Source organism: Amycolatopsis sp. PSD-21, assembly GCF_055561455.1.
The window spans coordinates 6,852,569-6,907,712 of the sequence record NZ_CM145712.1 but is presented as its reverse complement, the minus strand read 5'-3'; the positions used below and the strand labels follow the sequence as shown (position 1 = coordinate 6,907,712).

The window sequence follows — 55,144 nt, the reverse complement described above, 5'->3', positions numbered from 1 at the left end:
AGGGATCAACTACGGTGAGCAATGGGTAACGAACCAGACCATTGGTCGAGTTGACCGAGGCGGGGCGACCCGGTAGGAAGAAGCCGCAAAGGTACCGCATCGAACCTTTAGGTGAGGCTGATGGCGAACAGGCGCGGCATGCTCACGCTCGATCGGCTCCGGGAACTGGTCGAGGAAGGCGCCGTCGACACGGTGCTGGTGGCGATCACCGACATGCAGGGCAGGCTGCAGGGCAAACGCTGCGCCGCCGAATACTTCCTCAACGAGGTCGTCGAGCACGCCACCGAAGCGTGCAACTACCTGCTCGCGGTCGACGTGGACATGAACACCGTCGACGGTTACGCGATGTCCTCCTGGGAGACCGGCTACGGCGACTTCGTCATGCGCCCGGACTTCGGCACGCTGCGCCTGCTGCCGTGGCAGGAGGGCACCGCGCTCGTCCTCGCCGACCTCGAACGGGTGCAGGGCGGCGCAGTGGCCCCTTCGCCGCGCCAGATCCTGCGCGGTCAGCTCGACCGGCTCGCCCAACGCGGGCTCGCCGCCTACGTCGGGACCGAACTGGAGTTCATCGTCTTCGACGACACCTACGAGTCGGCCTGGGACAAGCGGTACCAGGACCTCCGCCCGGCCAATCAGTACAACGTCGACTACTCGATGCTCGGCACCGCGCGGATCGAGCCGCTGTTGCGCCGTATCCGCAACGACATGGGCGGGGCTGGCCTGTACGTCGAATCCGCCAAGGGCGAGTGCAACCCCGGCCAGCACGAGATCGCGTTCCGCTACGCCGACGCGCTGACCACCTGCGACAACCACAGCGTCTACAAGACCGGCTCCAAGGAGATCGCCGCGCAGGAGGGCAAGAGCCTCACGTTCATGGCGAAGTACAACGAACGCGAGGGCAACTCGTGTCACATCCACATCAGCCTGCGCTCCGCCGTGGGCGAGCCCGTGCTGGCGGGCGACGGACCCGGCGGGTTCTCGCCGCTGATGGAGCACTTCCTCGCCGGTCAGCTCGCCGGGTTGCGTGAACTGACTTATTTCTTCGCGCCGAACATCAACTCCTACAAGCGTTTCGTCCCCGGCAGCTTCGCGCCGACGGCCGTCGCGTGGGGCACCGACAACCGCACGTGCGCGCTCCGCGTCGTCGGCCACGGGGATTCGCTGCGCACCGAGAACCGCGTCCCCGGCGGCGACGTGAACCCGTACCTCGCGGTGGCCGCGCTGATCGCGGCCGGACTGCACGGCATCGAGAACGAACTGGAGCTCGAACCGGAGTTCCAGGGCAACGCCTACGGTTCCGGCAAGCCGACCGTGCCGACCACCTTGCGGGAGTCCGCGGCGCTGCTGGACGGGAGCGAGCTCGCGAGGTCCGCGTTCGGGGACGAGGTCGTCGACCACTACCTGAACGCGGCGAAGATCGAACTGGCCGCGTACGACGCCGCCGTCACCGACTGGGAGAGGATCCGTGGCTTCGAGCGGCTCTGAACCCCTGATCGGGCTCACGTCCTATCTGGAGCCCGCGAAATTCCTGGTGTGGGAGACCGAAGCGGTGCTGCTCCACCGGGTCTACGTCGACGGGATCGTCGCGGCGGGCGGGATCCCGGTCCTGCTGCCGCCGGTGAGCGGGGCACACGATCGGCTGATCTCCGCCGTGGACGGGCTCCTGCTGGTCGGTGGCGCTGATGTCGACCCGGCGCGCTACGGCCAGGAGCAGCACGCGACGACGTACACGAGGCCGAACCGGGACGCCTTCGAGTTCGGCCTGCTGCGGTCCGCTTTGTCCGCCCGTAAGCCGGTGCTCGGCGTGTGCCGGGGGCTCCAGGTGCTCAGCGTCGCTCTGGGCGGCACGCTCGCGCAGCACCTGCCGGACACTTTGGACAGTGCGGATCACCAACCCGCGCCCGGGACCTTCGGCACCACTACGGTGAGGCTTGCCGAGGGCAGCCGCGTCGCGTCGATCCTCGGCGCCGAGACCAAGGTGCCGTGTTACCACCATCAGGCGATCGACAAGCTCGGCGACGGGCTGGTCCCGGTCGGCTGGGCCGCCGACGGGACCATCGAGGCGGCCGAACTGCCCGGTGACGGGTTCGTCCTCGGCGTCCAATGGCATCCCGAACAGAATCCCGACGACATCAGGCTTTTCGAGGCACTCGTGGAAGCAGCTAAGGAGCGCGCATGACGTTCGAGGTGATCAACCCCGCCACCGAGGAGGTGGTGCGGTCGGTCGAGCTGACCTCGGCCGAGGAGACCGACGCGGCGATCGCCCGCGCGCACGCGGCGTTCCCCGCCTGGCGCGCAGTGGCCCCCGGCGACCGGGCACGGCTGCTGCGCCGGTTCGCCGACGCCGTCGACGCCGACATCGAGAACCTCGCCCAGCTGGAGGTCGCCAACGCCGGCCACACGATCGGCAACGCGCGCTGGGAAGCGGGCAACGTCCGCGATGTGCTGACGTACTACTCCGCGTCCCCCGAACGGTTGAGCGGCAAGCAGATCCCGGTACCCGGCGGCGTGAACATGACGTTCCACGAGCCGCTCGGCGTGGTCGGGGTGATCGTGCCGTGGAACTTCCCGATGCCCATCGCCGGCTGGGGGTTCGCACCGGCGCTCGCCGCGGGGAACACCGTCGTGCTGAAACCCGCCGAGCTCACCCCGCTCACCGCGATCCGCCTCGGCGAACTCGCCCGCGAGGCGGGGATCCCCGAGGACGTCTTCCAGGTGCTTCCCGGCAAGGGATCGGTGGTGGGGCAGCGTTTCGTGGACCACCCGGCGGTGCGGAAGGTGGTGTTCACCGGCTCGACCGAGGTCGGCAAGCAGATCATGGCGGGCTGCGCCGCGCAGGTGAAGCGGGTGACGCTGGAGCTCGGCGGCAAGAACGCGAACATCGTCTTCGCCGACGCCGACCTGGACAAGGCCGCGGCCACCGCGCCGTACGGCGTCTTCGACAACGCCGGGCAGGACTGCTGCGCGCGGTCGCTGATCCTGGTGCAGTCGAGTGTGTACGAGAAGTTCATGGAGCTGCTGGAACCGGCGGTGAACGGTGTGGTCGTGGGGGATCCGCGGCTGGAAGTGACCGAGATGGGGCCGCTGATCTCGGCGGGGCACCACGCGAAGGTCTCGTCCTATGTGGACGAATCCGCGCCGGTCGCCTTCCGGGGCAACGCGCCCGTCGGCCCCGGATACTGGTTCGCGCCGACCGTCGTCACCCCACCGGACCTGCGGCATCCGCTGGCGTCCGAGGAGATTTTCGGCCCCGTCGTCGCCGTGGTCCCGTTCACCGACGAGACGGACGCGGTGACGATGGCCAACCAGACCGAGTACGGGCTGTCCGGCTCGATCTGGACCCGCGACGTCGGCCGCGCCTTCCGCGTCGCGCGCGGTGTCGAAGCGGGGAACCTGTCGGTCAACTCGCATTCGTCCGTCCGGTACTGGACGCCGTTCGGCGGATTCAAGCAGTCCGGGCTCGGCCGCGAACTCGGTCCCGACGCCGTCGACGCCTTCACTGAGACCAAGAACCTTTTTATCAGCACAGAGTGAGCTGGTCTCTTTTCGTATCAAGACCATCAGCACGGAGGAATAGGAAATGGTTCAGCGTTTCGAGGGCCGGGTGGCGGTCATCACCGGCGGCAGCAGCGGCATCGGCCTCGCCACCGCGCGGCGGCTGGCGAGCGAAGGCGCGAAGGTCGTCATCGGCGACATCTCCGCCGAGGCGGGCAAGGCCGCGGCCGAGGAGGTCGGCGGTCTGTTCGTGCAGGCCGACGTCACCGACGCCGAGCAGGTCGAGGCCCTGTTCCAGACCACTGTGGACACTTTCGGCTCGGTCGACGTCGCGTTCAACAACGCGGGCATCTCCCCGCCAGAGGACGACTCGATCCTCACCACGGGCATCGACGCGTGGGAGAAGGTGCAGAAGGTCAACCTGACGTCGGTGTACCTGTGCTGCAAGGCGGTGCTGCCGCATATGCGGCGGCAGGGCAAGGGCTCGATCGTCAACACGGCGTCGTTCGTCGCGGTGATGGGCGCGGCGACGTCGCAGATCTCCTACACCGCGTCGAAGGGCGGGGTGCTGGCGATGAGCCGGGAGCTGGGCGTGCAGTTCGCGCGGGAGAACATCCGGGTGAACGCGCTGTGTCCGGGTCCGGTGAACACGCCGCTGCTGAAGGAACTGTTCGCGAAGGACCCCGAACGGGCCGCGCGGCGGCTGGTGCACGTGCCGGTCGGGCGGTTCGCGGAGCCGGAGGAGATCGCGGCGGCCGTCGCGTTCCTGGCGAGCGACGACGCCTCGTTCATCACGGCTTCGCAGTTCCTGGTGGACGGCGGGATCTCGGGCGCCTACGTCACCCCGCTCTGATCGCCCGCGTTCAGTCCTCTGAATGCGCGGCGTCACTCGTCCCGGTGGCTGGGATGGCGGGCCGCTGACCTGCGCTGTAGTCCTGACGCGTAGCCAGCATCCAGGACCACCCAGGAGGCCAAGCATGACCCGGCAGATGAGCACCGCCATGCGTGACTGCATCGACCTGTGCAACGAGTGCCACGTCCGGTGCGAGGAGATGATGACGCGCTGCATGGAGTTGGGCGGTGCGAAGCTCGGCATGATGATGGTGACCTGCGCGGACATGTCCCGTATGTGCGCCGACATGATGATGCGCTGCTCCGCGATGGTCGCCGACCTCGAGATGATGCGCATGTGCGCGAAGATGTGCGGCCTCGCCTCCCAGATGATGCGCATGTGCGCCGGCGAGTGCGCCAGGACCGGTGACGCCGAGCTCGCCGACGCCGCCGACATGATGGCGCGGTGCGCCGAGCTCTGCGGCACCATCACCGCCGAGATGATGATGGAGAACGCGTAACTCGCGTGCTCAGAGCCGTCACTCGCGTGATTGAAGGCGTAACTCACGAGTTACTGCTCTGATCACGTGAGTTACGGCTCCAAGCACGCAAGTGACGTGCTCGGCCGTAAGTAGACGCGCGTCGAACACGCCAGGTACGGTGTGCGCACAACTTCAGACAGGGCCGTCGAGCTGGAGCGGGAGAGCCCCCACGAACGTGGTGGGGCACCGAAGGAGCAAACTCCCCGGAATCTCTCAGGTACCCACTACCGCTTCACGCGAGGCCACTCTGGAAAGCAGGCGCGCAAGTGCGTCTCACCCAAGGTGAAAGCCACCCCGGTCACGGGTGGTGAAACTCTCAGGTGCCATGACAGAGGGGGAGTTCCCAGCGCACCGGTCTATCCGGCGCCTGACCCAAGGAGCTCCCTTGACCAGTACGTCCTTCGACGACCGGCACATCGGCCCCTCGGAGTCCGAGCAGGCCAAGATGCTCGCCGAGGTCGGCTACGGCAGTCTCGATGCCCTGGTGCAGGCCGCCGTGCCGTCCGCGATCCGGGTCACCCGCGATCTCGAACTTCCCCCCGCCGCGTCCGAAGAGGACGCCATCGCCGAGCTTCGCGCGCTCGCCGCGCTCAACAAGCCGATGACCCAGATGATCGGCCTCGGCTTCCACGACACGGTCACCCCGGCGGTCATCCGCCGCAACGTGCTGGAGAACCCGGCCTGGTACACGGCGTACACGCCGTATCAGCCGGAGATCTCGCAGGGCCGTCTCGAAGCCCTCCTCAACTTCCAGACCATGGTCTCCGAGCTGGCCGGTCTCGCCACCGCGAACGCCTCGCTGCTCGACGAGTCCACCGCCGTCGCCGAGGCCGTCATGCTGATGCGCCGCGCGTCGAAGGCGAAGTCGAACAAGGTCGTCCTCGACGCCGAATGTCTGCCGCAGACCATCGCGGTCGTCCGCACCCGCGCCGAGGCCATGGGCGTCGAGGTCGAGGTCCGCGACCTGCTCACCGGCCTGCCGGAGGAGTTCTTCGGTGTCGTCGTCCAGTACCCGGGCGCTTCCGGCGTGCTGCGCGGCGCGGGCTTCTACTCCGCCATCTCCGAGACCGCGAAGGCCGCCGGCGCGCTGTACACCGTCGCCGCGGACCTGCTCGCCCTCACGCTGATCACCGCGCCGGGTGAGTTCGGCGCGGACATCGCCGCCGGTTCCACCCAGCGCTTCGGCGTCCCGCTCGGTTACGGCGGCCCGCACGCCGGGTACATGGCCGTCCGCGCCGGGCTCGAGCGCTCGCTGCCGGGCCGCCTGGTCGGGGTCTCGGTCGACGCCGACGGCAACCCCGCGTACCGCCTCGCCCTGCAGACGCGTGAGCAGCACATCCGCCGCGAGAAGGCGACCTCCAACATCTGCACCGCGCAGGTCCTGCCCGCCGTGCTCGCCGCGATGTACGCGGTCTACCACGGTCCCGACGGCCTCAAGCGCATCGCGACCCGCGTCCACGGGCTCGCCGCCGGCCTGGCGGACGCCCTCCGCGCGGCAGGCGTGGAGGTCGTCCACGAGGGCTTCTTCGACACCGTCCTCGCCCGCATGCCCGGGCAGGCCGAAGCGGTCGTCGCGGTCGCGCGCGAGAACGGGATCAACCTCGGCCCGGTCGACGCCGACCACGTCCGCATCGCCGTCGACGAGGTCACCACGCCCGCGATCATCGCCAAGGTGCTCAACGCGTTCGGTATCGACACCCCCGCCGCCGACGCCAGCGCGCTGCCTGCCGGCCTCGGCCGCGAGAGCGACTACCTGACCCACGAGGTCTTCCACTCCCACCGCTCCGAGACCGCGATGCTGCGCTACCTGCGCAGCCTGTCCGACCTCGACTACGCGCTCGACCGCGGCATGATCCCGCTCGGCTCCTGCACGATGAAGCTCAACGCCACCACCGAGATGGAGCCGATCAGCTGGCGCGAGTTCGCGGGGATCCACCCGTTCGCCCCCGCCGACCAGGCCGAGGGCTACCACACGCTGGTCGAGCAGCTGTCGAGCTGGCTGGCCGAGGTCACCGGCTACGACAAGGTGTCGCTGCAGCCGAACGCGGGCAGCCAGGGCGAGCTCGCCGGCCTGCTCGCGATCCGCGCGTACCACCACGCCAACGCTCAGGCCGAACGCGAGGTCTGCCTGATCCCGTCGTCCGCCCACGGCACGAACGCCGCCTCCGCGGTCATGGCCGGGATGCGCGTCGTCGTGGTGAAGTGCACCGCCGAGGGCAACGTCGACCTCGAAGACCTGCGCGCCAAGGTCGAGGCCAACCGCGACACGCTGTCCGCGATCATGGTCACGTACCCGTCCACGCACGGCGTGTACGAGAACGGCATCGACGAGCTGGCCAAGATCGTCCACGACGCGGGCGGCCAGGTCTACGTCGACGGCGCGAACCTCAACGCGCTGCTCGGGCTCGCCAAGCCGGGTGAGTTCGGCGGCGACGTCTCGCACCTGAACCTGCACAAGACCTTCTGCATCCCGCACGGTGGCGGTGGCCCCGGCGTCGGCCCGGTCGCGGTCCGCGCGCACCTCGCGCCGTACCTGCCGAACCACCCGATGCTGGAGAAGGCAGGCCCCGAAACCGGTGTCGGCCCGATCAGCGCCGCCCCGTACGGCTCGGCGTCGATCCTGCCGATCTCGTGGGCGTACGTCCGCATGATGGGCGCGGGCGGGCTCACCGCCGCGACGCAGGTCGCCGTCCTCGCGGCGAACTACGTGGCCAAGCGCCTCAACCAGCACTACCCGGTGCTCTACACCGGTCAGGACGGCCTGGTCGCGCACGAGTGCATCCTCGACCTGCGCGGGCTCACCAAGGAGACCGGCGTCAGCGTCGACGACGTCGCGAAGCGCCTGATCGACTACGGCTTCCACGCGCCGACCATGTCGTTCCCGGTCGCGGGCACGCTGATGGTCGAGCCGACCGAATCCGAGGACCTCGGCGAGATCGACCGCTTCATCGCGGCGATGATCGCCATCCGCGCGGAGATCGACGCCGTCGCGCAGGGCAAGTGGGCCGCGGACAACAGCCCGCTGCGCAACGCCCCGCACACCGCCGAGACCCTGGTCGGCGACTGGGACCTGCCGTACGACCGCGAACTGGCGGTGTACCCCGCCGGGGTGAACCGCAAGTCCAAGTACTGGCCCCCGGTGCGCCGCATCGACGGTGCGCGCGGGGACCGTAACCTCGTCTGCTCCTGCCCGCCGCTCAACGCCTACGAGAACTGAGGCACTTGATGTCGAAAGAGACGTCCCTGCACGGAGTCCACAAAGGACTGGGTGCGCTGTTCACCGATTTCGCGGGCTGGTCGATGCCGATCCGCTATTCCAGCGAGCTGGCGGAGCACAAGGCGGTCCGCGAGGCCGCTGGCCTGTTCGACCTGTCCCACATGGCCGAGATCGAGGTGACCGGCCCGCAGGCGGCCGACACCCTCGACTTCGCGCTGGTCGGCAACCTGTCCGGGGTCAAGCCGGGCCGGGCGCGCTACACGATGATCTGCGACGAGAACGGCGGTGTGCTGGACGACCTGGTCGTCTACCGCCTCGCCGACGAGAAGTTCCTGGTCGTGGCCAACGCGGGCAACGCCGACGTGGTCGCGGCGGCGCTGGCCGAGCGGGTCTCCGGGTTCGACGCGGTCGTCGAGAACAAGTCCGAGGACGTCGCGCTGATCGCCGTCCAGGGCCCGAAGGCCGTCGAGATCCTCGGCGCCGTCACCGACGCCGACCTGGGCGCGCTCAAGTACTACGCGAGCGTCCCGGCCGTCGTGAAGGGCCACGACGTCCTGCTCGCCCGCACCGGGTACACCGGCGAGGACGGCTTCGAGCTGTACGTCCCGGCCGGTGAGGCTCCCGCCGTCTGGCGCATCCTGACCGACGCCGGCGAGCCGCACGGCTTGCTCCCGGCCGGCCTGGCCTGCCGCGACACGCTGCGTCTCGAAGCCGGAATGCCGTTGTACGGCAACGAACTCAGCCTCCAGCTGAGCCCGTTCGAGGCCGGCCTCGGCCGCGTGGTCAAGTTCGAGAAGCCGGGCGACTTCGTCGGCAAGGCCGCGCTCGAAGAGCTGTCCAAGAAGGACGTTCCCCGCGTGCGTGTCGGGCTCAAGGGCTCCGGCCGCCGCGCGCCGCGGCACGGCTACACCGTCCTGGCGGGTGACACCGAGATCGGTGAAGTCACCAGTGGTGCCCTTTCGCCGACGCTGGGTTATCCGATCGCCATGGCCTATGTGGACCGGGAGCACTCCGAGCCCGGCACCGAGCTTTCCGTCGACATCCGGGGCCGTATCGAGCCCGTCGAGGTCGTCGCCCTGCCCTTCTACTCCCGCGCCTGAAAGGCCCCTTTTCGATCATGAGCATCCCCCAGGACCTGAAGTACACGAAGGAACACGAGTGGCTGAACGTCGCCGACGGCGTCGCCACCGTGGGCATCACCGCCTTCGCCGCCGAGTCGCTCGGTGACATCGTGTTCGTCCAGCTCCCCTCGGTCGGCGACACCGTCACCGCGGGCGAGGTGTTCGGCGAGGTCGAGTCGACCAAGTCGGTCAGCGAGCTGTACGCACCGGTGGACGGCGAGGTCGTCGAGGTGAACGAGGCCACAACGGACACCCCCGAGCTCATCAACTCGGACCCGTACGCCGAAGGATGGCTCCTGAAGGTGCGTCTGTCCGGCGACGTGCCCGCCCTGCTCGACGCCCAGGCGTACGCCGTCCTGACCCAGGAGAACTGAGATGTTCAACGCTGCCCTGTCCGAAGTGGACCCCGAGGTCGCCACCGCCGTCGCGGCCGAACTCGACCGGCAGCAGTCGACCCTGGAGATGATCGCCTCGGAGAACTTCGCCCCGGTGGGCGTGCTCGAGGCGCAGGGTTCGGTGCTGACCAACAAGTACGCCGAGGGCTACCCCGGCCGCCGCTACTACGGCGGTTGCGAGCACGTCGACGTCATCGAGCAGCTGGCGATCGACCGCGCGAAGGCCCTCTTCGGCGCCGAGCACGCCAACGTCCAGCCGCATTCGGGCGCGCAGGCCAACGCCGCCGCCATGGTCGCGGTGCTCAACCCCGGCGACACCATCCTCGGTCTCGACCTCGCGCACGGCGGGCACCTGACCCACGGCATGAAGATCAACTTCTCCGGCAAGCTCTACAACGTCGTCGCCTACCACGTCGACAAGGAGACCGGGATCGTCGACGTCGAGGAGATCGAGCGCCTCGCCAAGGAGCACAAGCCGAAGCTGATCATCGCCGGCTGGTCGGCGTACCCGCGTCAGCTCGACTTCGCCGAGTTCCGCCGCATCGCCGACGAGGTCGGTGCGAAGGTCATGGTCGACATGGCGCACTTCGCCGGTCTCGTCGCCGCCGGGCTGCACCCGAGCCCGGTGCCGTACGCCGACATCGTCACCACGACCACGCACAAGACCCTCGGCGGTCCGCGCGGCGGCATCATCCTGTGCCGTCAGGAACTCGCCAAGAAGATCAACTCGGCGGTGTTCCCCGGCCAGCAGGGTGGTCCGCTGGAGCACGTCATCGCCGCCAAGGCCGTCGCGCTCAAGATCGCCGCGAGCGAGGAGTTCCGCGAGCGCCAGCAGCGCGTGCTCGAGGGCGCGAAGATCCTGGCCGACCGCCTTTCGCGCACGGACTGCAGCGAGGCGGGCGTCCGCGTGCTGACCGGCGGCACCGACGTGCACCTGGTGCTCGTCGATCTGGTCAACTCCACTTTGGACGGTCAGCAGGCCGAGGATCGGCTGCACTCGGTCGGCATCACGGTCAACCGCAACGCCGTCCCGTTCGACCCGCGGCCGCCGATGGTCACCTCCGGCCTGCGGATCGGCACCCCGGCGCTGGCGACCCGCGGCTTCGGCGCCGAGGACTTCGCCGAGGTGGCCGACGTCATCGCCGAGGCGCTGCGCCCGGACTTCGACGAGGCCCTGCGCCAGTCGCTGTCCGCCCGGGTCGAGCTGCTGGCCAAGAAGCACCCGCTGTACGCGGACCTCAACCGATGAGCGCGCTCCCCGAGGGGCGCAAACTTCTCCGGCTCGAGGTCCGCAACGCGCAGACCCCGATCGAGAAGAAGCCGCCGTGGATCAAGACCCGGGCCCGCATGGGTCCGGAGTTCACGGAGCTCAAGGGACTGGTCAAGCGTGAAGGCCTCCACACCGTCTGCGAAGAAGCCGGCTGTCCCAACATCTACGAGTGCTGGGAAGACCGTGAGGCGACGTTCCTGATCGGTGGGGATCAGTGCACGCGGCGTTGCGACTTCTGCCAGATCGACACCGGCAAGCCGGCGGCGCTGGACCGGACCGAGCCGCGGAAGGTGGCGGAGTCGGTGCAGGCCATGGGCTTGCGCTACTCGACGGTGACCGGTGTCGCGCGTGACGACCTGGAGGACGGCGGTGCGTGGCTGTACGCCGAAACCGTGCGCCAGATCCACGCGTTGAACCCGGGCACCGGTGTCGAGCTGCTGATCCCCGACTTCAACGCCGACCCCGACCAGCTGGCCGAGGTGTTCGGTTCGCGGCCTGAGGTTCTGGCGCACAACGTCGAGACGGTGCCGCGGATCTTCAAGCGAATCCGGCCTGGTTTCCGGTACGCGCGGTCGCTGGAGGTCATCACCCGCGCTCGCGAGGCCGGCCTGGTGACGAAGTCGAATCTGATCCTGGGCATGGGCGAGACCCCGGACGAGGTCGCGCCCGCGATGAAGGACCTGGTCGACGCGGGCTGCGAGATCCTCACGATCACCCAGTACCTGCGCCCCTCGCCCAGGCATCACCCCGTGGACCGCTGGGTCAAGCCGGAGGAGTTCGTCGAGCACTCGAACGCTGCCGAGGCGATGGGCTTCGCTGGTGTGATGGCCGGGCCGCTCGTACGCTCGTCGTATCGGGCCGGGCGGCTGTTCGCGCAGACGAAGGCCCACCGCGGCGAAGAGCTGTCGGAGAACTTGGCCCATCTCGCCGCCGAAGGGCCCGCGGCCCAAGAAGCCAGCTCACTGCTGGCCAGATAGGAAGGAGGGCAGATCAATGGCGATCAGCGTCTTCGACCTGTTTTCGATCGGCATCGGCCCTTCCAGCTCCCATACGGTGGGTCCGATGCGCGCCGCACTGACCTTTGTGGACGGTCTGGCCGCCGACGGCGACCTGACGGCCACGACGCGGGTCCAGAGCGAGCTTTTCGGCTCGCTGGGCGCCACCGGGTTCGGGCACGGCAGCGACAAGGCCGTGCTGCTCGGGCTGTCGGGGGAGCGTCCGGAGGAGATCGACACCGACACGGTGCCCGGCAAGATCGCGGAGATCCGCGAATCCTGCCGGTTGAAGGTGCGTGGTGAGCACGAGATCGTGTTCACCGAGGACACCGACCTGACCATGCACCGGCGGAAGTCGTTGCCGGCGCATCCGAACGGGATGATCTTCCGCGCGTTCGACGCCGACGGGAAGGTGCTGCGCGAGCGCACCTACTACTCCGTCGGCGGCGGGTTCGTGCGGGACGAGTCCTACGAGACCGACACTGTCGTCGTCGAGGACTCGACGCGGCTGGAGTTCCCGTTCCGTACCGGCGCGGATCTGCTGAAGCACTGCGAGGACACCGGGCTGCCGATCAGCGAGATCATGCTGCGCAACGAGCTTTCGTGGCGCACGCGTGAGGAGGTCCGCGAAGGGCTGCTGGAGATCTGGCAGGTCATGGCGGAATGCGTGCGCAACGGCTGCGAGCACGAGGGCGTCCTGCCGGGCGGGCTGAAGGTGCCGCGCCGTGCGAAGGCGTTGCACGAGAAGCTGCTCGCCGAGGACGGCGTCGGCGACCCGCTGTACGCGATGGACTGGGTGAGTCTGTATGCGCTGGCGGTCAACGAGGAGAACGCCGCGGGCGGCCGCGTCGTCACCGCGCCGACCAACGGCGCCGCGGGGATCATCCCGGCCGTTCTGCACTACTACCAGCGGTTCATCCGGGGTTCGTCGGACGACGGCATCGTGACGTTCATGCTGACCGCGGGCGCGATCGGCTCGATCCTCAAGCAGACGGGCTCGATCTCGGGCGCCGAGGTCGGCTGCCAGGGCGAGGTCGGTTCGGCCAGCGCCATGGCCGCCGCTGGGCTGACCGAGGTCCTCGGTGGTTCACCCGCGCAGGTGGAGAACGCCGCCGAGATCGGCGTCGAGCACCACCTGGGGCTGACCTGCGACCCGGTCGGCGGGCTGGTGCAGATCCCGTGCATCGAGCGCAACGCCGTCGGCGCGTCGAAGGCGATCCACGCCGCGCGGATGGCGATGCGCGGCGACGGTTCGCACGTCGTGACGCTGGACAAGGCGATCAAGACCATGCGCGAGACCGGCGCCGACATGAGTGTGAAGTACAAGGAAACCGCACGCGGCGGCCTCGCCGTGAACGTCATCGAGTGCTGACGCCCGCGTTCAGTCCTCTGGATGCGGTAGTTGCATACGCAAGTACCGCATCCAGAGGACGAATTGCGGGCCGCCTAAACTCGAAGGGTGGAGTCGAGCACGGTCGCGAACGCGGGTGACGCGCTGTTCCGCCCGGTGCGCGCGGGCAACGCCTTCGAGGAGACCGTCGAAAGGCTGCTCCAGGCGATCCGGCTGGGTGTGGTCGGCGCTGGTGAGCGGCTGCCTTCGGAACGCGAGCTCGCCGAGCGGCTCGGGGTCAGCCGGGTGACGCTGCGCGAGGCCATCCGCGCGCTGTCCGACGCGGGTTACGTCGAGTCGCGGCGCGGGCGGTACGGCGGCACGTTCGTCAACGACGTCCTGCCCGACCCGCCCGCCACCGAAGGGCGGAAGGTCGACAACGCCACCCTGGAGGACACGCTCGGCCTGCGGCACGTCCTGGAGACCGGCGCCGCCGAGATGGCGGCGTCGCGGTCCCTCACCCCGGCCGACCGCCAGCATCTGACCAGCACGCTCGCCGAGGCGGCGGCGGCCGACGTCGGCGACTACCGGCGCAAGGATTCGCGGCTGCACCTGGCGATCGCCGAGGTCACCGCGTCCGGCTCGCTGACCACGGCGATGGCCGACGCGCGGATGCGGGTCAACCAGCTGCTCGACATGATCCCGCTGCTCGAACCGAATCTGGAGCACTCCAACGCCCAGCACGAGGCCATCGTCGACGCGATCCTCGCCGGGGATTCGGAGGCGGCCCGGCGGGCGATGACGGAGCACGTCGAGGGGACAGCTTCGCTCCTTCGGGCCTTCCTCGCCTGACCGCGTTTCGTCCTCTGAATGCGGGAGGGGGTTGGGCGCGATTCGGTGATTTTCCCACAACCTTTTCACTCGTTCGGGCGTCTAACCTGGCGTGGAGAACCCGGATGAGGCAGACGCACCCGAGTCGCAGACCACGGCCACCCCTGAGCCGAAAGGGAAGAAGCGCAGGTGGCGGCGGATCGCCGCCTGGACGCTCGGCCTGCTCGTCGGCATCCCCGTCGTCGCGTTCGGGCTCGCGTACGTCCTGCTCGACGTCCGCAGCCCGCAAGAGGTCCTCGCCGACCTCGACAAGACCGTGGTCCTGCAGAACGCCGACGGTTCCGAACTGCTCAAGGTGGTCCCGCCCGGCGGCGACCGGCTGTTCGTGCCGTACGACGCCGTCCCCGCGAAACTGCGCGACGCGATCGTCGCGACCGAGGACCCGACCTTCTGGGACAACGAGGGCTTCGACCTCACCGGGCTCGGCCGCGCGCTGGTGACCGGCGTCGGCGGCGGTTCGGGGATCACCCAGCAGTACATCAAGAAATCCACCGGCAACGAGGACGCCACCCTCACCCGCAAGTTCTCCGAGCTGGTGCTCGCCACGAAGATCACCCAGCAGCAGACCAAGAAGGAGATCTTCGAAAGCTACGTCAACATCATCTCGTTCGGCCGCGGCACCTACGGCCCGGCGTCGGCGATGAACGCCTACTTCGGCCGCAAGCTGGACGACTCGATGACCTGGAGCGAGGCGGCGTTCCTCGCGGGCATGATCCAGTCGCCTTCGGTGCACGACCCGTACGCCTCCAGCCATGAGCACGCGATGAAGCGCTGGTCCTACGTGATGAACAAGCTGGTCGCACGCGGTTACGTCAGCCAGGCCGAAGCGGTCACCATGACCTACCCGGAGGACGCGATCCAGGCGCCGTCGGAGACCCGGGCCGGTCGCGTGACCTACGAGCAGTACCACATCAAGCAGCAGGTCCTCGCGGAACTGGAACAGGTCGGCTACCCGCTCGACCGGCTCCGCGGCGGCGCGATGAAGGTCGAGACGACCATCGATCCGCGAGCGCAGGCCGAAGCCGAGAAGGCGGTCAAGGAACGCTTGAAGGGGCAGCCGGAGCACTTCCGCGCGTCGCTGGTCGCCGTCGAACCCGGGACCGGCGCCATCCGCGCCTACAACGGCGGTGGCTGGAGCGTGCACGACTACGCCGGTACCCCGTACGGCACCGGCTCCGCCTTTCAGCCGTTCATCCTCGCCGCCGGTCTCGAACGGGGAGTGAACGTGGACGAGCCGCTCAAGGCGCCCGCGGAGGTCGACTTCCTCGGCGAAACCTTCAAATTCGAGGACCAGTGCGGTGAAGCCGGGAAGTGCACGTTGCGCGAGGCGATGGGGCGGGGCGCCCGGGGCCCGTTCGTCGACCTGGCGAAGAAACTGGGCGCGGAAGCGGTCCGCGAAAGCGCCCGCGCGGCCGGGATCCCCGAGACCGTCGACGGCGCGGTGACACTGCGGGAGAAGGACGGATTCCTGATCAGCCCCGGGATCGCGGTCGGCCGGTATCCCCTGCGCCCCAGCGACATGGCCGGTGCCTACGCGACCTTCGCCGCCGACGGTATGCGCGCCACCCCGCATCTGGTGTCGAAGATCCGGGACGAGAACGGCGAGATCGTGTGGGAACGGCCGTCGGACAGGGCGCCCGCGTTCAAGGACGACGAGGCGCTGAGCCGCCGGATCGCGAGCGAAATGAGCCAGGTGCTGGCCACCGGCCTGAAGGACCGCCCGGCGGCGCTGAAGACCGGCGACTTCCAGTTCGACGAGACGGACGACAACGCCGGCGGCTGGGCGGTCGGGTACACGCCGCAGCTCGCGACGGCGGTCTGGGTCGGCTCCGACGAGCCGCGCCGGATGCGGGACGCCGCCGGGGAGAAACTGACCGGGCAGACGATCCCGGCCGACGTGTGGCAGCGCTTCATGAACGGTGTGCACCAGGGGACGCCGGTGCGGTGGCCGGAGGGCTCGGGTCCGCGGCCGGTCACGACGGCGCCGCGGTGAGGCCTGTTCGTGGTGTCGCGAAAGCCACTTTCGGGACATCAGACGTCGCGAAAGTGGCTTTCGCGACACGGTCACCGGGGGCACGGCGCCGGACCGGTCCACGCCCGGAGGTTGCGAAAGCCACTTTCGCAACCTTCAACGTTGCGAAAGTGGCTTTCGCAACACCCGGCCGGACCGCGACGACCCGGCCGAGGGAGCCGTCAGGGCTTCACGAGCACGACGGTGAGCCCGTCGTAGCCCTTGCTGCCCACCGTCTGGACGGCCGTCGCGTCGACGCGGGGTTCGGCGGCGATCATCTCGTGCAGCCGCCTGATCCCTTGGACGTTCGGGTCTTCGCTGGCGGCGTCGGTGACCGCGCCACCGCGGACGACGTTGTCGACCACGATCACGCCGCCGGGCCGGACGAGCTTCAGCGACGCCTCGAAGTACGCCGGGTTGTTGACCTTGTCGGCGTCGATGAAGGCCAGATCGATCGGGCCCTCGACCGAGGGCAGCAGGTCCAGCGCCTTGCCGACGCGGACGTCGACCAGCCCGCCGAGCCCGGCCGCTTCGATGTTGGCGCGCGCGACCTCGGCGTGCTTCGGGTCGTATTCGAGGGTGACGAGCCTGCCCTGCGGCGGCAGGGCGCGGGCGAGCCAGATCGTGCTGTACCCGCCGAGCGTGCCGATCTCCAGGATGGACCGGGCGCCGATCATCCTCGCCATCAGGTTGAGCAGTTTGCCCTGGTTCGGCGCGACGGCGATCGACGGCAGCCCGGCCCGATCCGACGCCTCACGCGCGCCTTCGAGGGCGGGATCGGACGGGATGAGCACCCCGGACAGATAATCGTCCACTTCGGACCACAGTTGCTGTGACATGGCACCTCCGCCGCCAACCTACTCCGGGATGATCACGCGGCGCGGCGCCCGGCCTTCGGGATCACCAGCGGGGTCCCGGTTTCGGGGCACGGCATCACCCGGCAGGGCAGCTCGAAGATCTTCTCGACGTTGGCCGCGGTCACGACCTCTTCGGGCGAGCCCGTCGCCAGGACCTCTCCGCCGCGCATCGCGATCATGTGCGTCGCGTAGCGGGCGGCCTGGTTGAGGTCGTGCAGCACCGCCACCAGCGTCCGGCCCTGTTCCTGGTGCAGTTGCGCGCACAGGTCGAGGATGTCCATCTGGTGGGCGATGTCCAGGTACGTCGTCGGCTCGTCGAGCAGCAGGAGATCGGTCTCCTGCGCGAGCGCCATCGCCATCCACACGCGCTGCCGCTGACCGCCCGACAGTTCGTCGACCAGCCGCTCGGCGAGGTCGTCGACCCCGGTGGCGCGCATGGACTCGGCGACCACGGTGGCGTCCTCACGGGACCACTGGCGCAGCAGGCGCTGGTGCGGGTACCGGCCACGCGCGACGAGGTCCGCGACGGTGATGCCGTCGGGCGCGATCGAGCTCTGCGGGAGCAGGCCGAGCCGCCGGGCGACCTCCTTGGCGGGGAAGGAGCTGATCACCTGCCCGTCGAGGAACACCGACCCCTGGCGGGGTTTGAGCATCCGCGCGAGCGCGCGCAGCAGGGTCGTCTTGCCGCAGGCGTTCGGGCCGACGATGACGGTGAACGACCGGTCGGGGATGACCACCCCGAGGTCTTCGGCCACGGTCCGGCCGTCGTAGGCGAGCGTCAGCGCGTCCGCGTGCAGGCGGGACGTCGTGCTCTGCTCGGTGAGGGTTTCCACGGTCTCCACACAGGTTAGGCTAACCTAGGAGTCCGCCGTTGTGGTGTTCCGTAGGTCGCAGTCGGCTCACGACGTTCGTCGATGGCATCATCCCCAGTGCAATCGCGTGAATGCACTCGGTGCGATCGAAGGACGGCATGGAGGACTACCGGATAGTCGCGGACGAGATCTCCGCCGACGTCGAGGCCGGAAGGCTCCGGCCAGGCGACCGGCTACCCCCGCAGCGGCGGTTCGCCCGCGAACGCGGGATCGCGAACTCGACCGCCGCCAGGGTCTACGGCGAACTCGTCCGGAGAGGTGTCGTGGTCGGCGAGGTCGGCCGGGGCACGTTCGTCCGCGCCGCGAAGCCGCCGCTGGAGACCGCCCTCGCCGAACCCGGTGGCGCGACGGTCGACCTCGAGCTCAACTTCGCCGTCCTCCCGGAGCAGTCGGCGCTGGTCGGGAAGGCGCTGGAGCCGCTGCTGCGTGAAGACGTCCTGACAGCGGCGCTGCGGCCGGGAAGCGTCTCGGGCTCGAAGCAGGCACGTGACGCCGTCGCCGGGCTGCTCGCGAAGGACGGCTGGACGCCGGAGATCCTCTTCGCCGGGAGCGGGCGCCAGGCCATCGCGGCCGCCATCGCCGCCTTCGTGCCGATGGGGGAGCGCCTCGCCGTCGAAGCCATCACCTATCCCGTGGTCAAGGCACTCGCCGGACGGCTCGGTGTCCAGTTGGTGCCCATCGAGACCGACGACAGGGGTCTCGTTCCCGAGGCGCTCGAAGCCGCGTCCGTGCGCGCGCTGTACGTCCAGCCGACGCTGCACAATCCGCTCGGGTCCACAATGGACGAAGCGCGGCGCGCCGAGCTGGCGGAAACCGTGCGGCGGATGGACATCCCGGTGATCGAGGACGGTATCTACACCTTCCTCCGGCCCGAGGTCCGCCCGTTCGCGGCGTACGCGCCGGAGCGCACCGTGTTCGTCGACAGCATGTCGAAACGGCTCGCCCCGGGGCTGACCACCGGCTTCCTCGCCGTCCCGGCGGAATGGCGGGAACGGCTGGCCGCGGCCGTGCGCTCGGGCGGCTGGGTCGCGCCCCGGCTCGCCGTCGAAGCCGCCACCCGGTGGATCACCGGCGGGACGCTGGAAACCGTCGAGCGGGCGAAACGGCTCGACGCCGCGGAACGCCAGCGGGTGACGGCGGCGCGGCTGGCCGGGTTCGCCCTGCACGCCGATCCGCAGGCGTATCACTGCTGGTGGGAGCTCCCCGAACACTGGCGCGCCGAGACCTTCGTCGCCGCGGCCGCGCGGCGCGGGATCGCGGTCACCCCGGCGGCCGCGTTCGCCGTCGTCCCCGGTCACGCCCCGAACGCGGTGCGCCTCGCCGTCTCGTCGCCGCCGCTCGAAACGCTCGCGGCCGCCTTGGACGTCCTCGCCGGTCTCGCTTCCGGTCGCCCCGAGGACGCCGGCGTCGACTGACCCTCGCATTCAGAGGACGAAATGCGTCAGGGGCGGGGCGCCCACTTGCCGACGAAGCTGCCGCAGGTGACGGTCTGCCCGGTGAGCCGCGACCGCAGCGCGTTCTCCAGGCCGAGGTAGTCGAAGATCGGCGCGTCCCCGGCGACCTCGGCGGGCACCGGCCCGCCTTTGGCCAGCGCGGGCATGCTGACGGTCTGGAACAGCACCAGGTAATCGCCTTCGCGGTTGAGGACGTCGGCCGTCGAGAGCATGCGCTCCGGAGCATCGGCGACGATCTCCAGCGGCAGCGGCCATTCCAGCGGGAACGGGTTGCGCAGGCCGAAGGCGGGATACGCGAACGGGTTGTCCGGCAGGACGGCCGTGCGCCCGGCGGGGAATCGCGTGACGCAGTCCTGGATCTGGGAGATGTAGGTGAAGGTGCCCGGATTCGTCCGGATCCCGCGCATCGAGGGCGTCACCTCGCCGAGGTCACCGGTCAGCTTCTCGTGCGCCATGTCGAGGTACGCGGCTTCGTCGTGGTGCGCGACCACGGCCCAGCCCGACGCCAGCACCGCGACCAGGCCCATCGCCGTGGCACCCGCCAGCCCGAGCCGGCGGGACGGCTCCGGCAGCGGCGGCAGCGCGTCCGCCAGCAGCAGGATCGCCGTCAGCGCCAGTGTTCCGGTGAACAGCGTCGGCGTGTCGTTCCCCCAGGACAGGCTGGTCATGAAGCCGGTCGCGAAGACGAGCGCGCCCATCCTCGAGAACCGCCGCGTCGCCGCCCAGCTCACCAGCAGCGCGACACCGAGGATCCACCAGAGGACGTCCGCCCAGCGCGACGCGCCGGTGAAATGCCCGTCGACGACGGTGCCGACCACCACCGCCACGCCTGCCAGGAGCAGCAGCCGCGCGAGGACCGCCCCGGCGCGGCCCGCACGCTCGCGGAAGATCCCCAGCAGGGCCAGGAACACCCCGGCGATCGCGAAGAAGGTCAAGCCCCGTACCGGCGGCCGCAGCAGCGACGCGGGGTTTTCCAGCCACAGCCCGAGAAGCCGCTCGCCGTACGCGGGCAGGCCCCCGGTGAGCTGCTCGGCCATCGCGCCCAGCCCGCCGTCGAGGGTGACGATTCCGATGTAGACCACCAGGAAAGCGCCCAGCGCCAGCAGATCCCAGGCCAGCCGGGCCCACCAGCGGCCGGCGCGGAACGCGCCTTCCCGTAGCGACGGGTGCAGCAGCAGCCAGCACAGCGCGATCAGCGGCACCGGCGCGAAACTCTGTTTGACGAACACCGCGGTGCCCAGCAGTACCAGGCCGAGCCGCCGCGGCCACGCCTTGCCGTTGCGCAGCCCCGAATCCAGCGCCCAGGCACCGCAGGCGGTCAGGAAGATCCCGTCGATCGTGTGCCAGGCCATCAGCGGGAAGGCGTTGAGGTTCAGCAGCGACGCGGCCGCCGTCAGCCCGGTGAGCCCCGGGCCCCAGTCGCGGACGCGGCGCCGGGTGACCAGCACGGCGAACGCGATGGTCGCCAGGATGATCTCCAGCATGCTGAGCACGCTGGAGACGAAGAACAACGGACCCGGCAGCGCGAAGTCGACGATGTGCAGGTACGCCGAACCCAGTGGCCGCGCGGAGATGATGTCGGAATGCGGGACTTCGCCGTGCAGCACCCGCCACGCCTGGGCGAGGATGAAGCCCTGGTCGGAAGGGTGGAAACCGAAGCGCCCCACCCGGAGTTCGGTGGCGACGGCGAGCGCGAGCACCCAGACCGCGTGCAGGGACAGCCTCAGCACTGTCCTGGACGGACGTACCGCTGACCTCCCAGCCGCGTCCGGTCCGGTCGACAGCGGGGGACTGGCGACGTCCACACTGCCCCTTCCCGGTCGTCCTGCCTCGGCCCGTGCCCGCCGACCCCCCGGCGTATCGGAAACCGATGGTAGCGGCCGGGGGCGTCCCCCGATCGAGCCCCGGCGGCGGGACGTCAGTGTCTATAGGTGAACCCGCGTCCGCGATCGACGTCGACAGGGCGCGACCTGGTCTTCCTGGTCGCGAAGGTGGTTAAGGGCGCCCTGCCGCCGCGATAGCGGGGCCTTCGGCCGGGCGGGTTCACGCGTATGGTCACTTTCCGGGGAAAACCTCAGCTCCGCCCACAGGCTCTCAGGGACGGCGGCGCCAGACCAGCCGGGTGACCGCGCCCGCCACCGACGCGAGCGGAGCCTTCCTGGGCAGGCCACGGGATTCCGGCGCGGACTCCGGCATGGCGCGGTAGACCAGGTGGGCGAAGAACCGTGCCGTCTTCGGTGCGACGAGCGTCACGAGTTCGGCGGCGGTTCCTTCGGGCAGGTTCAGGATCTCGGGTCGTTTCTCCAGTGCCTTCACCACCAGTGCGGCGGCGCGTTCGGGGGAGCTCGACGGCATGCCGCGATACGAACCGGTCGGCGCGATCATGTCGGTGCGCACCAGCGGCATCCGGACCGAGGTGAAGGTGACGCCGTCGGAAAGCGTTTCCCGGCCGGCGGTCAGCCCGAACTCCTCCAGCGCGGCCTTCGAGGCCAGGTAAGCGGAAAACCGCGGGGTGTCCGTTTGCAGTCCTTGGGTGGTCACGTTGACGACGTGCCCGAATCCGCGGGCGGTCATCGACGGCAGCAGGCCCAGCGTCAGCCGCACCGGACCGAAGTAGTTGATGGCCATCGTCCGCTCGTAGTCGTGGAACCGTTCGGTGGACAGCGAAAGCGACCGCCGGATCGAGCGGCCCGCGTTGTTGACCAGCATGTCGACGGCGCCGTGCGCGGCGAGCACGTCCTTGACCAGCGCGTCGACGGCGTCGCCGTCGGTGAGGTCGCACGGATACGCCGACGCCTTCCCGCCCGCCGCGACGATCTGCTCGCGGACCTGTTCCAGTTCGTCGGCGCGCCTGGCCACGAGGATCACTTCGCCACCCTTCGCGGCGACGGCGAGCGCGGACGCGCGACCGATACCCGAGGAAGCGCCGGTGATGAGGACCTTCCGGCCATCGAGGGGTTCAGGTCCCGGACGGCGGCGGCCGCGGTCGGGATCCAGGTGCTCCAGCCAGTACCGGTAGAGCGGACCGGCGTACTCCTTCAACGGCGGCAAGGTGATCCCGCTGCCTTCGAGTGCGGCCGTCGTCGCGCTCGTGTCGAAGTCGACCTCCATGCTCAGATGCGGCAGCACTTCGAGCGGGATGCCGAGTTCCGCCAGCACCGCCGCCCGGGCCGAACGCCCGCCAGGGACCCGGTCGAATCCGGCGGCCGCGGATTTCGCCAGCCGGGTTCCGGCGCGCTTCAGCGCTCCGGACGGTCCGGGAGGAAGGACCGCGGAGATCTTCGGCCCGCCCGCGGCCCGCGCGAAGGCGTTGTAGACCTCGTGAAGCGTTTGCGGCCGGGGGGACGCCAGGTGGTACGTGCTCCCGCTGGGCGCGTCGGCGTGCATGAGGTGTTCCATCGCCTCGACGACGTAGTCGACCGGAACGAGGTTCGTGGCGCCGAGATCCGGGGCGGCCAGCGGGAGACGGCGGGGCAGCGCGGCGAGCCGCGAGATCGCGGGCAGGAAGTAGTACGGACCGTCGATCTTGTCCATCTCGCCGGTGCGCGAATCACCGGCCACGGCGGACGGCCGGTACACCCGGAACGGCGTTTTCCCGTGCTGCCGCACGAGTTTCTCCGCCTCGAACTTCGTCGCGTGGTACGGCGAAGCGAAACTCTGGCCGAGGTCGAAGTCGGCCTCGGTGAACCGCCCGGCGTACTGCCCGGCGACCGCGATCGACGAGACGTGGTGGAAGAGCCCGGCCTTCGCGGCGGCGGCGAACTCCAGGACGTTGCGGGTGCCGTCGACATTGGCCGCGCGGTTCGCCGCTTCGTCCGCGGTGAGGTCGTAGATCGCGCCGAGATGCACGACGTGGTCAAGGGGTTCCAGGCGGGCGGGATCGATGCCCAGCAGGGGTTCGGTCAGATCGCCGGTGACGGGAACGAGCTTCTCGTGGCTCGGGAGCTTCCCGCGTGAGGTCTCCCTCACGAGAACGTGGACGGCTACGGTCTCAGGTCGCCGTAGTAGGCGCGCGACCAGGCGTTTTCCCAGAAAACCCGTCGCGCCCGTCACGAAGTAGGTGGTCATGGCCGGCTCCTTCCGAACGGGGCCGACTCTACCTACTCAGAAGTAGGAACGGTAGTTGTCATTCATTGTGGTCCGGATGCTCGGCCACCGCGACCACGGCGTCGCGGAGCGCGGCGCGCAGGCGCCCCACGTCCAGCGGCCCGAGTACGGCGGCCTCTCCGGGCGGCGCCACGAGCACGATCTTGTCGCTGCTCACGAACACCGTCACGTCCCTGCGCCTGCCCGCGAGATCCCGGCAGCCGACCGACCATTCGTCCCGGGGTGCCAACGTCCTCATCCTCCCGTATCCCATGATCTCCCTTTCTCGTCCGAGGCTGGGACGAGGCGCTTTCGGGGCCGTGACGCGAGTTACCCGACATTCCTACTGATGGGTTAACCGATCCTTCATATCGTGATCGACTTCCGTTCTCGCTAGGCCGGAAGTGGAGGAACGGGAGTAGCGTCCGGGGGAGGGACTGCTTGGGAGGTCATGGATGTCCGAACCCAGGAAGATCGTCATCGTCGGAGCCGGTCTCGCCGGAGCGACGGCGGCCGGGACGCTGCGGGAACGCGGTTACGCGGGAGAGATCCTGCTGCTCGGCACCGACACGCATCGCCCGTACGAATTACCGGCGTTGTCCAAAGGGCTTTTGCTTGGCAATACCGATAAACCCGACTGGGTGCACGACGAGGGTTTCTACGCGGAGAAGGACATCGCGTTCTCCAGCGGCGCGACCGCGACCAAGATCGAGCTCGGCGCCCGCCTCGTGCACGACGACGCGGGCGGTGAACACCGTTTCGACCGGCTCGTGCTCGCGACCGGCTCACGACCGCGCTCACTGCCGGTGCCCGGCGGGGATCTGCCGGGACTGCGGACCCTGCGCACCCTCGACGACGCGCTGGCGCTGCGTTCGGCGTTCAAGGACGCCAGGCGGGTGGTGATCGTCGGCGCGGGCTGGATCGGGACCGAGGCCGCGGCGGCCGCCAGGGAACACGGCGCCGAAGTGACCGTGGTCGACCAGGTCGGCTCACCGCTGCTCGCGGTGCTGGGCGAGCAGGTGTCCGGGGTCTTCAAGGGCCTGCACACCGAGCACGGCGTGAACTGGCGGCTGGGTGAAGGCGTCGCCGGCTTCACCGGCGGCCCGGACGGGGTGACGGGCGTCCGCCTGAAGAGTGGTGACGAGCTTCCCGCGGACGTCGTACTCGTGGCCGTCGGTGCCGCGCCCCGAGTCGACCTCGCGCACGCCGCCGGGCTGGAACTGTCCGACGACGGTGGTGTCTGCGCCGACGCCGGCCTGCGGACCGCGGCGCCCGACGTCTACGCCATCGGCGACATCGCCGCGCATTTCCATCCCCGCTACGGAAAGCGTGTCCGCGTCGAGCACTGGTCGAACGCGAAATGGCAGGGCGAGCACGTCGCCGGGAACCTGCTGGGCGAGAACGAGCCGTACCTGCGGAGCCCGTATTTCTTCTCGGACCAGTACGACCTCGGCTGCGAATACCGGGGGCTCGCCGATCCCGAACGCGACGAGCTCGTGGTGCGGGGCGACCTCGCGGCACGGGACTTCACGGCGTTCTGGCTGCGGGACGGGCAGGTGGCCGCCGCGATGAACGTCAACCAGTGGGATGACGGGGACGCGTTGAAGGCCCTGGTCGAGGGACGCGCGACGGTGACCGCGGAGCAGCTGAGGACCGCTGACCTCAACGGACTCGTGAGTGGTTAGGACGGTTCTAACCGTCCTGACCACTCACGAGACCCGACCCACCACGCCACCGCCGCCCTGGCTCGCCCTAGCAGTACATGAAGGCCCCCTTCCTTGCGCCTGGCGCAAGGAAGGGGGCCTTCATGTACTCGGGACGCTGTGAAGGTCGAGTTTCCTCGGCTGAGCCGAGGGAAGGGGGCCTTCACGCGCGACCGCTGTGACTGGTGGGGCTGGTGGTGTTGCTGGAGTTGCAGGAGGCCCTCACGGACCTGCGACCAATCCCGCCACGTTCAGTAGGTATCTAAGACACTCTTGGCTCTAGCCGTCCTGACCACTCACGAGCCCCTACGCCCGCGCGACCGCCATGGCCCCTGTGGCGGACCGCGTCATGGTCCCGAAGGCCAGCAGCGCGAGCACGCCGAAGGCCGCCATCACGATCCCCATCGGGACCGCGGTGCCCGGACCGCCCAGCCCGACCAGCGGCGTCGCCAGCCCGCCGACGACGAACTGCAGCACGCCGAGCAGCGCCGACGCCGAACCGGCGGACCGCGCCTGTTCGGCGAGCGCCAGCGAGCTCGCGTTCGGCGCGACCATGCCGATACTCGACACCAGGACGAACAGCGGGATCAGCAGCCCGATCAGGCCGAGGTCGAGCACCGTCGCGGCCAGGACGCCGAAGCCGGCGACCGCCGCGATGACGAGACCGACGGTCAGCAGCGTCCGCTCCGGGAAGCGGCCGACGATGCGCCCGTTCAGCTGGCCGACGGCCACGATGCCGATGCCGTTGAGCCCGAAGACCAGGCTGTACGCCTGCGGGCTGAGCCCGTAGACGCCTTGCAGCGCGAAGGACGAGCCGGAGATGTAGGCGAACAGGCTCCCGAACATCAGCCCGGAGGCCAGCGCGTAGCCGAGGAAGCCGCGGTCGCGGAGCAGGCTCGCGTACTTCCGCAGCACCGAGCCGAACCGCGCGGGGGTGCGGCGTTCCTCGGGCAGGGGTTCCGGCAGCAGGAAGAAGACGACGGCCAGCAGGATCGCGCCGAACACGGTCAGGCAGACGAACACGCCGCGCCACGAGGTCCAGTTCAGGATCTGGCCGCCGATGATCGGCGCCAGGATCGGGGCGAGCCCGTTGACCAGCATGAGCAGCGAGAAGAACTTCGTCATCGCGGTGCCGGAGTAGAGGTCGCGCACGGTCGCCCTGGCGATCACGATGCCGGCCGCGGCACCGAAGGCTTGGACGCCGCGTGCGGCGATGAGCAGTTCGGCGGTCGGGGCGACGGCGCACAGGATCGAGCCGATCATGTAGAGCGCGAGGCCCGCCACGAGTGGTTTGCGGCGGCCGATCGCGTCGGACAGCGGTCCGAGGATCAGCTGGCCGATGGCGAGCCCGATGATGAACGCGCTCAGCGTGAGCTGGACGGTCGCGTCCGCCGCGCGCAGTTCGCCCGCCATCTGCGGCAGCGCGGGCAGGTACATGTCGATGGACAGGGGCCCGAAGGCGGACAGGCCGCCGAGGATCAGGACGAACCGGGCGCGGCCGGTCGTGACGGGCCGCGCGACGGGTTCTTCCACTCGCTCGGGCGCGATGGTCATGCTCGTTCCTTCCCCAGTCATGGTTCCGCGAGGAACAACTTGCTTAGAGTAGGTAACTATTCCCGCTGTGAGTCTCGCCACCCGGACTTCGCAAGACTGATCCGATCAATTTTCGGCGGAAATCCGAACGGCCCCTAGATCTCGGCGAAGGTCGTCGGGTATACATCGGATGTCTGTTCGTTGCTGTGGGAGCCGTTGATTGTTGGCGGTTCGGCTTGAAGGGAAGATCCGTGCAGCTGTTGCGACTCGGGGAGCCGGGAAGTGAGCGTCCGTTCGTACGTGCCGGGGACGGCACGCTGCGCGACCTCTCGGCGCTGACCGCCGACATCGATGGCGGCTTCTTCGCGAGCGACGGCGTCGCCAGGGTCGCCGCCGCGCTGGCCGCCGGTGAGCTGCCCGAAGCCGGTCCCGAAGCCGCGCGGGCCAGGGTGGGCGCGCCGATCGCGCGGCCCGGCAAGGTCGTCTGCATCGGCCTCAACTACCGGCAGCACGCCGAGGAGTCCCGCGCCGAGGTCCCGGCCGAGCCCGTCGTGTTCATGAAGGCCCCCGACGTCGTGGTCGGACCGCAGGACGACGTGCTCGTGCCGCGCGGTTCGACGAAGACCGACTGGGAGGTCGAGCTCGGCGTCGTCATCGGCAAGACCGCGCGCTACCTCGAAAGCGCCGAAGAAGCCTTGCAGTACGTCGCCGGCTACACCGTCTCGAACGACGTGTCCGAGCGCGAGTTCCAGCTCGAACGCGGCGGCACCTGGGACAAGGGCAAGTCGTGCGAGAACTTCAACCCGCTCGGCCCGTGGCTGGTCACCGCCGACGAGGTGCCCGACCCGCAGGACCTCGGCCTGCGGTTGTGGGTCAACGGCGAGAAGAAGCAGGACTCCTCGACCAAGGACATGATCTTTTCGGTCGCCGAGATCGTGCACTACGTGAGCCAGTACATGGTGCTGCGCCCCGGAGACCTCATCAACACCGGCACCCCGCAGGGCGTCGCCCTCGGGCAGCCGGACCCCAAGCCGTATCTGCGCGAAGGCGACGTCATCGAGCTCGAAATCGACGGCCTCGGCCGTCAGCGCCAGAACGTCAGGCAGGCGTGATGGCGAAGATCGTGGGTATGGAGGTGCTCGACGTCCGGTTCCCCACCTCGCGGGAGCTCGACGGTTCGGACGCCATGAACCCGGACCCGGACTACTCGGCCGCGTACGTCGTGCTGCACACCGATGGCGGTCCGGACGGCTACGGGCTCGCCTTCACCATCGGGCGCGGCAACGACGTCCAGGCCGCGGCGATCCGCGCGCTGGAATCGCACGTCGTCGGCAGGGACGTGCCGACCGACGCCGCCGCGCTCGGCGACCTGTCGCGGGCACTGGTCGGCGATTCGCAGCTGCGCTGGCTCGGCCCGGAAAAGGGTGTCGCGCATATGGCGATCGGCGCCGTCGTCAACGCCGCGTGGGATCTCGCCGCACGGATCGCCGGGCTCCCGGTCTGGCGCTTCGCCGCCGGGATGTCGCCGGAGGAGCTGGTCTCCCTCGTCGACTTCCGCTACCTGACCGACGCGCTGACCGAGCAGGAGGCGCTCGACATCCTCCGCGCCGCCGAGCCGGGCCGCGCGGAGCGGATCGCCCGGATCGAGCGTGACGGCTACCGCGCGTACAGCACTTCTCCCGGCTGGCTCGGCTACTCGGACGCGAAACTGATCCGGCTCGCCGAGCAGGCGGTGGCGGACGGCTTCGAGATGATCAAGCTGAAGGTCGGCGGGAATCTGGAGGACGACGTCCGCCGGATGAAACTCGCCCGCGAGACCGTCGGCCCGGACATCCGGGTCGCCGTCGACGCGAACCAGCGCTGGGACGTCTCGACCGCGATCACCTGGATGACCGCGCTGGCGCCGTACGACCCGTACTGGATCGAGGAACCCACCTCGCCGGACGACGTGCTCGGGCACGCCGCGATCGCCAAGGCGCTCGCCCCGATCCGCGTGGCCACCGGCGAGCACGTCCAGAACCGCGTGGTGTTCAAGCAGCTGCTGCAGGCGGGCGCGATCTCGGTACTGCAGCTGGACGCCGCCAGGGTCGGCGGGTTCAACGAGAACCTGGCGATCCTGTTGCTGGCGGCCAAGTTCGGGATCCCGGTGTGCCCGCACGCCGGCGGCGTCGGGCTGTGCGAACTCGTCCGGCACCTGTCGATGTTCGACTTCGTTGCGGTGTCCGGTTCCGACACCGACCGGTCCATCGAGTGGGTCGACCATCTCCACGAGCACTTCACCGATCCGGCCGCCGTCGTCGACGGCCGCTACGTCGCCCCGTCCGCGCCGGGCTTCTCGGCCCGGATGCACGACGCGACACTGCGCCGGTTCACCTTCCCCGACGGTCCGGAATGGACGGAGACAAGCAAGTGAGTGAGTTCGAAGGCCTCGTCGCGGCGGTCACCGGAGGCGCGTCGGGAATCGGCCGGGCCACCGCGGACCTGCTCGCCTCCCGCGGGGCGAAGGTCGCGGTCCTCGACCTGAATCCCGGCGACCTTCCCGAAGGCCTCACCGGATTCCGCTGCGACGTCGGTTCCGACGAGGAGGTCCGGGCGGCGATCGACGCGGTCGTGGACCGGTTCGGCAGGCTCGACGTCCTGGTCAACAACGCGGGCATCGGCGCGCAGGGCGACGTCACCGCCAACGGCGACGACGAATGGCACCGCGTGCTCGACATCAACGTCGTCGGCATGGTGCGGCTGGCGCGGGCGGCGTTGCCGCATCTGAAGAACTCGCCGTCGGCCGCGATCGTCAACACCTGCTCGATCGCCGCGTGGGCGGGCCTGCCCAACCGCGCGCTGTACTCGGCCAGCAAGGGCGCGGTGCTCTCGCTGACCCTGGCGATGGCGACCGACCACCTCGCCGACCGGATCCGGGTCAACTGCGTCTGCCCCGGCACCGCGGACACCCCGTGGGTCGGCAGGCTGCTCGACGCGGCGGGCGATCCGGAGGCCGAACGCGCCGCGCTCGCCGCCCGTCAGCCCATGGGCAGGCTGGTCACCGCGGACGAGGTCGCCAACGCGGTCGTGTACCTCGCCAGCCCGCTGTCGGCTTCGACCACCGGCACGGCGCTCGCTGTCGACGGAGGGATGTACGGGCTGCGTCCGCGCGGCCCGGTCCAGCAGTAGTTTTCGCTGTCATCAAGGAGGATGCGGTGCGTACGAGGGTGATCAAGGTGGCCGCCGCGGCCACCGCGCTGGGGCTGACCCTGTCGGCGTGTGGGTCCACTAAGGACAAGGTGCCCCAACCGGGTGCGGGCGGGGGTGGCAAGGTCGGCGCGACGATCCCGTTGCTGACCTCGCCGTTCTGGCAGGCCTACAACAACTACGTACCGCTGAAGGCGAAGGAACAGGGCGTCGAGGCGCTGCCGACGGTCAACGCGGACAGCGACTCGGCGAAGCAGATCACCGACATCAACACCCTGCTCAACCAGGGCGTGAAGGGCCTGGTCGTGACGCCGCTGGACTCCGCCGCCGTCGTCGCGGGACTCAAGGCGGCGGAGAACAAGGGTGTCCCGGTGGTGGCCGTCGACGTCGCGCCGGAGAGCGGCAAGGTCGCGATGGTGGTGCGCGCGGACAACAAGGCGTACGGCACCAAGGCCTGCGAGGCGATCGGCGCGAAGGTGACGTCGGGCAAGGTCGTGCAGGTCATGGGCGACCTCGCCTCGGTCAACGGGCGCGACCGCTCCGAGGCGTTCCGGCAGTGCATGAAGACCAAGTACCCGGACGTCCAGGTGCTGGAGGTCGCCGCCGAATGGAAGGCGGACAAGGCTTCGTCCGGTTTGGACAGTCTGCTGACCGCGAACCCCGACATCAAGGCCGTGTACATGCAGGCGGGCGGCGTGTACCTGGCGCCGACGCAGCAGGCGCTCAAGCGCAAGAACCTCTACTTCCCGGTCGGCGACCCGAAACATGTCGTGCTGGTCAGCAACGACGGCATCCCGCAGGAGCTGGCCGCGATCCGCGCGGGTGAGCTCGACGCGACCGTCTCCCAGCCCGCCGACGACTACGCCAAGTACGGCATGTACTGGATCAAGAAGGCCATGGCGGGGGAGACCTTCAAGGCAGGGCCGACCGATCACGGCAGCACCGTCGTCGAGGTCCGGCCCGGCATCCTCGAAGACCAGCTTCCCGCGCCCGTCGTCACCAAGGACAACGTGGAAGACAAGGCCCTCTGGGGGAACAACCTGTGAGCGCGCTGCCCGCCGGATCCGCCGTCGTGCCGGTGGTCAGCGCACAGGGCGTCGGTAAACGCTACGGACCGACCGTGGCGCTGTCCGACGTCAGCCTCACCGTGCACCCCGGCGAGTCGCACGCGCTCGTCGGCCGCAACGGCGCGGGGAAGTCGACCCTCGTCTCCATCCTCACCGGACTGTCCAAAACGGACACCGGGCACGTCGAGTTCGGCGGTGTCCCCGCGCCGCCCTTGTCCAGGCAGGACGACTGGAAACGCGCGGTCGCCTGCGTCTACCAGCACGCGATGGTCGTCCCACAGCTGACCGTCGCGGAGAACCTGTTCCTCAATCGCCAGTCGGGCAAGGGTTTCGCGATCGGCTGGCAGCGGTTGCGCCGTCAGGCACGGGACCTGCTCGACTCCTGGGACGTGCGCGTCGACGTCGACACCCCGGCGGGCGAGCTTTCGGTGGAGGACCGGCAGTTCGTCGAGATCGCCAGGGCGCTCTCCTACGGTGCCCGGTTCATCGTGCTGGACGAGCCGACGGCGCAGCTGGACAGCCAGGCGATCGAACGGCTCTTCGCGCGGATGCGCCAGATGCAGGACAACGGGGTGACGTTCCTGTTCATCTCGCACCACCTCCACGAGGTGTACGAGGTCTGCCAGGCGGTCACCGTCCTGCGCGACGCGAAGCACATCCTGACCGCGCCCGTTTCGGAGGTCGGCCGTGTCGAGCTGATCGACGCGATGACCGGCGAGCAGGGCGGGCTTTCCGTCCGTGACGCCGCCACACGCGAGGCGTTGGACGCGGACGCCGACGAGGTGCTGACCGTCGACGGGCTTTCCGGTGACGGGTTCTCCGACGTGACCTTCCGGATCCATCGCGGCGAGGTGATCGGGCTCGCGGGCAGCAATGCCAGCGGCAAGCACCAGGTCGCCGAAACCGTGTACGGCCTGCGTTCGCCGTCCTCCGGCACGATCCGGGTGGACGGGAAGCCGCTGAAACCGGGCGACATCCCGGCCGCCATCCGCGCCGGGATCGGCTGTGTGCCGAGGGACCGGCATCACGAGGGGCTGGTGCTGGAGCATTCCATCGCGGACAACGCCACACTGTCCATTTTGGACCGGATCGGGAAGGCGGGCCTGGCGTCACCGGGCGCGCGCTACGGCCGGGCCGCCCAGGCGTTGAAGGACTACGACATCGTCGCGGCCGACGCGGACCAGCCGGTGTCCGACCTTTCCGGTGGCAACCAGCAGAAGGTCGTCCTCGCCCGCGCGCTGGCCGGGGATCCGCGCCTGGTGGTGCTGATCAACCCGACCGCGGGCGTGGACGTGAAATCGAAGGAAGCGCTGCTCGCGGTCGTCGACCGGGTGCGCGCGGAGGGCAAGGCCGTGCTGATCGTCAGCGACGAGCTGGACGATCTTCGTCTGAGCGACCGGGTGCTGGTGCTGCGCGCCGGCGCCGTGGTCGCCGAACACCGGGCGGGCTGGTCCGACGGCGACCTGGTGGCCGATATCGAAGGAGTCGAACGGTGACCGAACTGATGACCGATCCGAAGACTTCGACGTTCGCGGCGCCGCCGAAGCGCCGGAAGTTCCGCTGGCTGCGCGAACTCGCCCTCATTCCCGCGCTCATCGTGGTGCTGATCATCGGAGGACTGATCAGTGACACTTTCCTGACCTTCGGCAGCATCGTCGGGATCCTGTCCGCCTCGGCCGCGCTGTCGATGGTGGTGCTGGGCGAATCACTCGTGCTGCTGACCGGGAAGTTCGACCTGTCGCTGGAATCCACCATGGGCATGGCGCCCGCGCTCGGCGCGATGCTGGTCATCCCGGTGGCGTCCTCGGGCTTCGGCACGGAGATCCCCGGGTTCGCGGGCGTCCTCGCCGTGCTGGTGGCCGGTGCCGCGGTCGGTTTCGTGAACGGTTTCCTGATCGTCAAGCTGAAGCTGAACGCCTTCATCGTCACGCTGGCGATGCTGACGGTGCTGCGCGGCACGCAGATCGGGTCCACGCAGGGGAAGACGCTCTTCGACCAGCTGGACGTGTTCACCGCGCTGGCCACGACGACGTTCATCGGGCTGCCGATGTCGGTGTGGCTGGCCGCGGCGCTGTTCACCGTGTTCGGGCTGGGGCTGCGGTATCACCGGATCGGCCGGTCGCTGTACGCCATCGGCGGGAACCGCGAGGCCGCGCGGGCCGCCGGTATCCGCGTCGACCGGATCTCGTGGGGTGTCTTCGTGGTGGCCGGGGTGCTGGCCGCGCTCGGCGGGCTCGCGTACACCGGCTACGTCGGCGCGCTCGGCGCCGATCAGGGCGACGGATTGATCCTTCAGGTGTTCGCCGCTGCGGTGATCGGCGGTGTCTCACTGGACGGTGGGAAGGGCACGCTGGTCGGGGCGCTCACCGGCGTGCTGCTCCTGCAGACGGTCACGAACCTGCTGCAGGTGGCGCAGGTGCCGCCGGAATGGCTGAAGGCGATCTACGGCGTGATCATCCTGGTCGCGTTGATCATCTCCCGCTACGCCGGCGGAAAAGCCCAAACGTAGTGATCGAGCGCGTGAAGGCCCCCTTCCCTCGGTCGAGTTCAGGTCTGCCGCGCGCCAGCGCGTCCGTTGAGGGCGGTGGCGGGGGCATGGATGGACGAGGGAAGGGGGCCTTCACGGGACATTCGGAGGAGAGTGCGGTGTCAGGAAGCTTCGGCGGCCGAAGTGGGGTCGTCGGCGGTGCCGAGCGCGTTGCGGAGCCACTGCTCCACCCCGGCCACGTGCACGGTCGCCCACGAACGCGCGAGTTCGGGCTCGCGGGCCGCGATGGCCTCGTAGATCGCCGTGTGCTGCTCGCGGGTCTTCGCGACCGCGCCCTCCTGGGTGAGCCCGCGCCAGATCCGGGCGCGGGCGGTGGGGCCGGACAGGCTGTCCAGCAGCGAGCACAGCACCGGATTTCCGGAGCCGTCGGCGATCTTGCGGTGGAACTGCAGGTCGTTCGCGACCAGCGCCTCCACCGTCGGCGAGTCGGCCAGTTCGCCGAGCAGGCGGCCTAGTTCCTCGATGTCCTCGTCGCCCATGTGCACCGCGGCCATCGCCGTCGCCGCCGGTTCGAGGATCCGGCGCACGGCGAGGAAGTCCAGCACGGTGTCGTCGCGGTGGAAGTCCACCACGAACGTCATCGCGTCGAGGAGGAGATTCGGTTCGAGGCTGGTGACGTACGTCCCGTCGCCCTGGCGGACGTCGAGCACGCGGATCAGGCACAGCGCCTTGACCGCTTCGCGCAGCGAACTGCGGGACAGACCGAGCCGCTGGGCCAGTTCGGCCTCCTTCGGCAGCCTGTCGCCCGGAGCAAGCTCGCCGGAGATGATCATGTCCTTGATCTTGTCGATCGCGACATCGGTGACCGGCATGTTCCACCGCCCTCCCCGAAGACCTCGGATGTTTGAGTGTTAGTTGACAGAGTGCCATGTTTCGAGTCGAGGAGGCGCGGTGACCCACGGTGTCGCACTACAAAGAGTGGCACTCCACACCCGGTTGAAGCCGGGCAAGGAGGCCGAATACGAGTCGGTCCACGCCGTCATCCCGCCGGATCTGGACGAGGCCCTGCGCGGTGCGGGCGTGCGTTCGTGGCGGATCTGGCGGGACGGGCTCGACCTTTTCCACGTCGTGGAGGTCGAGGACTACGCGAAGATGCGCGCGGTCCTGCGCGATCATCCGGCCAACATCCCGTGGCAGGCACGGATGTCGGAACTGCTCGACGTCGAAGACGACTACTCGGGCGGCGATTCGGGGCTCGGCCTCGTCTGGGAGCTTCCGTGAAGATCTCCTTGTCCCCGCTGGGGCTCGGCTGCGCGCAGCTGGGCAACCTGTACCACGCCATCACCGACGAGACGGCCGAAGCGACCGTCCGGCAGGCGTGGGACGAAGGCATCCGCTACTTCGACACCGCGCCGCACTACGGTCTCGGGCTGTCGGAACGGCGGCTGGGCGCGGCGCTTTCGGCGTATCCCCGCGCGGATTTCGTGGTCTCGACGAAGGTCGGCCGCGTGCTGGAACCCGATCCCGGCGGCGCTTCGCGCACCGACTCGCAGGGTTTCGTCGTTCCCGCCGCGTACAAACGGCGGTGGGACTTCAGCCGCGACGGGATCCTCCGGTCGCTCGAGGACAGTCTGGAGCGGCTGGGGCTCGACCGCGTCGACGTCGTCTACGTGCACGACCCGGACGAGCATTTCGAGGACACCGTCGACGGCGCGTTCCCCGCACTGCTCGAACTGCGGGACCAGGGTGTCGTCGACGCCATCGGGGCCGGGATGAACCAGGCGCCGATGCTCACGGAGTTCGTCCGCCGTTTCGATCTCGACGTGATCCTGCTAGCGGGCCGGTACACCCTGCTCGACCAGCCCGCGCTCGACGACCTTCTCCCGTTGTGCGCGGAACGTGGTGTGGACGTGGTGGCAGGCGGGGCGTTCAACGCCGGGATCCTCGCCACCGCGTCGCCGGGCACGATGTACGACTATGCCGAGGCTCCCGCCGAACTGGTCGAGCGCGCCCAGCGGATCGCCGACGTCTGCGCGCGGCACGGGGTCGAACTCCCGCAAGCCGCTTTGGCGCTGCCCGCCGCGCATCCGTCGGTGGTGTCCGTCGTGGTCGGCGCGCACGATCCAGGCCAGGTCCGGCTCAACGCCGAACGGTTCCGGCGTCCGGTGCCGCGCGAGTTGTGGACGGATCTGATCCGTGCGGGACTGTTGCGTGAGGACATCGTGCTGCGACAGGAGGGACGGCCGTGATCGACGCGCACCACCACCTTTGGGACCCGTCGCGGCGTGACTACCCGTGGATGACCGGTACGGCGCTGGATCCGATCCGCCGTCCGTACACAGTGGACGATCTCCGCGCGGTGACGAAGGCGGCGGGGGTGAAGGGGACCGTGCTGGTGCAGACGGTCTCGTCGGAAGAGGAGACGCGCGAGTTCCTCGCGGTGGCTCGGGCCGAACCGCTCGTCGCCGGCGTCGTCGGCTGGACGGACCTCACCGCGCCCGGCGTCGCCGAGCGCGTGGCTTCGTTTTCCGGGCCGCTGGTGGGGATCCGGCACCAGGTGGAGGACGAGGCGGACCCGTCCTGGCTGACGCGGCCCGACGTCCTGCGCGGTCTCGCCGCGCTCGGCGAGGCCGGGCTGGCGTACGACCTGCTGGTGAAGCCACCGCAGCTTCCCGCCGCGCTCGCCGCCGCGAAAGCGTTGCCGGACCAGGTTTTCGTGCTCGACCACGCCGCGAAGCCGCCGATCGCCTCGGGCGAATGGCAGCCGTGGGCGGACGGTGTCGCGGCGCTGGGGGAGCTGGACAACGTGTACTGCAAGCTCTCGGGGCTGGTGACCGAGGCCGACTGGGCGCGCTGGAAGGTCGGTCAGCTGGCGCGCTGGGCCGAGCACGTCCTGGAGTCCTTCGGGGCTTCGCGGCTCATGTTCGGCTCCGACTGGCCGGTCTGCGAGCTCGCGGCCGCGTACGAAGTCGTCGTGGACACCGCCTTTTCGCTGACGGGGTCGCTGAGCGACAGTGAACGGCTGGAGTTCTTCGACGGCACCGCGAAGCGCGCCTACCGGCTTCCTTCCGCGGGCCAGGCGTGAAGCAGCTGTGCCGAGCCCCACGTTCCGCACCGGTTTGGCCGGCGACGGAGCGGGTATCGGGAGCTCGTGACTCGCACCATGGAGAAAGTGCCCGGCGCTGATTCGCCGTCGACGGCCGGTGACCGCGGATGATCGTCGTGGCTCTGGTGATCAGCTCGGTCGCGCTGGTGGTGGCCCTGGTGGCGTTGCGCGTCGCCTTCGTCGCGCAACGCCGGGCGATGGAGTCACGCGCCCAGGCACGGCGGGCCAGCGCGCGCGCCGACTCGCTCAGTGAGCGGTTGCGTGAGGAGACACTTCAGGCAGAACCGGATCCCTCGGTGGTTTCGAAGGTGCTCCGGGTGGTCGGCCTCGCCGGACTGTTGCGGTGAACCGCTCCGAACGGAAGAAGTGGGCGGCGCGGGGTCCGGGCGCCTGAGCCGCCGGTCGATGACCCGCGGCAGGGGGAGAAAAGATCAGAACTCGTCCTGCTTGACCATCGTGCGCAGGCGGGCCAGTGCGCGGTGCTGCGTCACGCGCACGTTGCCGGCGGAGATTCCGAGCGCCTCGGCGGTTTCGGCGGCGGAAAGGCCGACGGCGATGCGGAGGGCGAGGATCTCCTGCTGCACCCGCGGGAGGGTGGAGAGCAGGCGGTTGAGCCGGGCACCGAGGTCGAGGTGCAGGGCGTGCGTTTCGGGTTCGTTGTCGCCGATGGGCCGTTCCGGCAGTTCCGGGACCGGTTCCGACCGGTCACGGGAGACCGCGCGGTAGGCGTCGGCGACCTTGTTGGCGGCGATGGCGTGCACGAGATAGAGGAACGAACCGCCGCGATCCTGATAGCCGGGCAGCGCCTTCAGCACCGCCATGCACACTTCCTGCGCGACGTCGTCCGCCGACAGGTAGGACAGGTCGCGGCCACCCATTCTGGCGCGGCAGTAGCGGACCACGACGGGCCCGATCATCCGCAGGAGGGACTGGATCGCGGCGGGATTCCCGTCGCCCGCGTCCTTGACGAGCGGATCGAGGTCTTCCTTCGTCAGCCGTCCGCCCGGCCGCGGCAGGTTCTCCGGAGTCGTGTACCCGGGGACCGCGTCGGGGGTGACGGTTCTGGACGCGCTGGAAGGTGCTTGCATGGTCGTCCTCCCCGGCCGACCCGGCGACCGTCGCTGTCGAGGGGTCAACACTCCGTAACGATTGAGGGCGGCAGATGCTCCGTAAGATCAGATCCATCTGCCGCCGTTGCGACGCAGCGTAATCGTAGGCGCCGGTCGGGCGGCAGTAAAGATTTCAACTAGAGATAGCCCATTCGCCGGAGTCGGCTTAATACAACCGAGACTCTGCGCCGGGAAAACGGGCTTCGCCGTCGCAGGATGTGCGCGGCACTTAGCGTACCGCGATCAGGGCGATCGCCGTCGCTACGACGAGTGCCGATGCCGTGACAGCAAGGGATGGGTTGAGAGGTTTCGGGATTCCCGCACGGCGCAGTGCTCGTTCACGGATCGCGCCGGCGACGACGAAGGTGATCACCATGGCGCCCGCGAACACGACCGGGACGACCGCCGTCCCCCAGCCTCGCCGGGCCGCGGTGTGCAGAAGAAGGAGTGTGCAGGCAGTAGCCGCGAGCGCGGTCCGCCGCCACGCCAGTCCGGTCCGCTCCGCTTGCGCTCCGTGATCGCGCGGGCTCACGAAAAGACCACCAGCGCCGCCGCCGTCAGGGTGATCGCGAGGATCCCGGCGGTCAGCAGGATCAGCATCCCGCTCTTCGGCAACGGCCGTCCCTCGCGCATCGCGCTCTGCACCTGCCGCCAGCGGGGATACGCGCTCGCCGCGAGGACGGCGGCCAGCAGGACGCACAGCCCCGCCAGGACGGTGCTCAGCGCGCTCGGATCGGGAACCAGCTGATGGACCGCGACGCCACCGGCCAGCAGGCCGAGCGCCGTCCGGAGCCAGGCGAGGAAGGTCCGTTCGTTGGCGAGCGTGAAGCGGTAATCGGGTTCGGAGCGGCCTTCGTGCGGGCCGTTGATCTCTGCCACCTGAAGGAGACTAGGCGCTGCCCTGCGAGTCCGCGCCTTTCCTCGAATGTCCACAAGGGACGACCTTGGCGGCCTGGTGTCCGCTTGATGATTGTATGTGCGGTTTCCTGTGGGTCGTGAGTGGCGTTTCGGGTTCTAACCCGAAACGCCACTCACGACCACCCGCGCCGACCGCGTCACCTCCGCCATACCTCCTCAGTAGCCCTCGGGGACTGTGGGCTCGGGCGACGGCGTCCCGCAGATCGTCGTGCGGTCGAAGCGTGTCGCGAAAGCCACTTTCGCGACGTCTGATGTCCCGAAAGTGGCTTTCGCGACACTGGGGCGCTGAGGCTGTCAACAGGACTTACGTGAAGGAGGCTAGGCGTTCCGCCGAGCGAAGACCCACCAGCGAAGGACCGCGAAGCGCGCGATGCCGCCCACGACGCTGGCCGCGAGAAGGGCGCCCGTCTGTTCCAGCGCGGTCGGCTCGGTGATCACCGCGTCGAGCGACGCGAGCACGATCGAGCCGTACGCGGCGTAGAAGGCGAAGGTCACCAAGTCCTGGAAATGCCGCTTGCCCGCGTTGCTCTTGCGGGTGGCGAAGGTGACCCGGCGGTGGAACTCGGTGTTCCCGACGGTCGTGACCGCGAGCGCGACCAGATTGGCCACCTGAGGGCCGAGGGCCGGCTGCAGGACAAGGAACAGCACCGCCTGCAGGCCGGTGGCGGCGACGCCGGCGACGACGTACCAAGCGGCATGGTTGCCGAGTTCGTGATGCCGCTCCGGCGCGCGCCGGATGATCCGGTGCCCTGGCGCCCACCTGGTGGTGGTCATACCGACGACGCTACTCCTTGTTTCACAAACTTGTGAAGGTAATGAACCACCTGAGAAAGTGTGATCCCCGCGACAGCGTCGCCGTTTGGCCTGCGAAGACGCCGGGTAAGCCACAGGGACCGGGTCGAGTACAGCATGTCCCGGCCAACGTCCGACCAGGAGGGAGCGGCCGATGAGCGACCGTGAGACCGCGGAGCCGGAAACGTTGGATCCCAGCGAGGCACTCGACGAGGACGAACTCCGCGTCGACCCGCTCGAGGAAGGTGTCGAGCCACCCGAGCACTGGAGCGGGGCAGACCGCTTCGGGACCACGCCCGCGGAGATCCGCGAAGGAGAGTCGCACGCCATGCGGCTGGCCGAGGAGGAGCCGGACGTCGGCGAGAAGTGATCTTCACTCAGACGGCGGGCCATGCCGACAGCCCCTAGCGTGGTCGGTCAAGTGCAAGACCGCGACGAAGGAAGGGCAGAGATGCTGACAGTCACCGAAGCCGCCGCCGAGGCGATCACCGCACTGACCGGGCAGGAGAACGGCCAGGACGGGGGCGGCCTGCGGTTCGCGATGCATTCGCAGCAGGGGGACAGCCCCCAGCTCGCGGTTTCCGTCGCCCCCGAACCGGAAAGCGGCGACAAGGTCCTCGGCGCCGACGGCGGACCGAAGGTGTTCTTGGAGCCGGAAGCGGCCGAGTTGCTCGACGACAAGGTGCTCGACGTCCAGCAGGACGAAACCGGCGAAGTCGCCTTCGCCGTACTCCCGCAGGCTCAGCCCCAGCCTGGTAGCTGAGCCCCGCGGGTTCTAAGACTTCTTCGCGCGCCGGTCGCGGTTGTCGCGGTCCGCGAAGGCCTCCTTGAGGGATCCAGAGTCCCTCAGGGAGGCCTTCACGGACCCGACGGCTCAAGCCCGGGCCCAGGCGCGGACCAGCTCGCCGGCCCGTTCGCGCAGGAGCTCCGCCGCGTGCGCACGTGCGTGGTCGAGCGAAGGCGCGTGGTCGATCAGGGCGGCGCTGCCCACGACACCGAGGCCGGCGAGCTGGCTCTGGTCCAGCTGGATCCGCCCGGCCAGCACCATCAGCGGCACCGCGTGCTCCCGCGCGCGGGCCGCGATACCCGCCGGGGCCTTGCCGTCGAGGCTCTGCTCGTCCAATGAGCCCTCGCCGGTGATGACGAGGTCGGCGCGTTCGATGGCGCCGGCGACCCCGGTGAGCCCGGCGATGAGCTGGAAACCGGATTCGACGCTCGCGCCGAGTCCGGCGATGGCGCCCGCGGCGACCCCGCCGCCCGCGCCCGCTCCGGGAAGATCGGAGACGTCGGGGGTCCCGGCGTTCCGCAGCGCCTGCGCCCAGCGGGACAGGGACGCGTCGAGCTGCTCGACCTCGCGCGGGCCCGCGCCCTTCTGCGGGCCGAAGATCGCCGCCGCGCCACGGGGACCGAGCAAGGGGTTCGTCACGTCGGTGGCGACGGCGACCTCGACGGAGCCGAGCCGTTCGCGCACCGGGCCGAGTTCGGCCAGCGCGACGCGGCCCAGTGTGCCGCCGCCGAGCCCCACCGGCGCGTTGAACGCGTCGAAGACCCCGGCGCCCAGTGCCGCCAGCATCCCGGCGCCGCCGTCGGTGCTCGCCGTCCCGCCGACGGTCAGCACCAGGCGCCGCGCGCCGTTGTCGAGCGCGTGCGCGAGGAGTTCGCCGACGCCCCAGGTGTGCGCGGCCAGCGCCACTTCCGGTCTCGGCTCCACGAATTCGATACCGCACGCGCGGGCCGATTCGACGTAGGCCGTTCCGTCGAGCAGCACGTAGCTCGCGTCGACGGTGTCGTCGAGCGGTCCGCGGACCGGGAGTTCCACGAGACGGCCACCCGCCGCGACGAGGACGTCGAGCGTTCCCTCGCCGCCGTCGGCGACCGGGCAGGAGGAGACCTCGGCTCCGGGCAGCGCGTCGCGGACGCCGTCGGCGATCGCCTCCGCGGCCTCGACCGCGGTCAGGCTTCCCTTGAACTTGTCGGGCGCGATGACCACGCGAGTCATGGACGAACCTCCGTCAGCGGGTTTCCGCCGGTGAGCACCGACGCGACGTTCTCGGCCGCGAGCACGGCCATGGCGGTACGGGTCTCGACCGTCGCCGATCCCAGATGTGGCGTCAACACGACGTTTTCGCGGTTCAGCAGGCGCGGTTCGACGTCGGGCTCGGCCTCGAACACGTCGAGACCCGCCCCGGCGATCTCGCCCGCTTCGAGCGCGTCGGCCAGCGCGGCCTCGTGGACGACGGGGCCGCGGGTGGTGTTGATCAGGTACGCGCCCGGTTTCATCGACTGCAGCGCGTCCGCGTCGATGAGGTGCCGGGTCTCCGGCGTGAGCGGGCAGTGCAGCGACACGACGTCGGAGCTTCGCAGCAGCTCGTCGAAGGTCACGTACTTCGCGCCCAGCGTCTTCTCGACGTCCTCGGCGGCCCGCGACCGTCCTGAGTAGACGATCCGCATCCCGAAACCGAGCGCCCGCCGCGCGACCGCCTGTCCGATCTGGCCGAGCCCGACGATCCCGAGCGTCTTGTCCTGCAGTGAGGAACCGAGCAGGAAACCCAGATGGAACGACCACGGGGTGCGCGAGCGGATCAGCCGTTCGCCCTCGCCGAGCCGCCGGGTGACCGCGAGGATCAGCCCGAACGCCAGATCCGCGGTGGCGTCGGTGAGCACGCCGGGGGTGTTGGTGACGGTGACCGCGCGCTCGGACAGCGCAGCGACGTCGACGTTGTCGTAGCCGACGGCCACGTTCGCCACGACCTTCAGCCCGGGGCCCGCCGCGTCGGCGACCTCGCCGTCGAGCCGGTCGTGCAGCATGCCGACGATCCCGGACGCGCCGCGGACGAACTCGAGCAGCTCGTCCCGCGTCAGCGGCCGGTCGGCGCGCGACAGTTTCACCTCCCCGGCTTCCGCCAGCACCTTCAGCGCTTCGTCGGGGATCCACCGGGTCACCGCGATCTTCGAGGTCACGTCCTCAGCCTAGTGCGCGGCGGTTGGTATCCCAAATGTGGAAATCCCCGCTATGAGGGAGGCGCTTCCCCTGCGCGGGGGAGTCGTCACGGCCGGGCGCGCCGGGATGGTGATGAATGCGGAAAGGCTCCGCGAACAGGGGATTCCAGGGGTGGAAGATGAAACGATCACGAGAACTCGCCGCAGTCGGCGCCGCGTTGGTCCTCGCCACGACGCTCGTCGCGGCCGGCCCGGTGTCCGCCGCGGAGGAGGGCAAGCCGTCCGAGCCGAGCCTGGTGGGAAGCGCGAAGCTGCTGCGCAAGGACGGCCAGGACGTCCGGTTCGCCTTCGACGCGCACGGTCTCTTCCCGGAGAGCAGGGGGACCTTCCGGGTGAGCCACGCGGGCGAAGGGTTCTCCGCCTACTTCCGGGGCAGGATCGACTGCCTGGTCGTCGGCGGCCCGGTCGCCGTGGTCACCGGCATCGTCGAGGACACGGACGTCCCCGGCCTGATGGACCGGCGGGTCGGGATGACGGTGTACGACGACGGCAGGCGCGACCGGCTCGGCTACAGCTGGGGGCCGGATCCCGAGAACAAGCAGATCGTGCCGCCGTGCCTGAGTACCGCGACCTTCGAACGGGTCGAGAGCGGTGACTTCAGGGCCGTCGAATGGTTCCCGCCCGGCAGCGGGATCGGCTGATCACAGGAGTTCGGCCACCTTCTTCGCGGTCTCCTTCGCCGATCCCGGGTTCTGTCCGGTGACGAGGTTGCCGTCGACCACCGCGTAGGAGACGAAGGGCAGCTTCGCCTTTTCGTAGAGCGCGCCGCGCTTCTTCATCTCTTCTTCGGCGTTGTAGGGCACGAGCTTGTCCACCTTCGCGAGGACTTCCTCACGCCACGCGAAACCGGTGACCTTGCGTCCCGCGACAAGGTACGAGCCGTCGGACAGCTTCGTGTTCAGCAGGCCGCAGTAGCCGTGGCAGACGGAGGAGACGATGCCGCCGCGTTCGAAGATCTCCCGGGTGATCCGCTGCAGCTCTTCGCTGTCCGGGAAGTCGTACATGACCGCGTGGCCGCCGGTGAAGTAGATCGCGTCGAAGTCCGCCGAGTCGATCTCGCCGGGCGCCGCGGTGTTCTCCAGCAGCGCCATCCGCTCCGGATCGGCATGCCAGGCCTTGGCGGTCTTGTCGTAGCTGGGGAATTTCAGCGAGCGGGGTTCGAGCGGCGATCGTCCGCCCTGGGGGCTGACGATCGCCTGCTCGAAGCCTCGTCCGGCGAAGACGTGGTAGGCGTGGGTGAGCTCGGAGAGCCACAAACCCGTGGGGTGCGACGGATCGTCGTAGTGACCGACGTTGGTGACGACGTGCAGAACGCGTTTGGTCATTTGCGGGCCTCCTGTTCCCGGACGGAGGTGGGGACCGGCATGTGGAGGGCGAGTTGTCCCTCGGTCATCACGTCGAAACGGATCGGGCGGCGGGGTTCGAGCGAGCGGACGTCGTCGGAGAGCCTGCCCTCGCCCAGCCGGAGGGCGACGCCGCGCGGGAACGTCGCGCCGCCCGCCGAAAGGACGTTCGTCTGGCTCAGTGTCGCATGCCACGCGTCCCCGATGGTGGTGTACGACGTGAGGCTCGAGACCTGCTCGCCGGACCGGTGCGCGGTCTGGCGCGGTGTCGCCGCCGAAAGGGCGAAGTCGGTCTCGCCGCGGTCGTTCGCCACGTGCGCTTCGGTGCGCTCGGCATCGATGTCGACGTCCAGACGCGTCACCCATTTCGGGAATCCGTAGCCGTCGTGGCCGCGGACCTGGGCGATTTCGCTGCTGACCGGCAGTGACAGCACGTACGAGTGAAGGTGCTCGTTCTTGAGCCCGGTCACGAGGTCGAAGAACCCGAACCGGCCATGCCGGGCGGGCCGGACTGCGATGCCCACGGCGGCCTCGGTGTAGAAGTCGATGTCGCAGACGTCGTACCGGAACACCATCACCGACACCAGGCCGAGGCCGGGCGCGACCTCCAGCGGCGAAAGCTCTGCTGGGAGGCGGCGCCGGATCGCCCGGGAAGGCGCCGTCAGCGTCAGCCGGGCCGTCGCGATCCGGTAGTAGAAGTTGGGCGTCAGCGTCGGCCCGATCGGTGAGTCGACCCGCGCCTTGGGGAGCCGCCGGAAGAAGCCGACGCCGCTCACACGCGGATCGGCGGCGACGGTGTCGAGGTCGGTGTCCATCCGGTAGCGGTCGTACAGCCCGCCTTTCGGGACGTCGACCGAGCGTCCGCCCAGCTCGACGGTGACCGTGTCTTGAGCCATCGGATCTCCAATGTTTACGGTGCTTACATCGGCCACTGTAAGGGCTGATGTGAGCACTGTCAACACCGGTCAGCGCGGCCGTGCCGCCAGGATCGCGGTGAAGGCGGCGCGCACGTGCTCGGCGACCTCGTCGTCCGACTCCACCTGGAGCTTGCCGTCGAGGAACAAGTACGCCAGCCCGTGCGCCAGCGCCCAGCCCGCCGAGGCGAGCGCGTCCGACGGCTCGGAGAACACGCGCGCCATCGCCAGCCGCAGGAGTTCGTGGATGTCGGCCGCCGCTTGGACGCGCTCCTCGCTTCCCGTGTCGCAGGCGTTCCCGAACATCAGCCGGAACAACGCCGGGCGGCGCAGGGCGAAATCGACGTAGGCGACCGCGAGTTCCGCCAGGTCCGCCGCCGACGCCGGAAGCTCGCGTCCCTTCGAGAGGTCTTCCTTCAGGTCGCGCAAGCCTTGCGCGGCCAGGGCCGACTCCAGGGCGTCCCTGTCGGCGAAGTGCCGGTACGGCGCTGTCGCCGAGACGCCGGCTTCGCGGGCGACGGCGCGCAGGGAGAACTGCTCGCCGGCTTCGAGCATGCGCATCGCCGTGGTCAGCAACGACGCCCTCAGGTCGCCGTGATGGTAGCCACTCTTCGTCGATGTTGACACTGCTTACATTCCCTTCCTAAGCTTATGTGAGCAATGTAAACATACGCGTTCGGGAGCAACGATGTCATCCGCAGTCGAGAAGATCTCCTCGCCGGTGTTCGAACCCTTCACTCTGCCCAACGGCTCGACGCTGCCGAATCGCCTGGTGAAGGCCGCGATGGAGGAGAACATGGCGAGCCGCGGGCAGGTGCCCGGCAAGCCGCTGTTCGAGCTGTATCGCCGATGGAGCGAAGGCGGGGCCGGGCTGCTCATCACCGGCAACGTCATGGTCCACGCGGAGGCGCTCACCGGCCCGGCCGGTGTCGTCCTCGACGCGCGCTCCCCGCTGGAACCGTTCCGCGAGTGGGCGTCGGCCGCGAAAAGCGGGGGCGCGCGGGTGTGGATGCAGATCAACCACCCCGGACGTCAGGTCGGGGCGGACATGCCCGGCGTCGCCTGGGGGCCGTCGGCCGTCCGGGTGGACATCGGCAAGAACAGCAAGCGGTTCGCCGTCCCGGTCGAAATGTCCCCGCGGCAGATCGAGGAGACCGTGGCGCGGTTCGCCGAGACCGCCCGCCGCGCCGAAGAGGCCGGCTTCGACGGGGTCGAAATCCACGCGGCGCACGGTTATCTGCTCTCCCAGTTCCTTTCCCCGCTGGCCAATCGTCGTGAAGACCGGTGGGGCGGCAGCCTGGAGAACCGGGCGAGGCTCCTGCTCGACGTCGTCCGCGCGGTCCGTGCCGTCGTGGCGCCCGGATTCGCCGTCGCCGTCAAGCTCAACTCCGCCGACTTCCAGCGTGGTGGCTTCGACGCCGACGACGCCGCGTCGGTCATCGCGATGCTCGCGCCGCTCGGCGTCGACCTGGTCGAACTCTCGGGTGGCAGCTACGAGAGCCCGGCGATGACCGGGCAGTCCGGCGACGATCGCACCCGTGCGCGGGAGGCCTACTTCCTGACCCTCGCCGAACAACTCGTGCGGACGAGCGCGGTGCCGCTGATGCTGACCGGCGGCGTGGTCCGCAGGCCGGTCGCGGAAGAGGTACTGGCGAGCGGGGTCGAACTCGTCGGCATGGGCAGCGCGCTGGCCGTCGATCCCGGGCTGCCCGCCAAGTGGCGGCACGACGAGGACGCCAAGGTGACACTCGAGCCGGTCCGGATCGGCGACAAGGCCGTCGCGTCCGCCGCGGGCATGGCCCGGGTCCGGCGGCAGCTGCGCCGTCTCGGTGCGGGGCGGCCGACGAAGCCCGGCATCGACCCGAAACTGGCCCTGGTGGTGGAAACGGTGCTGCAGGCCGTCGCGCTTCGCCGATACCGCGGCTGGCTGCGCGGTCGCGCGAGCTGATCCGGATTCACCGGGTCGAAGCAGTGTCACGGGCCACTCGGCTGTGCTAAGTTCATATGTAGAACATGTGTGCGCGATACGAACAAGTGCTTCGAACCAAGCCGGGAGTGGGGATGGCTGAGCTGCTGTCGTTGAAAGAGGCCGTGGCACGGCTGGTGCACGACGGGGACACCGTCGCGCTCGAGGGCTTCACGCACCTCATCCCCGTGGCCGCCGGACACGAGATCATCCGCCAGCGCCGCACCGGCCTGACGCTGGTCCGCATGACCCCGGACATCGTCTACGACCAGCTCATCGGCGCGGGCTGCGCGAGCAAGCTGATCTTCTCGTGGGGCGGCAACCCCGGGGTCGGCTCGCTGCACCGGTTCCGTGACGCCGTCCAGCATTCGTGGCCGGTACCGCTGGAGATAGAGGAACACAGTCACGCGGGTATGGCGAACCGGTACGTCGCCGGCGCCTCGGGTCTGCCGTTCGCCGTCCTGCGCGGGTACACCGGCACCGATCTCGCCGCGCAGACCGACACGATCAAACCCATCACCTGCCCGTTCACCGGTGAGCGGCTGGCCGCCGTGCCCGCCCTCAACCCGGACGTCACGATCGTCCACGCCCAGCGCGCCGACCGGTCCGGCAACGTCCAGATCTGGGGGATCACCGGCGTGCAGAAGGAGGCGGTGCTCGCGGCGAAGCGGTCGCTCGTCACCGTCGAGGAGATCGTGGACGAGCTGGAACCCCGGCCGGGCGCGATCGTGCTGCCGTCTTGGGCCGTCACCGCCGTGGCCGAGGTGCCCGGTGGCGCGCGGCCGTCGTACGCGGCGGGCTACTACGAACGGGACAACGACGCCTACCAGGCATGGGACGCGATCGGCCGGGACCGGGAGAGCTTCACCCGCTGGCTCGGCGAGCTGACGGGAGTGAAGGCATGACCGAGTACACCTCCGACGAGATGATGAGCGTCGCCGCCGCTCGCGCGCTCGGCGACGGGATGTCCTGTTTCGTGGGCATCGGCCTGCCGAGCACGGCTGCGAACCTGGCCCGCCGCGGGCACGCGCCGAACCTGACGCTCATCTACGAATCCGGCTGCCTCGGCGCGAAGCCGAGCAGGCTCCCGCTGTCCATCGGCGACGGCGAACTCGCCGACACCGCGGACGCCGTGGTCAGCGTCCCCGAGGTCTTCAACTACTGGCTCCAGCCCGGCCGGATCGACGTCGGTTTCCTCGGCGCCGCCCAGCTGGACAAGTTCGGCAACATCAACACCACCGTCATCGGCCCGGACTACGCCAATCCCAAGGTGCGCCTGCCAGGGGCGGGTGGCGCCCCGGAGATCGCCGCCTCCTGCCGGGAGGTGTTCGTGGTGCTCCGACAAAGCCCTCGCACGTTCGTCGAGAAGGTCGACTTCGTGACCTCGTTCGGCCATGGCACCGGCAAGGGCGACCGCGAGCGTCTCGGCCTCCCCGGCGCCGGGCCGACGCTGGTGGTCACCGACCTCGGCCTGATGCGGCCCGACCCGGAGACCGCCGAGCTCACGCTCACCGAAGTACACCCCGGGGTCGAGGTCGATCAGGTCGTCGCGGCGACCGGGTGGAAACTGAAGGTGGCAGGCGACCTGGGAACCACCCCGGCGCCGACCGAGGCAGAACTCCGCATCCTCCGAGACCTCACAAGGGCGAGCGCATGACCGACGTCTTCCTGTTCGACGCCATCCGTACCCCGTTCGGCAAGTACGGCGGCGCCCTGTCCGGCGTCCGCCCGGACGACCTCGCCGCCACCGTCCTGCGGGCGCTGGCCGAGCGCAACGACCTCGACCCGGCCGCCGTCGACGAGGTGGTGCTCGGCGACGCCAACGGCGCCGGCGAGGACAACCGGAACGTCGCGCGGATGGCGGCGCTGCTCGCGGGCTGGCCGACGAGCGTGCCCGGCGCCACGGTCAACCGCCTGTGCGGCTCCGGTCTCGACGCCGTCATGCAGGCCAGCCGGTCGGTCCAGGTCGGCGACGCCTCGCTCGCCGTCGCGGGCGGGGTCGAGTCGATGAGCCGTTCGCCGCTGGTCATGCAGAAGCCGGAGAAGGCCTTCCCTGCGGGCAACCAGACGCTCTACTCGACCGCGCTGGGCTGGCGCATGGTCAACCCGAAGATGCCCGGGCAGTGGACGGTCTCGCTCGGCGAGTCCACCGAGCAGCTCGCCGAGCGCTACGGCATCGGCCGCGACGAGCAGGACGCGTTCGCCGTGCGCAGTCACGTCAACGCCGCCCGCGCCTGGGACGAGGGGTTCTACGACGACCACGTCGTCCCCGTCGAGGGAGTCGAACTCACCCGCGACGAAGGTATCCGGCCGGATTCCAGCCCGGAGAAGCTCGCGAAGCTGAAGCCGGTGTTCCGTCCACAAGGGACGGTCACGGCCGCGAACGCGTCGCCGTTGAACGACGGCGCCTCCGCGCTGCTGCTCGGTGACGAGGCGGCGGGCAAGCGGCTCGGCAAGGCGCCGCTGGCCCGGATCGCCGGCCGGGGCGCGGCGGGCGTCGACCCGGACGTCTTCGGCATCGGCCCGGTGCGCGCGGCCGAGATCGCCTTGGAGCGGGCCGGGATCGGCTGGGAGGACTTGGCCGCCGTCGAACTGAACGAGGCCTTCGCCGCGCAGTCGCTGGCCTGCCTGCGGGACTGGTCGAAGCTCGACCCGGAGATCGTCAACGTGAACGGCGGCGCGATCGCGATCGGGCATCCGCTGGGCGCCTCCGGCGGCCGGATCCTCGGCACACTCGCCCACCACCTGCGCCGCACCGGCGGCCGGTGGGGACTGGCCGCCATCTGCATCGGCGTCGGCCAGGGGCTGGCCGTCGTCCTCGAAGCCCACTGAGTCGCGCTGGAGGAACAGCATGTCCGCACCCGCAGAACTGAGGCTCCCGCGCTACCGGCGCGATCCCGACGGCACGCATCCACCGCTCGGCTACCCCGGCTACCGGTCGACGGCGCTGCGGCATCCGAAAGAGCCGTTGATCGTGCTCCCACATCTGCTGACCGAGGTCACCGGTCCCGCGCTGGGGCCGGGCCGGATCGGCGAATTCGACAACGACCTCACCAAGGGACACGCGGGGGAGCCACAGGGCCAGCGGATCATCGTCACCGGGCGGCTGCTCGACGGCGACGGGCGGCCGATCCGCGATTCGCTCGTGGAGATCTGGCAGGCGAACGCGGGCGGCCGGTACCGGCACACCGGGGACCGCTGGCCGTCCCCGCTGGACCCCAACTTCGACGGCGCGGGCCGGACGCTCACCGACTCCGAAGGGCGCTACACCTTCACCACCATCAAACCGGGCGCGTATCCGTGGAAGAACCACGACAACGCCTGGCGGCCGGCACATATCCACTTCTCGGTGTTCGGCAGCGCGTTCACCCAGCGGCTGGTCACCCAGATGTACTTCCCGGAAGACCCGCTGTTCTCGCAGGACCCGATCTTCAACTCCATCCCGGACGAGAAGGCCCGGCAGCGGATGATCGCGCGTTTCGATCTCGACCGCACGGAAGCCGAGTGGGCGCTGGCCTTCCAGTTCGACATCGTCGTGCGCGGCCGCGAGGCCTCGGTCTTCGAGGACGAGGAGGACGAGCACTGATGCCGGAGACGACGCCTTCCCAGACCGTCGGCCCGTACCTGTCCATCGGCCTGCCCTGGCCGGACGGACCGGACGTCGTCCCCGCGGACGAGCCCGCCGCGGTCCGGATCCACGGCCGCGTCCTCGACGGCGCGGGCGAACCGGTGCCGGACGCGATGATCGAGACCTGGCAGGCCGACGCCGACGGCCGGTTCGATCACCCCGACGACCCGCGCGGAGCGGTCGCGAGTGGGTTCCGGGGCTTCGGACGCTGCCCCACCGATCCGGGCGGCCACTACGAGATCCGGACGATCATGCCCGGTTCGCTGCCCGGTCCGGCCGGCAGCACGCAAGCGCCGCATATCGACGTCTCGGTCTTCGCCCGCGGACTCCTGCACCGGGTGGTCACCCGGATCTACTTCGAGGACAACGACAACTCCGGGGATCCGGTGCTGGCGTCGGTCCCGGAGGCCCGCCGGGGAACCTTGGTCGCCACCAAGGACGGCGACGGTTACCGGTTCGACATCCGGTTGCAGGGCGAGGGGGAGACGGTGTTCTTCGATGTCTGAGCCGGTGTACAGCGTCGCGGAAGGGCCCGCGGACGGCCCCGTCGTGGTGTTCAGCGGATCGCTCGGCAGCGATCACCGCATGTGGGAACCGCAGGTGAAACCCTTGGTGGAGCAGGGTTTCCGGGTGATCCGGTACGACACCCGCGGGCATGGCGCGTCACCCGTCCCGCCCGGGCCGTACACCCTCGCGGACCTCGGCGGCGACCTGATCGCGCTGCTCGACGAGCACGGGGCCGAGCGTGCCCACGTCGTCGGGCTCTCGCTCGGCGGGATGACCGCGATGTGGCTCGGGGTGAACGCACCGGACCGGATCGCGAGCCTCGTGCTGTGCTGCACGTCCGCGAAGCTCGGGCCGCCGAGCATGTGGGCGGACCGGGCGAAGACGGTCCGCGAGCAGGGCACCGCCGCGGTCGCCGAGGCCGGGGTCGGCCGCTGGCTGACCGCCGGGTATGCCGCCGCCCACCCCGAGCGGGCCGCGTACCTGCGCGAGATGATCGCCGGCGTTCCCGCCGAGGGTTACGCGTCGTCCTGCCAGGCCATCGAAACGATGGACCTCGTCGGTGACCTGCCCAAGATCGCGGCGCGGACCCTGGTGATCGCCGGGGCCGAGGATCCGGCCACCCCGGTCGAGCACGCCGAGGTGATCGCGGGCGGCATCCCCGACGCGCGGCTCGAAGTCGTCGAAAGCGCCGCGCATCTCGGGAGCTTCGAACAGCCCGAGCGGTTCACCGCGTTGATCCTCGAACACCTGGAGGCCGCCCGATGACCGACGACACCTACGAGACCGGCATGAAGGTGCGCCGCGAGGTCCTCGGGGACGAGCACGTCGATCGGGCGGTCGCCCGCACCACCGAGTTCAGCCGCCCGTTCCAGGACTACATCACCCGGGGCGCCTGGGGATCGGTCTGGTCGAGGGACGGGCTCGACCGCAAGACCCGCAGCTGCGTCACCCTGGCCGCGCTCACCGCGCTGCACGCCCACGACGAGCTCGCGATGCACGTCCGCGCCGCCGTCCACAATGGACTCACCGCGCAGGAGATCTCCGAGGTCCTGCTGCACACCGCCGTGTACGCGGGTGCCCCGGCCGCCAACGCCGCGTTCGCCGTCGCGCAGCGGGTCCTGGCCGAACTCGGTGAGCCTGCCGCCCAGGAAAAGGGAGGCGGCTAGGACGCGTCCGGTAACTCTGTCCGCGGTCTTCGCGCCCAAGCGGTCCCTGACGGCACGGGCAGTTCAGCCGAGTACAACCCGGTACGAGGCTGAACCGCCCGCACCGTCAGGAACCACTTGGATCACGAAGCCCATCGAACAGAGTTACCGGACACGTCCTAGGGTTCTCATATGGACGAAGGCGAGGTGACCGAGCGCGGGGCGCATCATGTCCAGTCGCTGGAGCGCGGGCTGGCCGTGATCAAGGCGTTCAACGCGGACGCGGCGGAACTCACCCTGAGCGACGTCGCCCGCGCGACCGGGCTCACCAGGGCGGCCGCCCGCCGGTTCCTGCTCACCCTCGTCGATCTCGGGTACGTCCGCACGGACGGCAAATACTTCTCGCTCACCGCGCGCGTCCTCGAACTCGGCTACTCGTATCTGTCGAGCCTGTCACTGCCGGAGGTCGCCCAGCCGCATCTGGAGCGGCTCTCCGCCGAGGTGCACGAGTCGAGCTCGGTCTCCGTGCTCGAACTCCCGGACATCGTCTACGTCGCCCGGGTGGCCGTTTCGCGGATCATGACGGTCAGCATCAACGTCGGCACCCGCTTTCCCGCCCACGCGACGTCGATGGGGCATGTCCTGCTGGCCGGCCTCGATGACGCCGACCTGCGGGAATACCTCGCCGGGGCGAGGCTCGACAAGCTCACCGCGCGCACCAAGAGCAGACCGGACGAGTTGAGCGCCGAGCTGGTCAGGGTCCACGAGCAGGGCTACGCGATGGTCGACCAGGAACTCGAAGAGGGTCTCCGCTCGATCGCCGCGCCGATCCACGACCGGCAGGGCAGGGTCGTGGCCGCGGTCAACCTCTCCACCCACGCCAGCCGAACCACCCGTGAGTCGGTCGAACGGGAACTGCTGCCGCCGTTGCTCGCGGCGGCACGCGCCATCGAGACCGATCTGGCGTCGGCGCCGCCCTCCAAAGCGCGGCATGGCTGAGGTCGCCGGGCTGCTGCTCGCGGCCGGAGCCGGGCGCCGGTTCGGCGGGCCGAAGGCGCTGGCCGTCCTCGACGGCGAGCCGTTCGTCGTCCGGTCGCTGCGCGTGCTCACCGACGCGGGTTGCGCGCCGATCCGGGTGGTGCTGGGTGCCGCGGCCGCGGAAGTCCGCGCGATCCTGCCCGCCCCCGAGGCCGCTGTCGTGGCCGAAGACTGGGAGTCCGGCATGGGCGCGTCCTTGCGCGCCGGCCTGAGGGCGCTCACCGGAACCGATGCCGAAGCCGTCGTCGTGCATCTCGTGGACCTGCCCGGCGTCGGCGCCGAAGTGGTCCGCCGGGTCGCCGCCGGGGCCGGCGAAGTCACCGTCGCGCGTGCCGCGTACGAAGGCGTTCCCGGTCACCCCGTCGTACTCGGCCGCCGATGGTGGCCGGAGATCGTCGCGGGCGCGTCCGGGGACAAGGGCGCCCGGGACTGGCTCAAGGGACGCCAGGACCTGCGGCTCGTCGAATGCGGCGACCTCGGCAGCGGGCACGACGTGGACCGCCGCGAGGATCTTCCGGGCTGATCTCCGGCTCACAGACGTCGCGAAAGCCACTTTCGCGACGTCTGATGTCCCGAAAGTGGCTTTCGCGACACCGTCCAGTCGTCGTCAGCGGGCGACATCGGCCACCGCCGCGAGGATCTTCCGGGCTGATCTCCGGCTCACCGAGGCTTACGATCGGCACGTGACCGTCGAATCGCCCGAGAAACTGGCCGAAGCCCTCGAAACGGTCGGCTATCTCGCCGACGACGGCATCGCCACGGCCGGGTTCCTCGCCGTGGCGCTCGGCCGCCCGCTGTTCTGCGAGGGCGAACCGGGCACCGGCAAGACCTCGCTCGCGCTGGGACTGGCCGAAGCGCTCGGCATGCCGCTCATCCGGCTCCAGTGTCACGAGGGGATCGACGCGGCGCAGGCACTGTACGAATGGGACTTCCCCCGCCAATTGCTGCATCTGCGGGCGCTGGAAGCCGCCGGTGACGGCGGCCTCGACGTCGAGACCGCCGAACAGTCCCTCTACACCGAGCGTTTCCTGCTCTCCCGGCCGTTGCTGAAGGCGTTGCAGACCGCGCCGTGTGTCCTGCTGGTCGACGAGATCGACCGCGCCGACGACGAGTTCGAAGCCTTCCTGCTACAACTCCTCGACGAGAACGCGGTGACGATCCCCGAGTTCGGCGAGGTGCGCGCCGAGCATCCGCCGCTCGTGGTGCTCACCTCCAACCGGACGCGGGAGGTGCACGACGCGCTGAAGCGCCGTTGTCTCTATCACTGGCTCGAACATCCGGACCTCGGCCGCGAAATCGAGATCCTGCGCCGCAAGATCCCGAACCTTGGCGAGGCGCTCGCGACACAGGTCGCGACGGCGGTGCAGCGGCTTCGCGCGATGGAGCTGCTGAAACCGCCTGGCGTGGCGGAATCCCTCGATTGGGCGCAGGCGCTCCTCGCGCTCGGGATGTCCGAATTGGACGCCGCGACCGCCGCCCGGACCCTCGGTTCGGTGCTCAAGTACAGCGAAGACCTGGACAGGGTCCGGGCCAAGCTGGACAAACTGCTCGCCTGAGCGTCAGCGGCGCCGCAGCGACGCGTCGAGCAAGGCGGGCGGGGTGTCGTGCTTCTCCTCCGGGGCCAGGTCGGTGCCCGGGGCCACGATCTCGTCGATCGCGTCGAGGACGTCGGCGGAGAGCACGGTGTCCGCGGCGGCGAGTTGCGACTCGAGGTGATCCAGCGTGCGGGGGCCGATGATCGCGCTCGTCACCCCCGGATGCGCGACGACGAAGCCGAGTGCGAGCTGGATCAGAGTCAGCCCGGCCTGATCGGCGACCTTGATCAGCCGTTCGACGGCTTCCAGCCGGGCCCGGTTGGCGGGCCGCGTCAGATCGAAACGCTGGGGCATGACCGCCGAGCGGTTCGTGCTGATCTCGCGGCCTTCCCGGACCGCGCCGGACAGCCAGCCGGACGCCAGGGGGCTCCACGCGAGCACGCCCATCCCGTATTCCTCGGTCACCGGCAGGACCTGCGATTCGATCCCGCGCTGGAGGATCGAGTAGCTCGGCTGCTCGGTGACGTAGCGGCCCGTACGGAGTTCGTGGGCGGCCCACTGGGCCTGCACGATGCGATAAGCGGGGAACGTCGACGAACCGAAGTAGCGGATCTTCCCCGCCTGCCGCAGATCCGTCAGCGCGGAAAGGGTTTCCTCGTCGCTGGTCTTCGGGTCCCAGCGGTGGATTTGGTAGAGGTCGACGTGGTCGACGCCGAGGCGGCGCAGGCTGTCGTCCAGTTCGGTGACCAGCCAGCGACGGGAAGCGCCCTGGTGGTTGCGCTCGTCACCCATCGGCATG

At 69.6% G+C, this 55,144-nt stretch carries 55 protein-coding genes, 1 pseudogene and 1 riboswitch (1 of these 57 only partly in view); of the genes and pseudogenes, 39 read left to right on the top strand and 17 right to left on the bottom strand.

The window, feature by feature from the left end:
* Positions 1-120: 120 nt before the first annotated feature.
* The 13 genes from ACZ1DY_RS32350 to ACZ1DY_RS32290 all read left to right on the top strand — a co-directional run bounded on the left by ACZ1DY_RS32350 (position 121) and on the right by ACZ1DY_RS32290 (position 16,080).
* Positions 121-1,485, top strand: coding sequence for a glutamine synthetase family protein (locus tag ACZ1DY_RS32350; protein WP_257485085.1), 1,365 nt, complete (start codon positions 121-123; stop codon positions 1,483-1,485).
* Positions 1,466-2,179, top strand: coding sequence for a gamma-glutamyl-gamma-aminobutyrate hydrolase family protein (locus ACZ1DY_RS32345; RefSeq protein WP_465481909.1), 714 nt, complete (start codon positions 1,466-1,468; stop codon positions 2,177-2,179). Before ACZ1DY_RS32350 ends, ACZ1DY_RS32345 begins: the two co-directional genes overlap by 20 nt.
* Positions 2,176-3,534 carry an aldehyde dehydrogenase family protein gene (locus ACZ1DY_RS32340; RefSeq protein ID WP_465481908.1) on the top strand — a complete coding sequence of 453 codons (1,359 nt, stop codon included), beginning with the start codon at positions 2,176-2,178 and terminating at the stop codon, positions 3,532-3,534. Before ACZ1DY_RS32345 ends, ACZ1DY_RS32340 begins: the two co-directional genes overlap by 4 nt.
* A 46-nt stretch (positions 3,535-3,580) precedes the next feature.
* Complete coding sequence (locus tag ACZ1DY_RS32335; protein ID WP_465481907.1) at positions 3,581-4,348, top strand: 3-oxoacyl-ACP reductase; 768 nt, start codon at positions 3,581-3,583, stop codon at positions 4,346-4,348.
* Between the two features lie 124 nt (positions 4,349-4,472).
* On the top strand, positions 4,473-4,847 hold the full coding sequence (locus tag ACZ1DY_RS32330) for a four-helix bundle copper-binding protein (protein WP_465481906.1): 375 nt from the start codon (positions 4,473-4,475) through the stop codon (positions 4,845-4,847).
* A 167-nt stretch (positions 4,848-5,014) separates the two neighbouring features.
* A riboswitch (glycine riboswitch) is annotated at positions 5,015-5,108 on the top strand.
* Between the two features lie 145 nt (positions 5,109-5,253).
* On the top strand, positions 5,254-8,085 hold the full coding sequence (gene gcvP / locus ACZ1DY_RS32325) for an aminomethyl-transferring glycine dehydrogenase (protein WP_465481905.1): 2,832 nt from the start codon (positions 5,254-5,256) through the stop codon (positions 8,083-8,085).
* A gap of 8 nt (positions 8,086-8,093) precedes the next feature.
* A complete protein-coding gene (gcvT, locus tag ACZ1DY_RS32320) occupies positions 8,094-9,185 on the top strand; it encodes a glycine cleavage system aminomethyltransferase GcvT (RefSeq protein WP_465481904.1) in 1,092 nt (363 codons plus the stop codon).
* Positions 9,186-9,202: 17 nt separating this feature from the next.
* A complete protein-coding gene (gcvH, locus tag ACZ1DY_RS32315; RefSeq protein ID WP_016336369.1) occupies positions 9,203-9,580 on the top strand; it encodes a glycine cleavage system protein GcvH in 378 nt (125 codons plus the stop codon).
* Position 9,581: 1 nt separating this feature from the next.
* Complete coding sequence (gene glyA, locus ACZ1DY_RS32310) at positions 9,582-10,850, top strand: serine hydroxymethyltransferase (protein WP_126733529.1); 1,269 nt, start codon at positions 9,582-9,584, stop codon at positions 10,848-10,850.
* On the top strand, positions 10,847-11,848 hold the full coding sequence (gene lipA / locus ACZ1DY_RS32305) for a lipoyl synthase (RefSeq protein WP_465481903.1): 1,002 nt from the start codon (positions 10,847-10,849) through the stop codon (positions 11,846-11,848). Before glyA ends, lipA begins: the two co-directional genes overlap by 4 nt.
* Positions 11,849-11,864: 16 nt before the next feature.
* Positions 11,865-13,238 carry an L-serine ammonia-lyase gene (locus ACZ1DY_RS32300; protein WP_034323423.1) on the top strand — a complete coding sequence of 458 codons (1,374 nt, stop codon included), beginning with the start codon at positions 11,865-11,867 and terminating at the stop codon, positions 13,236-13,238.
* A gap of 87 nt (positions 13,239-13,325) precedes the next feature.
* On the top strand, positions 13,326-14,048 hold the full coding sequence (locus tag ACZ1DY_RS32295; protein ID WP_306856007.1) for a FadR/GntR family transcriptional regulator: 723 nt from the start codon (positions 13,326-13,328) through the stop codon (positions 14,046-14,048).
* 91 nt (positions 14,049-14,139) lie between these two features.
* On the top strand, positions 14,140-16,080 hold the full coding sequence (locus ACZ1DY_RS32290) for a transglycosylase domain-containing protein (RefSeq protein ID WP_465481902.1): 1,941 nt from the start codon (positions 14,140-14,142) through the stop codon (positions 16,078-16,080).
* A 200-nt stretch (positions 16,081-16,280) separates the two neighbouring features.
* Here ACZ1DY_RS32290 and ACZ1DY_RS32285 read toward each other — a convergent pair whose 3' ends face one another.
* Together ACZ1DY_RS32285 and ACZ1DY_RS32280 are read right to left on the bottom strand one after the other, a co-directional pair.
* Complete coding sequence (locus tag ACZ1DY_RS32285; RefSeq protein WP_257485094.1) at positions 16,281-16,937, bottom strand: O-methyltransferase; 657 nt, start codon at positions 16,935-16,937, stop codon at positions 16,281-16,283.
* A gap of 32 nt (positions 16,938-16,969) precedes the next feature.
* Positions 16,970-17,797 (bottom strand): ABC transporter ATP-binding protein, encoded by an 828-nt coding sequence (locus ACZ1DY_RS32280; RefSeq protein ID WP_465481901.1) that lies wholly within the window; start codon positions 17,795-17,797, stop codon positions 16,970-16,972.
* A 128-nt stretch (positions 17,798-17,925) separates the two neighbouring features.
* Here ACZ1DY_RS32280 and ACZ1DY_RS32275 point away from each other — a divergent pair, with 128 nt between their 5' ends.
* Positions 17,926-19,242, top strand: coding sequence for an aminotransferase-like domain-containing protein (locus ACZ1DY_RS32275; RefSeq protein ID WP_257489918.1), 1,317 nt, complete (start codon positions 17,926-17,928; stop codon positions 19,240-19,242).
* 26 nt (positions 19,243-19,268) lie between these two features.
* Here ACZ1DY_RS32275 and ACZ1DY_RS32270 read toward each other — a convergent pair whose 3' ends face one another.
* The 3 genes from ACZ1DY_RS32270 to ACZ1DY_RS32260 form a co-directional block, all read right to left on the bottom strand.
* Positions 19,269-21,086, bottom strand: a complete 1,818-nt coding sequence (locus ACZ1DY_RS32270; RefSeq protein ID WP_465481900.1) for a hypothetical protein — start codon at positions 21,084-21,086, stop codon at positions 19,269-19,271.
* A gap of 289 nt (positions 21,087-21,375) precedes the next feature.
* Positions 21,376-23,349 carry an SDR family oxidoreductase gene (locus ACZ1DY_RS32265; protein WP_465481899.1) on the bottom strand — a complete coding sequence of 658 codons (1,974 nt, stop codon included), beginning with the start codon at positions 23,347-23,349 and terminating at the stop codon, positions 21,376-21,378.
* Positions 23,350-23,407: 58 nt separating this feature from the next.
* Positions 23,408-23,626 (bottom strand): hypothetical protein, encoded by a 219-nt coding sequence (locus ACZ1DY_RS32260; protein WP_125673301.1) that lies wholly within the window; start codon positions 23,624-23,626, stop codon positions 23,408-23,410.
* A 196-nt stretch (positions 23,627-23,822) separates the two neighbouring features.
* On the opposite strand from ACZ1DY_RS32260, the gene ACZ1DY_RS32255 reads away from it, so the two are divergent.
* The gene (locus ACZ1DY_RS32255) at positions 23,823-25,052 is read left to right on the top strand and encodes an NAD(P)/FAD-dependent oxidoreductase (RefSeq protein WP_465481898.1); all 1,230 of its coding nucleotides are present in this window, start codon (positions 23,823-23,825) and stop codon (positions 25,050-25,052) included.
* Positions 25,053-25,376: 324 nt separating this feature from the next.
* Here ACZ1DY_RS32255 and ACZ1DY_RS32250 read toward each other — a convergent pair whose 3' ends face one another.
* Positions 25,377-26,624, bottom strand: coding sequence for a Bcr/CflA family multidrug efflux MFS transporter (locus ACZ1DY_RS32250; protein ID WP_465481897.1), 1,248 nt, complete (start codon positions 26,622-26,624; stop codon positions 25,377-25,379).
* Positions 26,625-26,854: 230 nt separating this feature from the next.
* Between ACZ1DY_RS32250 and ACZ1DY_RS32245 the strand changes: the two genes are divergently transcribed.
* Genes ACZ1DY_RS32245 through ACZ1DY_RS32220 form a run of 6 tightly spaced genes read left to right on the top strand, consistent with a single transcriptional unit; the run spans position 26,855 to position 33,365 of the window.
* Complete coding sequence (locus ACZ1DY_RS32245; RefSeq protein WP_465481896.1) at positions 26,855-27,715, top strand: fumarylacetoacetate hydrolase family protein; 861 nt, start codon at positions 26,855-26,857, stop codon at positions 27,713-27,715.
* The gene (locus ACZ1DY_RS32240) at positions 27,715-29,016 is read left to right on the top strand and encodes an enolase C-terminal domain-like protein (protein WP_465481895.1); all 1,302 of its coding nucleotides are present in this window, start codon (positions 27,715-27,717) and stop codon (positions 29,014-29,016) included. The genes ACZ1DY_RS32245 and ACZ1DY_RS32240 overlap by 1 nt, the downstream gene beginning before the upstream one ends.
* Positions 29,013-29,771, top strand: coding sequence for an SDR family NAD(P)-dependent oxidoreductase (locus ACZ1DY_RS32235; RefSeq protein ID WP_465481894.1), 759 nt, complete (start codon positions 29,013-29,015; stop codon positions 29,769-29,771). Before ACZ1DY_RS32240 ends, ACZ1DY_RS32235 begins: the two co-directional genes overlap by 4 nt.
* A 38-nt stretch (positions 29,772-29,809) precedes the next feature.
* Positions 29,810-30,835 carry a sugar ABC transporter substrate-binding protein gene (locus tag ACZ1DY_RS32230; RefSeq protein WP_465485737.1) on the top strand — a complete coding sequence of 342 codons (1,026 nt, stop codon included), beginning with the start codon at positions 29,810-29,812 and terminating at the stop codon, positions 30,833-30,835.
* Entirely contained in the window at positions 30,832-32,352 is a 1,521-nt protein-coding gene (locus ACZ1DY_RS32225) for a sugar ABC transporter ATP-binding protein (RefSeq protein WP_465481893.1), read from the top strand. The genes ACZ1DY_RS32230 and ACZ1DY_RS32225 overlap by 4 nt, the downstream gene beginning before the upstream one ends.
* Complete coding sequence (locus ACZ1DY_RS32220) at positions 32,349-33,365, top strand: ABC transporter permease (protein WP_465481892.1); 1,017 nt, start codon at positions 32,349-32,351, stop codon at positions 33,363-33,365. Before ACZ1DY_RS32225 ends, ACZ1DY_RS32220 begins: the two co-directional genes overlap by 4 nt.
* A gap of 140 nt (positions 33,366-33,505) precedes the next feature.
* Here ACZ1DY_RS32220 and ACZ1DY_RS32215 read toward each other — a convergent pair whose 3' ends face one another.
* Positions 33,506-34,216: a FadR/GntR family transcriptional regulator gene (locus tag ACZ1DY_RS32215; protein ID WP_465481891.1), complete on the bottom strand. Its 711-nt coding sequence runs from the start codon at positions 34,214-34,216 to the stop codon at positions 33,506-33,508.
* Between the two features lie 106 nt (positions 34,217-34,322).
* On the opposite strand from ACZ1DY_RS32215, the gene ACZ1DY_RS32210 reads away from it, so the two are divergent.
* From ACZ1DY_RS32210 to ACZ1DY_RS32195, 4 genes are all read left to right on the top strand, one after another.
* Positions 34,323-34,625 (top strand): L-rhamnose mutarotase, encoded by a 303-nt coding sequence (locus ACZ1DY_RS32210; protein WP_007031375.1) that lies wholly within the window; start codon positions 34,323-34,325, stop codon positions 34,623-34,625.
* A complete protein-coding gene (locus tag ACZ1DY_RS32205; RefSeq protein WP_257485106.1) occupies positions 34,622-35,593 on the top strand; it encodes an aldo/keto reductase in 972 nt (323 codons plus the stop codon). Before ACZ1DY_RS32210 ends, ACZ1DY_RS32205 begins: the two co-directional genes overlap by 4 nt.
* Positions 35,590-36,429, top strand: a complete 840-nt coding sequence (locus ACZ1DY_RS32200) for an amidohydrolase family protein (protein WP_465481890.1) — start codon at positions 35,590-35,592, stop codon at positions 36,427-36,429. The genes ACZ1DY_RS32205 and ACZ1DY_RS32200 overlap by 4 nt, the downstream gene beginning before the upstream one ends.
* 128 nt (positions 36,430-36,557) lie before the next feature.
* Positions 36,558-36,797 carry a hypothetical protein gene (locus ACZ1DY_RS32195; RefSeq protein WP_126733508.1) on the top strand — a complete coding sequence of 80 codons (240 nt, stop codon included), beginning with the start codon at positions 36,558-36,560 and terminating at the stop codon, positions 36,795-36,797.
* Positions 36,798-36,881: 84 nt separating this feature from the next.
* On the opposite strand, the gene shbA is transcribed toward ACZ1DY_RS32195, so the two are convergent.
* The 4 genes from shbA to ACZ1DY_RS32175 all read right to left on the bottom strand — a co-directional run bounded on the left by shbA (position 36,882) and on the right by ACZ1DY_RS32175 (position 39,251).
* Positions 36,882-37,538 carry an RNA polymerase sigma factor ShbA gene (gene shbA, locus ACZ1DY_RS32190; protein ID WP_185927136.1) on the bottom strand — a complete coding sequence of 219 codons (657 nt, stop codon included), beginning with the start codon at positions 37,536-37,538 and terminating at the stop codon, positions 36,882-36,884.
* A 250-nt stretch (positions 37,539-37,788) separates the two neighbouring features.
* Complete coding sequence (locus tag ACZ1DY_RS32185; RefSeq protein WP_257485109.1) at positions 37,789-38,091, bottom strand: DUF202 domain-containing protein; 303 nt, start codon at positions 38,089-38,091, stop codon at positions 37,789-37,791.
* Positions 38,088-38,438, bottom strand: a complete 351-nt coding sequence (locus ACZ1DY_RS32180; protein ID WP_465481889.1) for a YidH family protein — start codon at positions 38,436-38,438, stop codon at positions 38,088-38,090. The genes ACZ1DY_RS32185 and ACZ1DY_RS32180 overlap by 4 nt, the downstream gene beginning before the upstream one ends.
* A gap of 357 nt (positions 38,439-38,795) precedes the next feature.
* Positions 38,796-39,251 carry a GtrA family protein gene (locus ACZ1DY_RS32175; RefSeq protein WP_465481888.1) on the bottom strand — a complete coding sequence of 152 codons (456 nt, stop codon included), beginning with the start codon at positions 39,249-39,251 and terminating at the stop codon, positions 38,796-38,798.
* Positions 39,252-39,423: 172 nt separating this feature from the next.
* Between ACZ1DY_RS32175 and ACZ1DY_RS32170 the strand changes: the two are divergent.
* Positions 39,424-39,624, top strand: a pseudogene (locus ACZ1DY_RS32170) (hypothetical protein); the annotation flags it as partial.
* 96 nt (positions 39,625-39,720) lie between these two features.
* A complete protein-coding gene (locus ACZ1DY_RS32165; protein ID WP_016336340.1) occupies positions 39,721-40,032 on the top strand; it encodes a hypothetical protein in 312 nt (103 codons plus the stop codon).
* Between the two features lie 111 nt (positions 40,033-40,143).
* Here ACZ1DY_RS32165 and ACZ1DY_RS32160 read toward each other — a convergent pair whose 3' ends face one another.
* Positions 40,144-41,268 carry a glycerate kinase gene (locus tag ACZ1DY_RS32160; RefSeq protein ID WP_465481887.1) on the bottom strand — a complete coding sequence of 375 codons (1,125 nt, stop codon included), beginning with the start codon at positions 41,266-41,268 and terminating at the stop codon, positions 40,144-40,146.
* Positions 41,265-42,230, bottom strand: a complete 966-nt coding sequence (locus tag ACZ1DY_RS32155) for a 2-hydroxyacid dehydrogenase (RefSeq protein ID WP_465481886.1) — start codon at positions 42,228-42,230, stop codon at positions 41,265-41,267. The genes ACZ1DY_RS32160 and ACZ1DY_RS32155 overlap by 4 nt, the downstream gene beginning before the upstream one ends.
* A gap of 158 nt (positions 42,231-42,388) precedes the next feature.
* On the opposite strand from ACZ1DY_RS32155, the gene ACZ1DY_RS32150 reads away from it, so the two are divergent.
* Positions 42,389-42,910 carry a hypothetical protein gene (locus tag ACZ1DY_RS32150; RefSeq protein ID WP_465481885.1) on the top strand — a complete coding sequence of 174 codons (522 nt, stop codon included), beginning with the start codon at positions 42,389-42,391 and terminating at the stop codon, positions 42,908-42,910.
* Here the strand turns inward: ACZ1DY_RS32150 and ACZ1DY_RS32145 are convergent, their stop codons facing one another.
* From ACZ1DY_RS32145 to ACZ1DY_RS32135, 3 genes are all read right to left on the bottom strand, one after another.
* On the bottom strand, positions 42,911-43,594 hold the full coding sequence (locus tag ACZ1DY_RS32145) for a type 1 glutamine amidotransferase domain-containing protein (protein WP_465481884.1): 684 nt from the start codon (positions 43,592-43,594) through the stop codon (positions 42,911-42,913).
* Positions 43,591-44,508 carry an acetoacetate decarboxylase family protein gene (locus ACZ1DY_RS32140; RefSeq protein ID WP_465481883.1) on the bottom strand — a complete coding sequence of 306 codons (918 nt, stop codon included), beginning with the start codon at positions 44,506-44,508 and terminating at the stop codon, positions 43,591-43,593. Before ACZ1DY_RS32140 ends, ACZ1DY_RS32145 begins: the two co-directional genes overlap by 4 nt.
* A 69-nt stretch (positions 44,509-44,577) precedes the next feature.
* Positions 44,578-45,153 carry a TetR/AcrR family transcriptional regulator gene (locus ACZ1DY_RS32135; RefSeq protein WP_465481882.1) on the bottom strand — a complete coding sequence of 192 codons (576 nt, stop codon included), beginning with the start codon at positions 45,151-45,153 and terminating at the stop codon, positions 44,578-44,580.
* A 61-nt stretch (positions 45,154-45,214) separates the two neighbouring features.
* Between ACZ1DY_RS32135 and ACZ1DY_RS32130 the strand changes: the two genes are divergently transcribed.
* The 11 genes from ACZ1DY_RS32130 (at position 45,215) to ACZ1DY_RS32080 (ending at position 54,366) form a co-directional block, all read left to right on the top strand.
* A complete protein-coding gene (locus ACZ1DY_RS32130) occupies positions 45,215-46,474 on the top strand; it encodes an NADH:flavin oxidoreductase/NADH oxidase family protein (protein ID WP_465481881.1) in 1,260 nt (419 codons plus the stop codon).
* A gap of 113 nt (positions 46,475-46,587) precedes the next feature.
* The gene (locus tag ACZ1DY_RS32125; RefSeq protein WP_192742710.1) at positions 46,588-47,397 is read left to right on the top strand and encodes a CoA transferase subunit A; all 810 of its coding nucleotides are present in this window, start codon (positions 46,588-46,590) and stop codon (positions 47,395-47,397) included.
* The gene (locus ACZ1DY_RS32120) at positions 47,394-48,149 is read left to right on the top strand and encodes a CoA-transferase subunit beta (protein WP_126733496.1); all 756 of its coding nucleotides are present in this window, start codon (positions 47,394-47,396) and stop codon (positions 48,147-48,149) included. The genes ACZ1DY_RS32125 and ACZ1DY_RS32120 overlap by 4 nt, the downstream gene beginning before the upstream one ends.
* Positions 48,146-49,324 (top strand): thiolase family protein, encoded by a 1,179-nt coding sequence (locus ACZ1DY_RS32115; RefSeq protein ID WP_465481880.1) that lies wholly within the window; start codon positions 48,146-48,148, stop codon positions 49,322-49,324. The genes ACZ1DY_RS32120 and ACZ1DY_RS32115 overlap by 4 nt, the downstream gene beginning before the upstream one ends.
* A 19-nt stretch (positions 49,325-49,343) precedes the next feature.
* On the top strand, positions 49,344-50,078 hold the full coding sequence (gene pcaH, locus ACZ1DY_RS32110) for a protocatechuate 3,4-dioxygenase subunit beta (protein ID WP_126733494.1): 735 nt from the start codon (positions 49,344-49,346) through the stop codon (positions 50,076-50,078).
* The gene (gene pcaG / locus ACZ1DY_RS32105) at positions 50,078-50,626 is read left to right on the top strand and encodes a protocatechuate 3,4-dioxygenase subunit alpha (protein ID WP_465481879.1); all 549 of its coding nucleotides are present in this window, start codon (positions 50,078-50,080) and stop codon (positions 50,624-50,626) included. The genes pcaH and pcaG overlap by 1 nt, the downstream gene beginning before the upstream one ends.
* Positions 50,619-51,392, top strand: a complete 774-nt coding sequence (gene pcaD / locus ACZ1DY_RS32100; RefSeq protein WP_465481878.1) for a 3-oxoadipate enol-lactonase — start codon at positions 50,619-50,621, stop codon at positions 51,390-51,392. The genes pcaG and pcaD overlap by 8 nt, the downstream gene beginning before the upstream one ends.
* Entirely contained in the window at positions 51,389-51,793 is a 405-nt protein-coding gene (gene pcaC / locus ACZ1DY_RS32095) for a 4-carboxymuconolactone decarboxylase (protein WP_126733491.1), read from the top strand. The genes pcaD and pcaC overlap by 4 nt, the downstream gene beginning before the upstream one ends.
* A 171-nt stretch (positions 51,794-51,964) precedes the next feature.
* On the top strand, positions 51,965-52,771 hold the full coding sequence (locus ACZ1DY_RS32090; protein ID WP_465481877.1) for an IclR family transcriptional regulator domain-containing protein: 807 nt from the start codon (positions 51,965-51,967) through the stop codon (positions 52,769-52,771).
* Entirely contained in the window at positions 52,764-53,333 is a 570-nt protein-coding gene (locus tag ACZ1DY_RS32085) for a nucleotidyltransferase family protein (RefSeq protein WP_465481876.1), read from the top strand. Before ACZ1DY_RS32090 ends, ACZ1DY_RS32085 begins: the two co-directional genes overlap by 8 nt.
* Before the next feature lie 160 nt (positions 53,334-53,493).
* Positions 53,494-54,366, top strand: coding sequence for an AAA family ATPase (locus tag ACZ1DY_RS32080; RefSeq protein ID WP_465481875.1), 873 nt, complete (start codon positions 53,494-53,496; stop codon positions 54,364-54,366).
* A 3-nt stretch (positions 54,367-54,369) separates the two neighbouring features.
* On the opposite strand, the gene ACZ1DY_RS32075 is transcribed toward ACZ1DY_RS32080, so the two are convergent.
* Positions 54,370-55,144: the 3' portion of an aldo/keto reductase gene (locus ACZ1DY_RS32075; protein ID WP_465485736.1), read on the bottom strand. Its footprint extends 245 nt past the window's final position; 775 of the gene's 1,020 nt are visible here — the last part of the coding sequence; its start codon lies off the right edge, out of view; its stop codon occupies positions 54,370-54,372.

What these genes read in the sequence shown, in the direction of transcription:
- ACZ1DY_RS32175 (WP_465481888.1), bottom strand. Translation starts at nt 39,251, where the DNA reads ATGACCACCACCAGGTGGGCGCCAGGGCACCGGATCATCCGGCGCGCG.
- ACZ1DY_RS32125 (WP_192742710.1), top strand. Translation starts at nt 46,588, where the DNA reads ATGGCTGAGCTGCTGTCGTTGAAAGAGGCCGTGGCACGGCTGGTGCAC.
- ACZ1DY_RS32330 (WP_465481906.1), top strand. Translation starts at nt 4,473, where the DNA reads ATGACCCGGCAGATGAGCACCGCCATGCGTGACTGCATCGACCTGTGC.
- ACZ1DY_RS32300 (WP_034323423.1), top strand. Translation starts at nt 11,865, where the DNA reads ATGGCGATCAGCGTCTTCGACCTGTTTTCGATCGGCATCGGCCCTTCC.
- ACZ1DY_RS32350 (WP_257485085.1), top strand. Translation starts at nt 121, where the DNA reads ATGGCGAACAGGCGCGGCATGCTCACGCTCGATCGGCTCCGGGAACTG.
- ACZ1DY_RS32340 (WP_465481908.1), top strand. Translation starts at nt 2,176, where the DNA reads ATGACGTTCGAGGTGATCAACCCCGCCACCGAGGAGGTGGTGCGGTCG.
- ACZ1DY_RS32145 (WP_465481884.1), bottom strand. Translation starts at nt 43,594, where the DNA reads ATGACCAAACGCGTTCTGCACGTCGTCACCAACGTCGGTCACTACGAC.
- ACZ1DY_RS32090 (WP_465481877.1), top strand. Translation starts at nt 51,965, where the DNA reads ATGGACGAAGGCGAGGTGACCGAGCGCGGGGCGCATCATGTCCAGTCG.
- ACZ1DY_RS32250 (WP_465481897.1), bottom strand. Translation starts at nt 26,624, where the DNA reads ATGACCATCGCGCCCGAGCGAGTGGAAGAACCCGTCGCGCGGCCCGTC.
- ACZ1DY_RS32265 (WP_465481899.1), bottom strand. Translation starts at nt 23,349, where the DNA reads ATGACCACCTACTTCGTGACGGGCGCGACGGGTTTTCTGGGAAAACGC.
- ACZ1DY_RS32260 (WP_125673301.1), bottom strand. Translation starts at nt 23,626, where the DNA reads ATGAGGACGTTGGCACCCCGGGACGAATGGTCGGTCGGCTGCCGGGAT.
- ACZ1DY_RS32115 (WP_465481880.1), top strand. Translation starts at nt 48,146, where the DNA reads ATGACCGACGTCTTCCTGTTCGACGCCATCCGTACCCCGTTCGGCAAG.
- shbA (WP_185927136.1), bottom strand. Translation starts at nt 37,538, where the DNA reads ATGCAAGCACCTTCCAGCGCGTCCAGAACCGTCACCCCCGACGCGGTC.
- ACZ1DY_RS32240 (WP_465481895.1), top strand. Translation starts at nt 27,715, where the DNA reads ATGGCGAAGATCGTGGGTATGGAGGTGCTCGACGTCCGGTTCCCCACC.
- pcaD (WP_465481878.1), top strand. Translation starts at nt 50,619, where the DNA reads ATGTCTGAGCCGGTGTACAGCGTCGCGGAAGGGCCCGCGGACGGCCCC.
- ACZ1DY_RS32335 (WP_465481907.1), top strand. Translation starts at nt 3,581, where the DNA reads ATGGTTCAGCGTTTCGAGGGCCGGGTGGCGGTCATCACCGGCGGCAGC.
- ACZ1DY_RS32120 (WP_126733496.1), top strand. Translation starts at nt 47,394, where the DNA reads ATGACCGAGTACACCTCCGACGAGATGATGAGCGTCGCCGCCGCTCGC.
- ACZ1DY_RS32255 (WP_465481898.1), top strand. Translation starts at nt 23,823, where the DNA reads ATGTCCGAACCCAGGAAGATCGTCATCGTCGGAGCCGGTCTCGCCGGA.
- ACZ1DY_RS32285 (WP_257485094.1), bottom strand. Translation starts at nt 16,937, where the DNA reads ATGTCACAGCAACTGTGGTCCGAAGTGGACGATTATCTGTCCGGGGTG.
- pcaG (WP_465481879.1), top strand. Translation starts at nt 50,078, where the DNA reads ATGCCGGAGACGACGCCTTCCCAGACCGTCGGCCCGTACCTGTCCATC.
- pcaH (WP_126733494.1), top strand. Translation starts at nt 49,344, where the DNA reads ATGTCCGCACCCGCAGAACTGAGGCTCCCGCGCTACCGGCGCGATCCC.
- ACZ1DY_RS32085 (WP_465481876.1), top strand. Translation starts at nt 52,764, where the DNA reads ATGGCTGAGGTCGCCGGGCTGCTGCTCGCGGCCGGAGCCGGGCGCCGG.
- ACZ1DY_RS32160 (WP_465481887.1), bottom strand. Translation starts at nt 41,268, where the DNA reads ATGACTCGCGTGGTCATCGCGCCCGACAAGTTCAAGGGAAGCCTGACC.
- ACZ1DY_RS32140 (WP_465481883.1), bottom strand. Translation starts at nt 44,508, where the DNA reads ATGGCTCAAGACACGGTCACCGTCGAGCTGGGCGGACGCTCGGTCGAC.
- ACZ1DY_RS32150 (WP_465481885.1), top strand. Translation starts at nt 42,389, where the DNA reads ATGAAACGATCACGAGAACTCGCCGCAGTCGGCGCCGCGTTGGTCCTC.
- ACZ1DY_RS32195 (WP_126733508.1), top strand. Translation starts at nt 36,558, where the DNA reads ATGATCGTCGTGGCTCTGGTGATCAGCTCGGTCGCGCTGGTGGTGGCC.
- ACZ1DY_RS32130 (WP_465481881.1), top strand. Translation starts at nt 45,215, where the DNA reads ATGTCATCCGCAGTCGAGAAGATCTCCTCGCCGGTGTTCGAACCCTTC.
- gcvH (WP_016336369.1), top strand. Translation starts at nt 9,203, where the DNA reads ATGAGCATCCCCCAGGACCTGAAGTACACGAAGGAACACGAGTGGCTG.
- ACZ1DY_RS32275 (WP_257489918.1), top strand. Translation starts at nt 17,926, where the DNA reads ATGGAGGACTACCGGATAGTCGCGGACGAGATCTCCGCCGACGTCGAG.
- pcaC (WP_126733491.1), top strand. Translation starts at nt 51,389, where the DNA reads ATGACCGACGACACCTACGAGACCGGCATGAAGGTGCGCCGCGAGGTC.
- glyA (WP_126733529.1), top strand. Translation starts at nt 9,582, where the DNA reads ATGTTCAACGCTGCCCTGTCCGAAGTGGACCCCGAGGTCGCCACCGCC.
- ACZ1DY_RS32165 (WP_016336340.1), top strand. Translation starts at nt 39,721, where the DNA reads ATGCTGACAGTCACCGAAGCCGCCGCCGAGGCGATCACCGCACTGACC.
- lipA (WP_465481903.1), top strand. Translation starts at nt 10,847, where the DNA reads ATGAGCGCGCTCCCCGAGGGGCGCAAACTTCTCCGGCTCGAGGTCCGC.
- ACZ1DY_RS32215 (WP_465481891.1), bottom strand. Translation starts at nt 34,216, where the DNA reads ATGCCGGTCACCGATGTCGCGATCGACAAGATCAAGGACATGATCATC.
- gcvT (WP_465481904.1), top strand. Translation starts at nt 8,094, where the DNA reads ATGTCGAAAGAGACGTCCCTGCACGGAGTCCACAAAGGACTGGGTGCG.